57 protein-coding genes (1 of these 57 running past the window's edge) are annotated in these 56342 nt (G+C 68.6%); 37 read left to right on the top strand and 20 right to left on the bottom strand.

The genetic code is table 11. The features are described from left to right. The 3 genes from ABLE94_RS14190 to ABLE94_RS14200 all read left to right on the top strand — a co-directional run. Window positions 1–392: the 3' portion of an Asp23/Gls24 family envelope stress response protein gene (locus ABLE94_RS14190; protein WP_348809074.1), read on the top strand. It extends 163 nt beyond the left edge of the window; the window shows 392 of its 555 coding nt (coding positions 164–555); the start codon falls outside the window, past its left edge; its stop codon occupies window positions 390–392. Window positions 393–564: 172 nt separating this feature from the next. Continuing rightward, a complete protein-coding gene (locus tag ABLE94_RS14195) occupies window positions 565–762 on the top strand; it encodes a CsbD family protein (protein ID WP_348807209.1) in 198 nt (65 codons plus the stop codon). A 134-nt stretch (window positions 763–896) separates the two neighbouring features. Beyond that, the gene (locus ABLE94_RS14200) at window positions 897–2291 is read left to right on the top strand and encodes a condensation/DUF1298 domains-containing protein (protein ID WP_348809075.1); all 1395 of its coding nucleotides are present in this window, start codon (window positions 897–899) and stop codon (window positions 2289–2291) included. Window positions 2292–2321: 30 nt separating this feature from the next. Here ABLE94_RS14200 and ABLE94_RS14205 read toward each other — a convergent pair whose 3' ends face one another. Further along, complete coding sequence (locus tag ABLE94_RS14205) at window positions 2322–3269, bottom strand: hypothetical protein (RefSeq protein WP_348807211.1); 948 nt, start codon at window positions 3267–3269, stop codon at window positions 2322–2324. A gap of 93 nt (window positions 3270–3362) precedes the next feature. Next, window positions 3363–3926: an HhH-GPD-type base excision DNA repair protein gene (locus ABLE94_RS14210; RefSeq protein ID WP_348807212.1), complete on the bottom strand. Its 564-nt coding sequence runs from the start codon at window positions 3924–3926 to the stop codon at window positions 3363–3365. Window positions 3927–4069: 143 nt separating this feature from the next. On the opposite strand from ABLE94_RS14210, the gene ABLE94_RS14215 reads away from it, so the two are divergent. Beyond that, window positions 4070–4516, top strand: coding sequence for a hypothetical protein (locus ABLE94_RS14215; RefSeq protein ID WP_425476206.1), 447 nt, complete (start codon window positions 4070–4072; stop codon window positions 4514–4516). Window positions 4517–4677: 161 nt separating this feature from the next. Next, window positions 4678–6156, top strand: coding sequence for a sugar porter family MFS transporter (locus ABLE94_RS14220; RefSeq protein ID WP_348807214.1), 1479 nt, complete (start codon window positions 4678–4680; stop codon window positions 6154–6156). A 15-nt stretch (window positions 6157–6171) separates the two neighbouring features. Here the strand turns inward: ABLE94_RS14220 and ABLE94_RS14225 are convergent, their stop codons facing one another. The 4 genes from ABLE94_RS14225 to ABLE94_RS14240 all read right to left on the bottom strand — a co-directional run bounded on the left by ABLE94_RS14225 (window position 6172) and on the right by ABLE94_RS14240 (window position 10149). Further along, the gene (locus ABLE94_RS14225; protein ID WP_348809076.1) at window positions 6172–6861 is read right to left on the bottom strand and encodes a lysoplasmalogenase family protein; all 690 of its coding nucleotides are present in this window, start codon (window positions 6859–6861) and stop codon (window positions 6172–6174) included. Next, window positions 6858–8132, bottom strand: coding sequence for an alpha/beta hydrolase family protein (locus tag ABLE94_RS14230; protein ID WP_348809077.1), 1275 nt, complete (start codon window positions 8130–8132; stop codon window positions 6858–6860). Before ABLE94_RS14230 ends, ABLE94_RS14225 begins: the two co-directional genes overlap by 4 nt. Next, window positions 8129–9067 (bottom strand): hypothetical protein, encoded by a 939-nt coding sequence (locus ABLE94_RS14235; RefSeq protein WP_348807217.1) that lies wholly within the window; start codon window positions 9065–9067, stop codon window positions 8129–8131. Before ABLE94_RS14235 ends, ABLE94_RS14230 begins: the two co-directional genes overlap by 4 nt. A gap of 230 nt (window positions 9068–9297) precedes the next feature. Next, entirely contained in the window at window positions 9298–10149 is an 852-nt protein-coding gene (locus ABLE94_RS14240; protein WP_348807218.1) for an Rv1157c family protein, read from the bottom strand. A 392-nt stretch (window positions 10150–10541) separates the two neighbouring features. Between ABLE94_RS14240 and ABLE94_RS14245 the strand changes: the two genes are divergently transcribed. The 5 genes from ABLE94_RS14245 to ABLE94_RS14265 are packed head-to-tail and all read left to right on the top strand — an operon-like array spanning window position 10542 to window position 15565. After that, complete coding sequence (locus ABLE94_RS14245) at window positions 10542–11528, top strand: thiamine ABC transporter substrate-binding protein (protein ID WP_348807257.1); 987 nt, start codon at window positions 10542–10544, stop codon at window positions 11526–11528. Beyond that, window positions 11528–13156 carry an ABC transporter permease gene (locus tag ABLE94_RS14250; protein ID WP_348809078.1) on the top strand — a complete coding sequence of 543 codons (1629 nt, stop codon included), beginning with the start codon at window positions 11528–11530 and terminating at the stop codon, window positions 13154–13156. The genes ABLE94_RS14245 and ABLE94_RS14250 overlap by 1 nt, the downstream gene beginning before the upstream one ends. Beyond that, window positions 13156–14226 (top strand): ABC transporter ATP-binding protein, encoded by a 1071-nt coding sequence (locus tag ABLE94_RS14255; RefSeq protein ID WP_348807220.1) that lies wholly within the window; start codon window positions 13156–13158, stop codon window positions 14224–14226. Before ABLE94_RS14250 ends, ABLE94_RS14255 begins: the two co-directional genes overlap by 1 nt. Then, window positions 14223–14639, top strand: a complete 417-nt coding sequence (locus tag ABLE94_RS14260) for a (deoxy)nucleoside triphosphate pyrophosphohydrolase (RefSeq protein WP_348807221.1) — start codon at window positions 14223–14225, stop codon at window positions 14637–14639. The genes ABLE94_RS14255 and ABLE94_RS14260 overlap by 4 nt, the downstream gene beginning before the upstream one ends. Beyond that, window positions 14636–15565, top strand: a complete 930-nt coding sequence (locus tag ABLE94_RS14265; RefSeq protein ID WP_348809079.1) for an EamA family transporter — start codon at window positions 14636–14638, stop codon at window positions 15563–15565. Before ABLE94_RS14260 ends, ABLE94_RS14265 begins: the two co-directional genes overlap by 4 nt. Before the next feature lie 216 nt (window positions 15566–15781). On the opposite strand, the gene ABLE94_RS14270 is transcribed toward ABLE94_RS14265, so the two are convergent. Next, a complete protein-coding gene (locus ABLE94_RS14270; protein WP_348807223.1) occupies window positions 15782–16429 on the bottom strand; it encodes a lysophospholipid acyltransferase family protein in 648 nt (215 codons plus the stop codon). 61 nt (window positions 16430–16490) lie between these two features. Here ABLE94_RS14270 and ABLE94_RS14275 point away from each other — a divergent pair, with 61 nt between their 5' ends. Continuing rightward, window positions 16491–17111 carry a TetR/AcrR family transcriptional regulator gene (locus ABLE94_RS14275; RefSeq protein WP_348807224.1) on the top strand — a complete coding sequence of 207 codons (621 nt, stop codon included), beginning with the start codon at window positions 16491–16493 and terminating at the stop codon, window positions 17109–17111. A gap of 197 nt (window positions 17112–17308) precedes the next feature. Here ABLE94_RS14275 and ABLE94_RS14280 read toward each other — a convergent pair whose 3' ends face one another. Continuing rightward, window positions 17309–17485 (bottom strand): hypothetical protein, encoded by a 177-nt coding sequence (locus ABLE94_RS14280; protein ID WP_348807225.1) that lies wholly within the window; start codon window positions 17483–17485, stop codon window positions 17309–17311. A 143-nt stretch (window positions 17486–17628) separates the two neighbouring features. Here ABLE94_RS14280 and typA point away from each other — a divergent pair, with 143 nt between their 5' ends. From typA to cofG, 7 genes are all read left to right on the top strand, one after another. Beyond that, a complete protein-coding gene (gene typA / locus ABLE94_RS14285) occupies window positions 17629–19539 on the top strand; it encodes a translational GTPase TypA (protein ID WP_348807226.1) in 1911 nt (636 codons plus the stop codon). A 113-nt stretch (window positions 19540–19652) separates the two neighbouring features. Further along, the gene (locus ABLE94_RS14290; RefSeq protein WP_348809116.1) at window positions 19653–21536 is read left to right on the top strand and encodes an ABC transporter family substrate-binding protein; all 1884 of its coding nucleotides are present in this window, start codon (window positions 19653–19655) and stop codon (window positions 21534–21536) included. Beyond that, on the top strand, window positions 21533–22405 hold the full coding sequence (gene mshB, locus ABLE94_RS14295; RefSeq protein WP_348809080.1) for an N-acetyl-1-D-myo-inositol-2-amino-2-deoxy-alpha-D-glucopyranoside deacetylase: 873 nt from the start codon (window positions 21533–21535) through the stop codon (window positions 22403–22405). Before ABLE94_RS14290 ends, mshB begins: the two co-directional genes overlap by 4 nt. Then, window positions 22405–22779, top strand: coding sequence for a facilitated glucose transporter (locus ABLE94_RS14300; protein WP_348809081.1), 375 nt, complete (start codon window positions 22405–22407; stop codon window positions 22777–22779). Before mshB ends, ABLE94_RS14300 begins: the two co-directional genes overlap by 1 nt. A gap of 75 nt (window positions 22780–22854) precedes the next feature. After that, window positions 22855–23979, top strand: coding sequence for an FO synthase (locus ABLE94_RS14305; RefSeq protein WP_348809082.1), 1125 nt, complete (start codon window positions 22855–22857; stop codon window positions 23977–23979). Beyond that, window positions 23976–25490: a flavin-containing monooxygenase gene (locus ABLE94_RS14310; protein ID WP_348807230.1), complete on the top strand. Its 1515-nt coding sequence runs from the start codon at window positions 23976–23978 to the stop codon at window positions 25488–25490. The genes ABLE94_RS14305 and ABLE94_RS14310 overlap by 4 nt, the downstream gene beginning before the upstream one ends. Before the next feature lie 9 nt (window positions 25491–25499). Beyond that, complete coding sequence (cofG, locus tag ABLE94_RS14315) at window positions 25500–26744, top strand: 7,8-didemethyl-8-hydroxy-5-deazariboflavin synthase CofG (protein WP_348807231.1); 1245 nt, start codon at window positions 25500–25502, stop codon at window positions 26742–26744. A 28-nt stretch (window positions 26745–26772) separates the two neighbouring features. On the opposite strand, the gene ABLE94_RS14320 is transcribed toward cofG, so the two are convergent. Beyond that, window positions 26773–27141, bottom strand: coding sequence for a rhodanese-like domain-containing protein (locus tag ABLE94_RS14320; RefSeq protein WP_348807232.1), 369 nt, complete (start codon window positions 27139–27141; stop codon window positions 26773–26775). 11 nt (window positions 27142–27152) lie between these two features. Continuing rightward, window positions 27153–27803, bottom strand: coding sequence for a cupin domain-containing protein (locus tag ABLE94_RS14325; protein WP_348807233.1), 651 nt, complete (start codon window positions 27801–27803; stop codon window positions 27153–27155). A gap of 359 nt (window positions 27804–28162) precedes the next feature. Between ABLE94_RS14325 and fdxA the strand changes: the two genes are divergently transcribed. Next, complete coding sequence (gene fdxA / locus ABLE94_RS14330) at window positions 28163–28495, top strand: ferredoxin (protein WP_348807259.1); 333 nt, start codon at window positions 28163–28165, stop codon at window positions 28493–28495. A 9-nt stretch (window positions 28496–28504) separates the two neighbouring features. Further along, window positions 28505–29608 carry a succinyldiaminopimelate transaminase gene (dapC, locus tag ABLE94_RS14335; protein WP_348807234.1) on the top strand — a complete coding sequence of 368 codons (1104 nt, stop codon included), beginning with the start codon at window positions 28505–28507 and terminating at the stop codon, window positions 29606–29608. A 19-nt stretch (window positions 29609–29627) separates the two neighbouring features. On the opposite strand, the gene dapD is transcribed toward dapC, so the two are convergent. Together dapD and ABLE94_RS14345 are read right to left on the bottom strand one after the other, a co-directional pair. After that, on the bottom strand, window positions 29628–30593 hold the full coding sequence (dapD, locus tag ABLE94_RS14340; RefSeq protein ID WP_348809083.1) for a 2,3,4,5-tetrahydropyridine-2,6-dicarboxylate N-succinyltransferase: 966 nt from the start codon (window positions 30591–30593) through the stop codon (window positions 29628–29630). Window positions 30594–30666: 73 nt separating this feature from the next. Then, window positions 30667–30942 carry a hypothetical protein gene (locus tag ABLE94_RS14345; protein ID WP_348807236.1) on the bottom strand — a complete coding sequence of 92 codons (276 nt, stop codon included), beginning with the start codon at window positions 30940–30942 and terminating at the stop codon, window positions 30667–30669. Window positions 30943–31164: 222 nt separating this feature from the next. Here ABLE94_RS14345 and ABLE94_RS14350 point away from each other — a divergent pair, with 222 nt between their 5' ends. The 10 genes from ABLE94_RS14350 to ABLE94_RS14395 all read left to right on the top strand — a co-directional run bounded on the left by ABLE94_RS14350 (window position 31165) and on the right by ABLE94_RS14395 (window position 39773). Continuing rightward, a complete protein-coding gene (locus ABLE94_RS14350) occupies window positions 31165–31671 on the top strand; it encodes a DM13 domain-containing protein (RefSeq protein WP_348809117.1) in 507 nt (168 codons plus the stop codon). 54 nt (window positions 31672–31725) lie between these two features. Continuing rightward, complete coding sequence (gene dapE, locus ABLE94_RS14355) at window positions 31726–32820, top strand: succinyl-diaminopimelate desuccinylase (protein ID WP_348809118.1); 1095 nt, start codon at window positions 31726–31728, stop codon at window positions 32818–32820. A gap of 22 nt (window positions 32821–32842) precedes the next feature. Continuing rightward, on the top strand, window positions 32843–33673 hold the full coding sequence (locus tag ABLE94_RS14360; protein WP_348807237.1) for an LOG family protein: 831 nt from the start codon (window positions 32843–32845) through the stop codon (window positions 33671–33673). Then, window positions 33670–34209 carry an LOG family protein gene (locus ABLE94_RS14365; RefSeq protein WP_348807238.1) on the top strand — a complete coding sequence of 180 codons (540 nt, stop codon included), beginning with the start codon at window positions 33670–33672 and terminating at the stop codon, window positions 34207–34209. The genes ABLE94_RS14360 and ABLE94_RS14365 overlap by 4 nt, the downstream gene beginning before the upstream one ends. Before the next feature lie 57 nt (window positions 34210–34266). Beyond that, window positions 34267–36045, top strand: a complete 1779-nt coding sequence (locus ABLE94_RS14370; RefSeq protein WP_348809084.1) for a long-chain-acyl-CoA synthetase — start codon at window positions 34267–34269, stop codon at window positions 36043–36045. A 75-nt stretch (window positions 36046–36120) separates the two neighbouring features. Then, window positions 36121–36999, top strand: a complete 879-nt coding sequence (gene folP, locus ABLE94_RS14375) for a dihydropteroate synthase (RefSeq protein ID WP_348807240.1) — start codon at window positions 36121–36123, stop codon at window positions 36997–36999. Then, window positions 36996–38060 carry a glucosyl-3-phosphoglycerate synthase gene (locus tag ABLE94_RS14380; RefSeq protein ID WP_348809085.1) on the top strand — a complete coding sequence of 355 codons (1065 nt, stop codon included), beginning with the start codon at window positions 36996–36998 and terminating at the stop codon, window positions 38058–38060. Before folP ends, ABLE94_RS14380 begins: the two co-directional genes overlap by 4 nt. A gap of 50 nt (window positions 38061–38110) precedes the next feature. Further along, window positions 38111–38572, top strand: a complete 462-nt coding sequence (locus tag ABLE94_RS14385) for a DivIVA domain-containing protein (RefSeq protein ID WP_348809086.1) — start codon at window positions 38111–38113, stop codon at window positions 38570–38572. A 140-nt stretch (window positions 38573–38712) separates the two neighbouring features. Further along, window positions 38713–38880, top strand: coding sequence for a DUF3117 domain-containing protein (locus tag ABLE94_RS14390; RefSeq protein ID WP_004019232.1), 168 nt, complete (start codon window positions 38713–38715; stop codon window positions 38878–38880). Between the two features lie 32 nt (window positions 38881–38912). Next, the gene (locus tag ABLE94_RS14395; RefSeq protein WP_348807243.1) at window positions 38913–39773 is read left to right on the top strand and encodes a putative RNA methyltransferase; all 861 of its coding nucleotides are present in this window, start codon (window positions 38913–38915) and stop codon (window positions 39771–39773) included. A gap of 32 nt (window positions 39774–39805) precedes the next feature. On the opposite strand, the gene glgA is transcribed toward ABLE94_RS14395, so the two are convergent. Further along, the gene (glgA, locus tag ABLE94_RS14400) at window positions 39806–40972 is read right to left on the bottom strand and encodes a glycogen synthase (RefSeq protein ID WP_348807244.1); all 1167 of its coding nucleotides are present in this window, start codon (window positions 40970–40972) and stop codon (window positions 39806–39808) included. 135 nt (window positions 40973–41107) lie between these two features. Here glgA and glgC point away from each other — a divergent pair, with 135 nt between their 5' ends. Further along, window positions 41108–42322, top strand: coding sequence for a glucose-1-phosphate adenylyltransferase (gene glgC / locus ABLE94_RS14405; RefSeq protein WP_348807245.1), 1215 nt, complete (start codon window positions 41108–41110; stop codon window positions 42320–42322). Window positions 42323–42342: 20 nt separating this feature from the next. Here the strand turns inward: glgC and ABLE94_RS14410 are convergent, their stop codons facing one another. Genes ABLE94_RS14410 through cofD form a run of 3 tightly spaced genes read right to left on the bottom strand, consistent with a single transcriptional unit; the run spans window position 42343 to window position 45277 of the window. After that, the gene (locus ABLE94_RS14410; protein WP_348807246.1) at window positions 42343–42906 is read right to left on the bottom strand and encodes an NUDIX domain-containing protein; all 564 of its coding nucleotides are present in this window, start codon (window positions 42904–42906) and stop codon (window positions 42343–42345) included. Beyond that, on the bottom strand, window positions 42903–44246 hold the full coding sequence (locus ABLE94_RS14415; RefSeq protein WP_348807247.1) for a coenzyme F420-0:L-glutamate ligase: 1344 nt from the start codon (window positions 44244–44246) through the stop codon (window positions 42903–42905). Before ABLE94_RS14415 ends, ABLE94_RS14410 begins: the two co-directional genes overlap by 4 nt. Then, window positions 44243–45277: a 2-phospho-L-lactate transferase gene (cofD, locus tag ABLE94_RS14420; protein ID WP_348807248.1), complete on the bottom strand. Its 1035-nt coding sequence runs from the start codon at window positions 45275–45277 to the stop codon at window positions 44243–44245. Before cofD ends, ABLE94_RS14415 begins: the two co-directional genes overlap by 4 nt. A gap of 674 nt (window positions 45278–45951) precedes the next feature. On the opposite strand from cofD, the gene ABLE94_RS14425 reads away from it, so the two are divergent. After that, window positions 45952–46209 (top strand): WhiB family transcriptional regulator, encoded by a 258-nt coding sequence (locus ABLE94_RS14425; protein WP_348807262.1) that lies wholly within the window; start codon window positions 45952–45954, stop codon window positions 46207–46209. A gap of 464 nt (window positions 46210–46673) precedes the next feature. On the opposite strand, the gene ABLE94_RS14430 is transcribed toward ABLE94_RS14425, so the two are convergent. Further along, window positions 46674–47192, bottom strand: a complete 519-nt coding sequence (locus ABLE94_RS14430; protein ID WP_348807249.1) for a metallopeptidase family protein — start codon at window positions 47190–47192, stop codon at window positions 46674–46676. Window positions 47193–47296: 104 nt separating this feature from the next. Between ABLE94_RS14430 and ABLE94_RS14435 the strand changes: the two genes are divergently transcribed. From ABLE94_RS14435 to manA, 3 genes are read left to right on the top strand one after another with little or no spacing between them, the layout of a single operon-like run. Then, on the top strand, window positions 47297–47764 hold the full coding sequence (locus ABLE94_RS14435; RefSeq protein ID WP_348807250.1) for a DUF3499 domain-containing protein: 468 nt from the start codon (window positions 47297–47299) through the stop codon (window positions 47762–47764). Window positions 47765–47808: 44 nt separating this feature from the next. Beyond that, entirely contained in the window at window positions 47809–48948 is a 1140-nt protein-coding gene (locus ABLE94_RS14440; protein ID WP_348807251.1) for a hypothetical protein, read from the top strand. Further along, complete coding sequence (gene manA / locus ABLE94_RS14445; RefSeq protein WP_348809087.1) at window positions 48945–50192, top strand: mannose-6-phosphate isomerase, class I; 1248 nt, start codon at window positions 48945–48947, stop codon at window positions 50190–50192. Before ABLE94_RS14440 ends, manA begins: the two co-directional genes overlap by 4 nt. Here the strand turns inward: manA and eccE are convergent. Continuing rightward, window positions 50186–51940 (bottom strand): type VII secretion protein EccE, encoded by a 1755-nt coding sequence (gene eccE, locus ABLE94_RS14450; RefSeq protein ID WP_348807253.1) that lies wholly within the window; start codon window positions 51938–51940, stop codon window positions 50186–50188. The genes manA and eccE overlap by 7 nt on opposite strands. 176 nt (window positions 51941–52116) lie before the next feature. On the opposite strand from eccE, the gene eccB reads away from it, so the two are divergent. Continuing rightward, the gene (gene eccB, locus ABLE94_RS14455; RefSeq protein WP_348809088.1) at window positions 52117–53601 is read left to right on the top strand and encodes a type VII secretion protein EccB; all 1485 of its coding nucleotides are present in this window, start codon (window positions 52117–52119) and stop codon (window positions 53599–53601) included. Window positions 53602–53650: 49 nt separating this feature from the next. Here the strand turns inward: eccB and hpxO are convergent, their stop codons facing one another. Together hpxO and ABLE94_RS14465 are read right to left on the bottom strand one after the other, a co-directional pair. After that, the gene (gene hpxO, locus ABLE94_RS14460; RefSeq protein ID WP_348807255.1) at window positions 53651–54814 is read right to left on the bottom strand and encodes an FAD-dependent urate hydroxylase HpxO; all 1164 of its coding nucleotides are present in this window, start codon (window positions 54812–54814) and stop codon (window positions 53651–53653) included. An 83-nt stretch (window positions 54815–54897) separates the two neighbouring features. Further along, window positions 54898–55521: a TetR/AcrR family transcriptional regulator gene (locus ABLE94_RS14465; protein ID WP_348807555.1), complete on the bottom strand. Its 624-nt coding sequence runs from the start codon at window positions 55519–55521 to the stop codon at window positions 54898–54900. A gap of 91 nt (window positions 55522–55612) precedes the next feature. Between ABLE94_RS14465 and ABLE94_RS14470 the strand changes: the two genes are divergently transcribed. Beyond that, window positions 55613–56164 carry an NAD(P)H-dependent oxidoreductase gene (locus tag ABLE94_RS14470; protein WP_348807554.1) on the top strand — a complete coding sequence of 184 codons (552 nt, stop codon included), beginning with the start codon at window positions 55613–55615 and terminating at the stop codon, window positions 56162–56164. Window positions 56165–56342 lie beyond the last annotated feature (178 nt).

The raw sequence follows: 56342 nt of genomic DNA on the forward strand, positions 1-56342 counted from the left end.
CATCGTGGTGGTGGGCAGTACTTCTCGGCATCGTCGTCGTGAGCCTGGGCTGGGGGTTGTGGTTGCTCGCGGCGGCGTCGCGGCCCGGCAAGGTCGACGACCTCGTCCTGGCCGGCAGTGGCGCCGACGGGATCATGACGGTGCCACCCAAGCTCATCGCCTCCGCCGTCGCGGACGAGTTGTCGGCGCACACCATGTTCGACGCCGCGTCGGTGAAGGCCGTGGATGACCGGGGTCGCAGCCTCATCCGGATCGAGGTCACCGCACCGTCGCGCTACTCCTACGAGGAGGTCGCCGCCGCCCTCGATCCAGCCGTCGAGCAGATCCGCCGGGCAGTCGACGGCGCCGACATCCACGTGCAGGCGCTGGTGCATCTGCAGAATCCGTCGTGATGGCACGCCTCACGACCACATGACGTCGCGACGGCATTCCCGCGGTCAGTCGTCCCGAGCACGCAGGGGACAGATCCGCCCGCCGTCGCGCAACGAATGACTCGTGCCGGGAATGGCCCGGTGCGTTCACGCGCCCCACTCCACATGGGGCCTCAACAAGGAGGGATACGCAATGGCCATCGAAGACAAGGTCTCCAACAAGGTCGAGGACGCCAAGGGCAAGGCCAAGGAGGTCGGCGGCGACGTCACCGGCGACGAGGACCTGAAGAACGAGGGCAAGGCCGATCAGGTCTCGGCCGCCGTCAAGGACGGCATCGAGGACGTCAAGGACGCCGTCGGAAACATCAAGGACAAGCTGACCGGCAACTGACACATCCGCGGGGCGAAGGTTCACGGCGCCCCGGTTGCCTGTCACGGGCGACGCGATGGATACACGGTGTTCATGGCGTCGCCCGTTCGCGCATCCGGCGGCGCACCTTCGTCTACGGTGATGCGGTGCAGCGGATGCAACCTTCCGACGCGCTGTGGTACTGGATGGCGACCCGGGTGCGCAGCGACCAGTTCCTGGTGTACGCCTTCACCTCACCGGCGGTGCAGAACGCGGACCTGGCCGGTGCGCTGCTGCGTCGCGCGCGGCTGATCGGCGATCTGAACATCCACGTCGTCGACGTCCCGGCGAATCTGGACCGGCCCTACTGGGCCACCAGATATGCCGTGGCCGAACAGATCCGACGACATCCGGGACCGATGCGATGGCAGGACTGCCTCGATCGGATCGCCGCGGAGATGGCCCCACCACTCGACGCGCGGGAGCATCCGTGGCTGCTGCACCTGTTCGAGGGCGTCGCACCACCTTCTGATCCGCCTCCGATCGGCCGCGACATCGACTCCGGCGGTGCGGATCTCGTGGTCGTGGTACTCCAGATCGTCCACGCGCTGGGCGATGGATCGCGCACGAGTGGCATTGCACGACAACTGTTTTCCGATGATCCGATACCGTCCGGCGGTGGGCCGGGGCGGGTGGGGCCGCGGTCGGCACTTGCGGCAGTGTCGGCCGGTGCCCGCGCCCTGGTACGACTTCCCGTCCAGACGATCCTCATGTTCGGTTGGGGCGCAGTGGCATTCGATCGTCACCGGCGCCTGGCCGCGACAAGATCGGCCGGTACCGGCCGCGGGGGTGTGGCGCCGTCGCGTATCAATGCCGTGCCGGGTGACGACAGGGTGTTGCGCACGATCACCGTCGACACCGGGCGACTGCGGTGCGGCGGCGCGCTCACCGTGACCATCGGTGCACTCCTGGTGATCTCGATGGCACTGCCCCGCTACCTCGGCGACGATCTCGAACGTTGCGTGGTGACCTTGCCGGTCGGACGCACCGGAGCCGAACGGTGCTCGCGCAACACCTTTCGCAACGCGAGCATCGATCTGCGCATCGACATCGCCGACCTCGGCGAGCGGTCGGAGGCCATCGCGGCCGCGATCGCCGCCGCCCGTCAACCCGAGTCCGGCGCCGCGCGCGCCTCGCGTCGGGCCGAACACCTCACCCCCGCGCCGCTGCGCATCCTCGGCGTGCGCAGCGCCCACCTGGGCTCCGTCCCGGCATGGATCGACGGACTCACCGTCGTCTCGTCGGTCGATCGCGGAGACGCCGACCTGACGATCGGCGCCACCGATCCCGGCGGTGCGGGGGGAGGACGTGGCGGTCGGTCGGTGTTCACCGCGGGATTCCCGGCCCTGTCATCGGTCCACGGCCTCAACCACGGAGTGCACGGACTCGGTGACACGGTGACGATCTCGGTGATCGCCGACCCGCGGATCTGTCCCGACGTCGATCGATACGTGGACCTGCTCCGCGCCGCCGTCGACGAGATGGACGCGGCGGTGCATCCGGCGGGATGACCGCCGGATGCACCGTCGAGGCGGGACCGGCTACGGCGAGATCTGTGGTTGGCCCGGGGTGTCGCGGCCGCCCCGCTGCGGCCCGGTGACGTCGCCGGTGCCCTTTGCCCCGCGGGTCAGGCGCTTGGGCAGCCGATCGGCGAGCCCACCGAGCGGCGCCACCGACTGATTCAGCAGGTCGACGGTCTCGGCGAGCTCGTGCACGGTGTCCTGCATCGCCAGCAGATTCGGTGCGAGTTCGCTGATGACCTCGGTCAGTTGGGTGATGAGGTCGAGGGGGCCGCCGGGTGCGATGGCGCGTTCGACGGCACCGTCCTCGCCGACGAGCTGATCGAGGAGGCCGCCGTCCTCGGCCATCCGATCGAGGATGCCGCCGGCGGCGGTGACCTTCTCCAGAACGCCGTCGGGTGCGGTCAGTTTGTCGACGATGCCGCCCTCGGAGGTGAGACGTTCGAGGATTCCCTCGTTCTCGGTGAACTGATCGACCACACCGCCGGTGCGGGTCAGACGGTCCAGCGGCCCGTCCTTGGCCGTCAGTCGGGTGAGGATGCCGCCGTCCTCGGTCATCTGATCGAGGATGCCGCCGGGTGCGGTGAGCTTGTCCAGCAGGCCGTGTTCGGCGGTGAGGCGGTCGACGACGCCGCCGGGCACCAGGAGACGTTCCAGCGGCCCACCCGGGGCGACGATCCGCCCGAACGGCCGGTCCGGACCCAGCAGGTCGGCGAGCTGTCCGAGCAGGGCCAGCGGCGCCCGGGTGCTGCCGAGTTCGTCACCGGAGATGCCGAGGGCGTGGTTGACCTCGCTCTGCACGCTCGAGGCGGTGATACGGGCGATGGTGATCGCGGATTCCGCGGCGGTCAATGTGACGCCGGTGACGGCGAAACCGATCTGGAAGGGGAACTCGACCAGCGCGCGCACATCGATCTGACCGCTACCCGTGTCGCGTCGGCCCGCATCCTTGCCCGTGGGTGAACCCATGAGCGCACTGTAGGCCATCGGAGGTGGCGATCGTCGTCGGCGTCACTCCATCGGTGGCGTCACTCCATCGGCGGCGTCGTTACGCGGTGGCGCCTACTTCTTGGCGGCTGCCTTCGCGGCCTTCTTGAACTCGCGCACCTTCAGCAGGGATTCCGGGTCGGTCACGTCGGCGACCGACCGAAAGCCCTTCTTGCCGTAGTCGCCGACGACCTTCGTCCACCCGGTGGGCGTGACCCCCAACTGCTTTGCCACCAGCGCGGTGAAGATCTTGGCCTTCTGCTCACCGAAGCCGGGCAGGGCACGCACCCGCGCCAGCAGATCGGCGCCGGTGGACGCCTCGGTCCAGATCCGTTCGGCGTCGCCGTCGTACTCCTCGACCACGACACGCGCCAGTTCCTGCACACGCCCGGCCATCGATCTGCCGTACCGGTGGATCGCCGGTGGGGTGGCGCACAGGTCGGCGAAGGCCTCGGGATCGGCGTCGGCGATCGCGGCGGGATCGAGGCTGCCGAAGCGGTCCCGGATCTTCGCCGGGCCGGCGAATGCGCGTTCCATCGGAAACTGTTGATCCAGAAGCATCCCGGTGAGCAGTGCGAACGGGTCGGTGGACAGCAACTCGTCGGCGGCCGGGTCCTGGGCAATCTGCAGTTTCGCCATGCCCCGAGGGTAGTGCCCCTACACTGAGCGCCATGCTGCGTGGGTCCGGACGTAGGCGCTCGGCGGGGAGCGGGTCGAGGTTGTCGATACGACGAGGTGGGGTCGTCATGCGTCGCGTCGGTTCGATCGCGGTGGCGATGACGATGGCGACCGCGGCGCTCATCGGTACGTCCGCGACGGCCGGTGCGGCCCCGAGTTCGCCGTCCAACTACGTCACCACCATTCGCTGCGACAGTGCCAATCCGTGGCCGGCGCCGCGGATTCCGGTGTGGGTGGATGTCTACAACCAGATCGCCTTCCCGTCCGACGGGCTGCCGGGACCGGCCATCGCCCTGGTCGGTTCGTCGCGGAGCAAACCCGGCGTACTCGAGTTCACCGTCGAGGTGACGGTCAACTGGCGCAACAACGCGACCGGTCGCACCGGGACGGTGCGCGTGCCGAGCCGCGCGCAGACGGTGAGCTGGGAGGTGGTGCTGCACCCCGGTCGTGGTCCGGTCTCGTTCACCATCCATCAGAAGATCGGTGCCCTGGCGTTCGTACCGATGGTCAACGCGCAATCCTCGACCTGTGGTGGCCGGGCCTCGGCCTGAGTGCCGGCACCCGTCTCGGGGGCTGTTTCCCCGGGTAACCATCGGACATCGAATGGCGGGTCTCCGGGTGAAATCCCGCGGAATGCACCACTTGGCCGAGTAGCGTAAGCCGCAGTCGTCCGATCGATTCCAACCGACGGACCCGGACAGATGGGTTCTCCATGTCTGAAGCGCATCATGCGGAGATCGCAGAACAACACACGGCCAAGGTGATCGGGGTGTCCATCGCCGCGGCGGTCGGTGGATTCCTCTTCGGTTTCGACAGTTCGGTCATCAACGGCGCGGTCAGCTCCATCCAGGACACCTTCGAATTGAGCTTCCTCGTCAACGGATTCGCCGTCGCGATCGCTCTGCTCGGATGTGCGGTGGGCGCGTGGTTCGCCGGCCGGCTCGCCGACGTTTGGGGTCGCAAACGGGTGATGCTGCTCGGGTCCATCCTGTTCGTCATCTCGGCGATCGGAACCGCCTACACCCAGACCCTGTGGGATCTGCTGCTCTGGCGCGTCCTCGGCGGTCTCGGTATCGGTATCGCGTCGGTCATCGCGCCCGCTTACATCGCCGAGATCGCACCCGCCCGTTACCGCGGTGCACTCGCGTCGATGCAGCAGCTGGCGATCACCCTCGGAATCTTCGCGGCGTTGCTCTCGGACACGTTGCTGCAGAACACTGCCGGTGGTCCCGAGCAGGAATTGTGGTGGGGCCTGGAGGCCTGGAGGTGGATGTTCCTCGTCGGCGTCGTCCCGGCGGTGATCTACGGTCTGCTCGCCCTGTCGATCCCGGAGTCGCCGCGATATCTGGTGGGCCGCAACCGAGATGAGGAGGCCGCCCGCATCCTGCAGGAGGTGACCGGTGAGCCGAATCCGCTCGATCGGGTCAAGGAGATCCGGCTGACGGTCAAACGGGAGAAGGCCAGTTCGCTCTCGGATATCCGCGGACCGTCCTTCGGACTGCATCCGCTGGTGTGGGTGGGTATCTGGCTGGCGATCTTCCAGCAATTCGTCGGCATCAACGCGATCTTCTACTACTCCACGACGCTGTGGGAGTCGGTCGGATTCTCCACCGATGACGCGTTCACGACGTCGGTGATCACCTCGGCGATCAACGTCGGTATGACATTCGTGGCGATCCTGTTCGTCGACCGGATCGGGCGCCGGGTGCTGCTGCTGTGGGGCTCGGTCGGCATGTTCATCGGTCTGGTCATGGCGTGTGTGGCGTTCACCCAGGCCACCACCATGGTGGTCGACGGTGAACCGAAGACCTCGCTCGCCGACCCCTGGGGCACCATCGCCCTCATCGGTGCAAACCTGTTCGTCATCGCCTTCGCCGCCACCTGGGGGCCGGTCATGTGGGTGATGCTCGGCGAGATGTTCCCCAACCGCATTCGCGGTGTCGCACTGGGTGTCTGCACCGCGTTCAACTGGATCGCCAACTTCATCATCTCGATGCTGTTCCCGCAGATGAGCAAGGTGGTCGGACTCGGCTGGATCTACGGATTCTTCGCGTTCTGTGCGGCGGCGTCGTACTTCTTCGTCAAGTTCAAGGTGAGTGAGACCAAGGGGATGGAACTCGAGGACATGGATGCGGTCGCCGAGTCCCAACTGTCGGCCCGCGCGAGCAAGGCCGCGTCGAAGGCCAAGTGATCACCTCGGTGATCGTCAGTCCGCAAGGCCGTCGATGAGCAGGGCCTGCGCCGCGAAGTAGCTTGCCAGCACCCAGATCTCGGACAGTCGGCGCAGGCCCGGGTCGCCGATCAGGTGGCGCCGGTTGAGGATCGTCAGATCTGATGCGAGGAACAGCAACCCGCCCACCCGTAGCGCGGGCTGATTCGTCGGTGCGTCGGCGGCCAGAGCCGACATAGTGGCGAGGGTGTTGCCGTAGGGGAGGAGCACCGCGAGCAGTCGAGGCCGATGCGCGGCGATCACGGCGGCGGACTCACCGAGGACCGCCACCCGTGGGAGCAGGGTGTGTGCACGGGGTCGAACGCCCCGCCGCCAGAGCAGCGCACAGTAGGACAATTGCGCACCCGCGAACAGGGTGGCGCCGCATGCGAGCCGAGAGTCCTTGAGTGTCAACGGATGCCCCACTGTGAGCCGACGCTCACCGTCGGCCGGCGACGGTGGGGTGAACTCTTCGAGGAGCATCGCCCGATCGCCGGCCGCCGAGAACGTCACCGCCGCGGTGAGCAACGCGTTGTCGATTCCCGGCCGGCCCCGCCATCCGCGGATGACCTCGCCGGCCAACAGCGCCAACGGAATCGGCTTGGTGACGGCGGCGGTGCGTCGGGTTCCGACGGCACCGACGACGGAGGCGAGCGCGGCGGCGGCGATGTAGGTTCGCGTGATCACCGGGTCACACGCGCGACGAAGGCGCGGACGTCGTTGTCCGACATGGTTTCCGCCTGTGACTCGATGGGCGTGAGATAGGTCCGGCCGTCGACGAGGCGGTCGGCGCGGGCGTCGGTGATGTACTTCAGTGTCAACGGCACGATCACCGCGGAGTCCTGCAGGGTCTGCGACATCAGCACCGGGCGGGTGAATCCGCGTGTCGGCAGAGTGGATGCGCTCGTCAGCAGCGTGGTGAGGTCGGTGTTGCCGGAGAGTGGTTTGCTGAACAACGAGCCGAGGTCGAGTCCGGTGGCCGCGCGGGTGAGGTCTCCGATGCAGAGGTTCTCGGCCTTGGTAACCCAGGACCGTCCGGTGTCGGTCAGGTAGGCGTTCAGGCCGACCTCGGGGTGGGCCTCACCGATCGCGGCCAGGGTGTACAGCGCGTCGGCCACCCACACCGGGGGTGCGGTGATCGTGGTGGTGGGCCCGAGTTTGCCGATCACGGAGGCGAATTCGGCCGGGATGGAGGTGGCCGCGGAGCCGCGGTAGTCCAGATCCGCACTGCGGGCACCGGATACGCCGCGCGCCAACACGACCGCCGCAGACGCGCCCTGACCCTCGCCGACCACCGCCCACTTCTTGGACAGTTGGTCGGAGATGTCGTGGCCGGCCGCCACCGCGTCGACGATGTTGCGTGCGGTGGCCTGCAGGTCGAAATACTGTGGGGTGCCACTGGTTCCGAGCCCCGCATAGTCGGTGCCGACCACCGCGTAGCCGCGGCCGAGCCAGGTGCGCAGTTGGTCGAGGTCGGCGTCGGTCGGGTGGACCGACGGCGCACAGTCGTCGGCGATGCCGCGGGAGCCGTGTGCCAACGCCACGACCGGATAGCCGCCGCGCGGTGCCGGCCGGGTGGGGAGGTAGAGCGACCCGGTCGACAGATGCGGCTGATCGTCGGCGCCCACGCTCCAGTAGGTGAACTGATGGCCGCTGCCGGCGCCCGCGTACAGACGGGAGCCGGGGATCTGGCGGTTGGCGTAGACGGTCCCGGGTGCACCGCCGGCGGCACTTGCCGGCGCCGCGGTTCCCGTTCCGGTCCCCGTCGACGTCGTCGGCGCGGAGGTCGTGGTGTCGACCGGTGACGCCGAATCGACGGCGGTGTCGGGATCGGCCTGGGCCAGGCCGATGACCGATCCGGTGACCCCGGTGGCCACGGCGATCGCGGTGGCCACCGCAGCGGTTGCGGTCCGGGTTCTGCGTGCGACCCAGCGGGGTCGGCGTCGGATGGTGATCACGCGGTCACGACGCCGACCGCGGGCAGGAAGTAGCAGGTGGTGGTGCCGTTCTGGGCGGTTCCGTAGACCGCCGAGAGGATGGTGCCGTTGCCGGTGGTCACCGGTGCCAGACGCACGGCGCCGAGTTGGCCGAAGATCTTCGACAGCATGGCGTTGTTCTCGCCGCCGAGGGGTTCGAGGTCGGCGAACCCGCCCTGCAGGGTGCTGGTGTTGAACCACGCCACCTGGATCTTGCCGCCGGTGGTCGCGGTGGCCGGCACGAACGCATAGGCGGTCTGACCGTCCTGGACGAGGTTGAACGGTTTCAGGGCGGGAAGGTTCGGGAAGAACTGCTGGAGCAGTGTGTTGAGGGCGGTGGTCGGTTCGGTTTTCATCGGCCACGGCCCGGCCACCGCACCGGCGCCCGCGGTGACGAGGCCGAGCGGATTGTCGGCGGTGGGGGCAGCGCAGAACGGTGCCACCGATGGCGTGAAGGATTGAATTCCCAAGGTGCGCAGCACCGACAGCGGATCGGTGGAGGCCGCGACGTCGGTGCTCGCCGCAACGGCGGTTCCGCCGCCGCTCAGGCCATCGAGCGGCAACTGTCCGAGCAATGCGGTGATCTGATCCGGGGAGATCTGGCCCACGCTGTTCTTGATGGTCTCGGCGGCCTTGAGGGCGATCTGATCGGCGCCGGCATCCTTCAGTGTGCGCACGGCCTGGGCCAGTGCGCTGTCGAGGGGCACGGCGCCGAGTTCCATCTCGTCGGGCAGCAGACCGTTCGGAGTCGAAGGTGTCGCCGTCGAGGGGGCGGCCGGGGACGCCGGTGCTGTCGGCGTGGTGGCCGGGGCGGCATGCGCGAGCCCTGCGCCGCCGGTTGCGACGGTGACCGCGACGGCGAGGCCGGTGACGGTGGTCATCAGGCGGCGGGGTCGGGTACGGATGACGCTGCTCATGGTTCTCCTCAACGGCAAAACGCCCCACCGCGTAGATGGGACGGATGTGACAGATTATGCTCAAGTTAAAAGAGAACACGAATGATGCGATATGAACAAGCTGAGAAGCCGAGTTGTGACGTGGCCGCGATCAGTGGGAGATGGTCACCGGGAGATGTGTCGCAGGGAGATGCTGCGGAACGCAGCAGCGCCCCGGCCGGTCGGCCGGGGCGCTGGCGTCGGGGGTGTGCTCAGATGATCGCGAGGCCGATGGTCGGCGCGATCGTGCAGGAGATGACGCGTCCCTTGGTCCTGGTGGTCACGTCGCCGTAGATCGTCGAGATGATGCGGCCCTTGCCGGTGCTCGCGATGCCGGTGAACGTTCCGGGTCCGCTGGTCGCGTTGATCTTGTCGTTGCGCTTGAGCTGCGTCTGCCCGGTACGACCGTTGTCGATGTTGATCCAGCTGGCCCACAGCTTCCGGGACGGGCTGTTGATCGCCGGACCCGTTCCGAGGCTGGTGTAGACGTATCCGGCCTGACCGCGCTTCGGGCCGGGTGCCGGTGCGGCCTGCGGGCCGGCGGTCACCAGGGCGCGGCCCAGGGAGTTGCCCCCGAGGGAGTTACCACTGCCGGGCATGCAGCCGAAGCCCAATGTCGGGTAGAGGAACTGCTGGATCTTCGGTGCGCCCGGGCCCTGCGGGATCTCCGGCTCGCCCGGCTTGGCCACCCGGCGCTCGGCGACCTGTGCGGCGGCGAGTTGACGTTCACCCGGCTCGCCGAGGAAATCGACGATCTGCTGCCAGATCTCGCGGACCTGGGCGGGCAGCTGCCGATTGTCGGCCATGGCCTGCGCCTGGCGGATCAGATCGGGATTGATCTGCCCGTCGGGACCCGGCGTGGTCACCGAGCCGATGATCGCGGGTGCGAACGCGCCGAGCGAGTCGAGGGTTCGCTGATCCGGCTGGGGGGTCGGGGTCGTCGGCGCCGCCGATGTGGACGGGGCGGCGGGTGTCGTCGGTGCTGCGGAGACGACGGCAGGGATGGCCAACGACATCGCGAGGGCGGCGGTGGTGGCCGCGATCAGGCGATGGGGTCGTCGCATCGATGCAGGGTGTCGCACGAGGCTGGTGTCCTCACAGGAGTCGGTGTGGGCCGACATCGGAGCGGGCCCACGAGGTCGCGGATCAGTCTAAGCCCCGTGGGAGGGGCGGTGTCCAGGCAGCCTATCGCGCCCGTCCTGTTGCTGATGTGACTATTGATGCAATTGTTACTGATGGTGTGTCGTTGGTGGTGTCGTGTCACGGTCGACGACCTGGTTAGATCGAGCGGGTGTGCTCCCGTGGGCGCGCCGTCTTCACCGCTCCATCGTTCACCGCATCACCGTCCAGCATCACCCGTACAGGGAGTCCCGTGAGCAACCCATATCGCCGTGTCCGACAGGCCGGATCGCCGGCGCCCGCACGACTCGTGCGTGTCGGTGTCGCACTGATCTCGATGATCGTCGGGGCGGCCACGATCACCGCCTGTGGTGACGACGCACAGTCCGGCGCCGAGGTCACGATGCTCACCCACGACTCGTTCAGCCTGCCCCAGGAGGTCCTCGACACCTTCCGCAACGAGACCGGACTGACGCTCAAGGTGATCAAGAGCGGCGATGCGGGCCAACTCGCCTCGACGGTGTCGCTGACCCCCGGATCGCCCAAGGCCGACGTCGTCTACGGCATCGACAACACCTTCGCCTCCCGCCCCATCGACGCCGGGGCGCTGGAGGCCTACGCCCCACCCGCGGCCGCCAACGGTGCCTCGGAGTTCGCGGTCGCCGGTGCCGAGGATCAGTTGACGGCGGTCGACCGCGGCGACGTGTGCCTCAACATCGACGACACCTGGTACTCCAGCCGCGGTCAGCAACCGCCGAAGAGCATCCGTGACCTGACCCAGCCGACGTTCGCCGCGCAGGCCGCGCTGCTCGACCCGGGGACGTCGTCGCCGGGAATGGCGTTCCTGCTCACCACGGTCGGAATGTTCGGGAGCAACTGGCAGTCCTTCTGGAAGGACGTCAGCGGCGGCGGTGCGGCCATCGTCTCCGGGTGGGAGATCGCCTACAACCAACTGTTCAGTGCGGGTGAGGGTCACGGGGACAAGCCGATCGTGCTGTCCTACGCCTCGTCGCCGGCCGCCACACCCGGCACGAGCGCTCTGCTCGACGGGTGCTTCCGTCAGGTCGAATACGTCGGCATCCTCAAGGGCACCCGCAACGCCACCGGGGCACGCAAGGTCGTCGACTTCATGCTCAGTCCGACGGTGCAGCGCGCACTGCCGTCGTCGATGTATGTCTATCCCGTGCAGAAGAACACGCCGCTGCCCGACGGCTGGGCGCAACGTGCCCCGCTACCCCAGTGGACGGTGACCCTGCCGCCGGAGTACGTCACCGCGAACCGGGACTCGTGGCTCGAGCAGTGGCGGGCCGCGGTCGGTCGCTGATGGTCGCAACTCCCGGCCGGGCGGCTACCGCCAGTGGGGCAGTCGCGCTCCGGGTGATCCCGGTGGCGTTTCTGGCGATCTTCTTCCTGTGGCCGGTGGCGGCACTGGTCCGGCGCGCGATCACCGTGCGCAACCCCGATGATTCGATCGGCGCACTCATCGATCGGACCCACGCCTGGCACCTCTTGGGAGTCACGCTCGCCCAGGCGGGCGCGTCGACGCTGCTCGCGCTCGTCGTCGCGTTCCCGATCGTCTGGCTCTACGCCCGGATGCCCGGCGCGGGGTCGGTGGTACTCACGGTGATCGTCACGGTGCCATTCGTGTTGCCGACCGTGGTTGTGGGCGTGGCGTTTCGGGCGCTGCTCAGTGGTCCGCTCGGTGGGTTGGGCGTGGGTGACGGGTGGAACGCCGTCCTCGCCGCACACGCCTTCCTGAATGTGGCGGTGGTGGTGCGGGTCGTCGGGGCGGCGTGGCGATCGCTGGACACCCGCGCCGAGGAGGCCGCGCGCACCCTGGGGGCCTCACGTTCGCGCGCCTGGTGGACGGTGGTGGCGCCGAGGCTGCTGCCGGCGCTGGGCGGGGCGGCCACCCTGGTGTTCCTGTTCTGCTCCACCAGTTTCGGGGTGATCATCATCCTCGGCGATGGGGCGCTGCGCACCCTGGAGACCGAGATCTACACCCAGGCGGTCGGCTACTTCCGCATCCCCGAGGCGGTCCTGTTGTCGATGCTGCAGATCGTGGTCGTGGTCGCGGTCCTGGTGTGTAGCAGGGTGTTCAGCGACACCGGCTCGTCGTCGGGTTCGGCCCGGGCCGGCCGTCGCCCGCCGCCGATCGGCGGCCTCACCTGGCTCGCGGTCATCGGCGCATGGGCATGGACCCTGGTGCTGCTGGTCGGGCCGATCCTGGTGCTCGCCATCCGTTCGGTGCGTCCGAGCGTCGGTGGGCAGTGGACACTCGACGGGTACCGGGCCATGTCGGTGCCCGTCAACGGTGTGACGCCCCTTGCCACACTGCGGTATTCGTTGACGACCGCACTGCTGGCGATGGTCATCGCGGTGGTGGTGGGTCTGCTCGCCGGTCTCGCGTTGCATCGCTCGCGGGGGGTGGCCGGGGTGATCGGCAACGGACTCGCGATGATCCCGCTCGGAATCAGTGCGGTGACACTGGGTTTCGGCTACCTCATCGTGCTCGCCGCGCTCCCGCCGGAGGTCGCGGCCTCGCCGCTGGTCATCCCATGCGTGCAGGCACTGATCGCCATACCCGTCGTCGTCCGCATCGTCATCCCGGCACTGGAGGCGGTGCCGCAGCGGTTGCGTGAGGCGGCCGCGGTACTCGGTGCCTCGCCGCTGCGGGTGTTCGCCACCGTGGATCTGCCTCTCATCGGCCGATCTGTCGGTGCGGCAGGCGGATTCGCCTTCGTGATGGCGCTCGGCGAGTTCGGCGCAACCAGCTTCCTCGCACGCGCCGACACCACGACGCTGCCGGTGATGATCGGGTCGGCACTCAATCGACCGGGAGCGACCGAACTGGCCACCGCGATGGCGGCCTCGATGGTGCTGGTGCTCGTCACCACCGGTGCGGTGCTCCTCGTGGAGTTCCTCCGGCCGCGAACGGGGACACTGATCTGATGTTGGAGCTGAGCGGTCTGCGCGTCTCCTACGGTTCGGAGACCATCATCGACGATCTCAATTGGATTGTGGGCGGCCCTGATTCGCTGGTGACCGCCTTGCTCGGGCCGTCCGGTTGCGGCAAATCCACCGTGATCCGGGCGGTCGCCGGACTGCAGCGACCCGATGCCGGGACGATCCGCTTCGACGGCGTGGATCTCGCCGGGATCCCCGCGCATCGACGCGATTTCGGCGTGGTCTTCCAGGACGGTCAACTCTTCACCGGACGCAGCGTCGCCGCCAACGTCGCCTACGGTCTGCGGATGCGCAGGTGGTCACGGGCCGCCATCGCCGAGCGGGTGGCGCAGATGCTCGACCTCGTCCGGTTGCCCGGTACCGGGAATCGCCGGGTGGAGGCGCTGTCCGGCGGGCAGGCGCAGCGCGTGGCGCTCGCGCGGGCGCTGGCCCCGCGGCCGCGTCTGTTGTTGCTCGATGAACCCCTCGCCGCACTCGATCGGCGCTTGCGGGACAGCCTCGCGACCGAGATCGCCGAGATCGTGCGGGAGGCCGGAACCCCGACGATCGTGGTGACCCACGACCATGCCGAGGCGGCCCTGATGGGTGACTCGATCGCGGTCATGCGCGACGGTGCGATCGTCCAGTCGGCCACCCCGGCGCAACTATGGAGCACGCCCGTCGATGCCTGGGCCGCACGGTTTCTGGGATGCACCTCGGTGATCCCGGCGACGGCGACCGCCGACGCCCGCCCCGGCTCTGACGCCGGTCCGCGCCGGTTCGACACCGGCCTCGGGCACATCGACCTCGATGTCGCCGCGGACTCCGTGGAACTCGGCCTGCGGGCCGAGTCGGTCCGGGCGACGCCGGTCGGTGCGACCGCAAAGGGATCGTCGGCAGAAGGATCGGCGATCCGGGGCTCGGTCCTCGTCGTCGCCGACCTGCCGTCCGGACCGCGACTACGGGTGCGCACCGAGTCCGGCGAGTACGACGCGGTCGGGCCGGCGTCGGTCGGCGTGGGCGACGTCGTCACCTTGCGCCTGGTGCCCGAACGGGTGGCGGTGATCGGGTCATGACGCCCCGACATGTCCTGGCCGGGGCGATCATCGATCCCTCGGGCCGCAAACTTCTTCTCGCGCAACGTGACCGACCGCCCGAGGTTGCCGGGCTCTGGGAGCTGCCCGGCGGCAAGGCGGAGCCGGGGGAGTCCGACGCGGCGGCACTGCGCCGGGAACTGGCCGAAGAGCTCGGCGTCGACGTCAGCGTGGGTGAGGCTCTGCGCGAACATGTTTCGCTGAGTGGCGACCTCGTCCTGGTGGCGATGTGGGCGCGGGTCGTCGACGGCGAGCCGGTGGCGCTCGAGCATCGCGCCGTACGGTGGGTCGATGCCGAGGAGTTGACGGCACTGGCCGCCGCGGCACAGATGGTGCCCGCGGACACGGCGTGGCTGCCACAACTGGTGGCGACGCTGGGGGAGCGCTCGCGATGAGTCGTCGGCTCGCACAGACGCTGACGGCGCCGGGATTGATGCTCGTCGGCGGTACGTCGATGTACCTCGGGGCCGCGATCGCGGTGGGCCTGTTCGATCGTCTCGAGCCCGCCGCGGTGGCGTGGTTGCGGATCGCCGGTGCCGCCGTCGCCCTGGTGGTGTGGGTGCGTCCGCCGGTGGCGGCCTGGCGTCGGGACCGACTCGTGCTTGCCGGGGTGTTCGGCCTGATCACCGCCGCGATGAACATCGCCTTCTACGAGGCGCTCGACCGACTACCACTGGGAACCACGGTGGCACTGGAGTTCCTGGGTCCGGTGGCCGTGGCCGCGTTCGGCTCCCGGACGCGGCGCGACATCGCCGCCCTGCTGCTGGCCGTCGTGGGTGTCGCGTTGATCGTCGACGTGCAGTGGTCGGCGACGCCGGCCGGGCTGGCGTTCGCGCTCATCGCCGCCGCGTGCTGGGCCGGATACATCGTGTTGGGCAAACGGGTGGCGCTGCGCGGTTCGGGGATCGAGGATCTCGCAACGGGTTTCGTCGTCGCCGCGGTCCTGACCTCGCCGCTGGCCTGGGGCCTGACCGACGCGTTCGATCCCGACGCCCCGACCCTTCGGCTGCTGGGTCTCGGTGTGCTGCTGGGCATCCTGTCCACGGCACTGCCGTATGCACTGGACCAGGTGATCCTGCGCAGCGTCGGGCGCGCGCAGTTCGCCATCCTGCTCGCCCTGCTGCCGGTGACCGCCGCGTTCGTCGGAGTGATCGTGCTGCGGCAGATCCCGCCCGCCGTCGAGATCGTGGGTATCGCGGCGGTGGCCGCGGCGATCGTCGTCCAGGCGGTCCGGCCGTCCGGCGCCGTGAACGACGCCGACGGTGCCGAGACCGATGGTGCCGTCACCGGAGACGGCCGGGCGACGCCACCCCCGAGCTGATTGCCGGCCGGCGAACTCCGCTGCCCACCGTCGTTGACAGCGCCCTCCTCGACGCTGACAGCGCTCGGTTTTTCGATGACAGCGCTCTCAATCCCGTTGACAGCGCTCAGTTCTCCGTTGACAGCGCTCAGTTCTCCGTTGACAGCGCTCTTGATTCGTTGACGGCGTCCGGCTTTTCACTGACGGCGCCTCCGCTGAATGTCGCGGCGATGAGGCTCATGGTCGCGAGGCATACGTATCGACGTAGGGTTGCCCGGCCAGGACGGCCACCTCGCGCATGATCCTGTCGGTGGCGGCCCGGGGGTCGGAGTTCGCGATGTCTTCGCATTCGACGGGGCGTCCGATGACGACGGCGACGCGGTGCGGACGCCAGATCCGGGTGTGTGGTGGGTTCACCCGTGCGCTGCCCCGCAGGCCGATCGGGATGATCGGCGCACCGGTGGCCTGGGCCACCCGGACGACACCGGTGTGGCCCTGATAGACCGCGTCACCCGGCGTGCGCGTGCCCTCGGGGTGGATCGCCCAGACCTCACCGCGGGTCAACGTGTCGATGGCCGCACCGAGCGCGGAATCCGAGTGTGCGCCGCCGCGCCGATCGATCGGGATCTGGCCCATGGCCGAGAAGAACCATCGGGTGGCGGCGCCGATCGCACCCGGACGTTCGAAGTACTCGCTCTTGGCGACGAAGGTGACCCGTCGTCGGGAGATCAGGCAGAGCAGCAGGGAGTCGATGAACGCGTGATGGTTCGCGGCCAGGATGACCGGACCGTTACGCGGCAGGTGTTCGCGTCCGACGACCTGCGGGCGGGTCACGATGCGCAGGATCGGTCCGATCGCCGCGTACTTGGCGAGCGCGTACCACATGGTTCCCCCTCATCGGTCACCGTAGACAATGTCTACGCCGCAACTGGTAGACAATGTCTACATGACGAGTTCGACGAGTGCAACGCCGGCGGATTCCACGTCCGGCCGGATCGTCGCCGCCGGGATCGAGCTGCTGGAGTCCGAGGGCATCGACGGCGTGGGCCTGCGGGCGATCGCACGACGGGCAGGGGTGTCGCACGGGGCGCCGCGCCGATATTTCCCGACGCACCGATCCCTGCTGGCGTCGATGGCCCGGTCGGGTCTCGAGGACCTGGCGGGTGAGCTGGGGCCGATCCTCGGCAGCGATTGCGACCCGCGGACCCGGCTCTTCGATGCCGCTTCCGCGTATGTCGATTTCGCGGTCCGGCGACGCGCCATGTTCGCGTTGATGTTTCGGCACGACATCCTCGACGGTGCCGGAGGTGACCTGCGCAGCCTGTCGGTGCCCTTGCTGACCGAACTCCGTCGGGTGCTCGACGCGGCGATCGACACCGCACCGTCGGGAAAGCGAGAGGCCCCCATGTCGGAGGGGCGTCGGTGGCGTCGCGCCGTGACGTTGTGGACGTCGATCCACGGCATCGCGGTGCTGGCCTCCACCCGCGCACTCGACCCGGTCGCCGACATCATCGACCTCGATGTGCGCGAACTCCTCGTCGGCGTCGTCGAGGCTGCGATCGGCTGATCGCTGCGGGTGAGGGCGCTGTCAACGTCAGGCCGGGCGCTGTCAACGACATCGAGAGCGCTGTCAGTGAAGTACGAAGCGCTGTCAACGGTGCGGGGAGCGCTGTCAGTGAGGAGGTGAGCGCTGTCAACGCAGGAGAGGGCGCTGTCAGTGCGGAGCTGAGCGCTGTCCGTGGGTAGGTGAGTGCCGCCGGCGCCTCAGGCCGCGCGAGCCTTCTTGAGCGCCTTGTTCAGGTCCTTCTTGCTCATGCCCGCGATGTCGAGTTTCGCCATCCGGTGGATGACGACGGGGCAGCGGACGCAGCGGGTCTTCGACCTGCAGCACTTCTTCTTGGGCGTCAGATCGCGTACCTTCGCCGGGTTGGGCTTGCCCATGCCCATGACCGTAGCATCGGCCCTGCCGGTGCCGGTCGACCTGCTGTGATCGCGGTCTCCCGGATGGACCCGATACCCTGTCAGCTGTCGTCAGTCCCATGGCCTGATCGTCGGCCCACCCCAAGCACACGAAAGAGATCTCAGTGAGCGCTGCTCCCAACTTCCGCAACGTCGCGATCGTCGCGCACGTCGATCACGGCAAGACCACGCTGGTCGATGCGATGCTCCGGCAGTCCGGGGTGTTCGGTGAGCGCGCCGAGCTCGTCGACCGCGTCATGGACTCCGGCGACCTCGAACGCGAGAAGGGCATCACCATTCTCGCCAAGAACACCGCGGTGCACCGTCGTCAGCCCGACGGCACCGAGGTCGTCATCAACGTCATCGACACCCCGGGTCACGCCGACTTCGGCGGCGAGGTCGAGCGTGGTCTGTCGATGGTCGACGGTGTGGTGCTGCTCGTCGACGCCTCCGAGGGGCCGCTGCCGCAGACCCGCTTCGTGCTGCGCAAGGCACTCTCGGCGTCGTTGCCGGTGATCCTGGTGGTCAACAAGACCGATCGCCCCGACGCCCGCATCTCCGAGGTCGTCGAGGAAACCCACGACCTCCTGCTCGATCTCGCCTCCGATCTCGACGAGGAGGCCGCCGCGGCCGCCGAGCTGGTGCTCGATCTGCCCGTGCTGTACGCCTCGGGCCGGGCCGGCATCGCGAGCACCGTCGAACCGGAGAACGGTCAGGTGCCCGAGGGAGAGAACCTCGACCCGTTCTTCGACGTTCTGCTCGAGCACGTCCCGGCGCCCAAGGGGGATCCGGACGCCCCGCTGCAGGCCCACGTGACCAACCTCGACGCGTCGCCCTTCCTCGGGCGTCTCGGGCTCGTCCGCATCCACAACGGCACCCTGAAGAAGGGCCAGACCATCGGATGGTGCCGCGAAGTCGACGGCGAGCCCGTCGTGGAGAGGGCCAAGATCACCGAACTGCTGGCCACGATCGGCGTCGACCGGGCACCCGCCGAGTCCGCGGTCGCCGGCGACATCGTCGCCGTCGCGGGCATGTCCGAGATCATGATCGGCGACACCCTCGCCGACGCCGAGAACCCGGTTCCGTTGCCGCGCATCACCGTCGACGAGCCGGCCATCTCGGTGTTCATCGGGACCAACACCTCCCCGCTCGCCGGCCGCGTCAAGGGCCACAAGCTGACCGCCCGCATGGTCAAGGACCGGCTGGATTCGGAGTTGATCGGCAACGTGTCGCTGCGCGTGCTCGACATCGGCCGCCCCGACGCGTGGGAGGTGCAGGGCCGTGGCGAGCTCGCCCTGGCGATCCTCGTCGAGCAGATGCGCCGGGAGGGTTTCGAGCTCACCGTCGGCAAGCCGCAGGTGGTCACCCGCAAGGTCGACGGCAAGGTGCACGAACCCTTCGAGCACCTGACCATCGATGTCCCCGAGGAGTATCTCGGTGCGGTGACCCAGCTCCTGGCGGCACGCAAGGGCCGGATGGACCAGATGAACAATCACGGCACCGGATGGGTCCGGATGGAGTTCACCGTGCCCTCGCGCGGCCTGATCGGTTTCCGGACCGACTTCCTCACCGAGACGCGCGGCACCGGCATCGCCAACGCCGTCTTCGACAGCTACGGCCCGTGGGCCGGCGAGATCCGGGCGCGGCACACCGGCTCGCTGGTCAGTGACCGGGCGGGCACCGTCACCCCGTTCGCGATGATCCAGCTCGCCGACCGCGGAACCTTCTTCGTCGATCCCGGCGACGACACCTACGAGGGTCATGTCGTCGGCATCAACCCACGTGCGGAGGATCTCGACATCAACGTGACCCGCGAGAAGAAGCTGACCAACATGCGTCAGTCGTCGGCGGACGTGATGGAAACCCTGGCCAAGCCGATGCAGCTGGATCTGGAGGGGGCGATGGAGTTCTGCGCCGGCGACGAGTGCGTCGAGGCGACCCCCGAGGTGGTGCGGGTGCGTAAGGTGCACCTGGATGCCACGACCCGCGCCCGGGAACGGTCGCGCGCCAAGACGCGCGACGCCGCCGCGGGCTGATCCGTACGAGGCGTTGAAGTCGGGGGTCATGCAGGTGTGGGGGTGAACGGTTGGTGGAGGAGCAGGCACGGGTGCACCGACGGGTGAGTTCGAGGTGGCGTCGGTGGTCGCTGATGATGGCGGCCGTCGTCTCGGTCCTCGCGATGGCCGGGTGTACCGCCGACCCGCCACCGCCCGTGCGCGACACCGCCACCCCGCAGACCCCGGCCGAGTACCCGAACGAGAAAACCATCTACGTCGCCACCGAATCGATCGGTGCGGGATTCAACCCGCATCTCGGTGCCGATCAGAGCCCGGTGACCACGGCCATCGCCGCGATGACCCTGCCGAGCGCCTTCCTGCCCATCCAGACGCCCGACGGGGTGGTGTGGCAGCGCAACGATGCGGTGGTCACCTCGGCGGAGGTGACCTCGACGAGCCCGTTCACCGTGACCTACCGCATCCAGACGAACGCACAGTGGTCCGACGGGCTCCCCGTCACCGGGGACGACTTCAACTACCTGTGGCAGCAGATGTCGCGGCAACCCAATGTGGTGGCCCCCGCCGGGTACCGGCTGATCGACTCGGTGACGTCGAGTTCCGGCAGCAAGGTCGTCGAGGTCCGGTTCGCCCAGCCCTATCCGCGGTGGCGTGAGTTGTTCACTGATCTGCTGCCCAGCCACGTCCTGCGCGGCGCACCGGCCGGTTTCCAGACGGGCATGGACTCCGGGAAACCGGTGTCGGCCGGTCCTTTTCAGGTGTTCTCCATCGACACCACCCGCGACGAGGTGCGGTTGATCCGCAACGACCGCTACTGGATGACGCCGTCGACGCTGGATCAGATCGTGCTGCGGCGCGCGGGTACCGACTCGCAGATGATCGATTCGATCCGTTCCGGCGGTTCGGCGATGGCCACGGTCGGTGCCGGTCCGGCCACCTCCGCCGAACTGGCGGCGGTACCCGGGGTGACCGACCAGCGCAGCCCGACGTCGCGGGCCTTGACGATCAGCGTCAACGCCCGGACCCCGGTGATGAGCCGGGTAGAGGTCCGCCGCGCGATCCTCGGCATGATCGACACCAACCTCGCGACCCTGGCCAGCGCCGGTGACCGGGTGGTGGCGCAATACGCGAACACCGTGTACGCGCCGACCGATCCGGGATATTTCCCGGTCACCCGGACGCGTCCGGGCCCCGAGGCCATCGACGGTCTGCTCGCGGCGGCCGGATACCGGCGGGGAGCGGCGGCGTCGAACACTGCATCGAGCACTGCGTCGAACACGCCGGCGAGCGGCACGGCCTCCTCGGCCCCCACCTCCGGGTCGGCGAGTACCACCGCCCCGTCGTCCCCGGCCGACGAGTCCGCTCCGGAGTCGTCGGAGCCGTCGTCGACCACCACGATCCCGGCGGTTCCCGAAGGTGTTGCGCCGTATCAGCGCGACGGCCAGGACCTGGTGGTGCGGGTGGGCTCGATCAGCGGTGATCCGCGCTCCACGTCGGCGGCGTCGAACATCGTCGATCAGCTCCGTGCCAACGGGGTCCGCGCGGTGGTGGTACCGCTGCCCAACAGCGACCTCTACGGTGTCGCGCTCACCGAGTCCCGGGTCGATCTCGTCGTCGGCTGGACCGGACTGGGGGTGCCGCCGGCCGCGGCCCTCGCCTCCCAGGTCGATTGCGACCAGCCGAAGCCGGGAACCGAACCCTCCTTGTCGACGCCGCCGACCCCGACGAGTGTCGCGCCGAGCCAGGATGCCTCCGGTGCCGACAGCGTCTACGCCAGCAACATCTCGGGCGTGTGCGATCCGGCACTGATCGACCTTGCGCGAGCGGCACTCTCGGCCGAAGACCCCACCGACCTGCTCAATGACGCGGAGCCACTGCTGGCGGACGCGGCGATCTATCTGCCGCTCTACCAGGACAGCATGGTGGTCGCGTTGACACCCGCGGTCACCGGGGTGCCGCTGTCCGGACCCATCCAGGTCTCCGTCTACGGGACCGCGGCCACCTGGGATGTGCGATGACCCCGTCACGACGCCTGTTGCTCCTGCACGCCCATCCCGACGACGAGACGATCATGACCGGCGGCACCATCGCCCGCCATCTGGCGCAGGGCGTCGACGTGCGGGTGCTCACCTTCACCCTCGGTGAGGAGGGCGAGGTCATCGGCGACGAGTGGGCCCGGCTCGTCGCCGACGGAGGTGCCGATCAACTCGGCGGCTACCGCATCCACGAACTCACCCGCGCCCTGGCCGAACTGACCCCCGAGGGTCGGGAGCCACTGCGTCCGCGGTTTCTCGGCGGCGCCGGACGCTGGCGCGATTCCGGGATGGCGGGCACCCCGTCGGCCGAGCATCCCCGCGCCCTGGCCCAGGCACCCTTCGAGGAGGTGGTGGCGGCGCTGGTCGACGAGATCGTGGAATTCGACCCGCAGGTCGTGGTCACCTATGACGCCGCGGGCACCTACGGACATCCGGACCACAAGACCGTGCACGAGGCCTCGGTGGCGGCCCTGCCGATCGCCGCGGAGCGCACCGGACGACAACCCGCGGTGTATGAGTCGGTGACCGAACGAACGGCCCTGGCGGTGGGTCTGGCCGTCGCCGCCGACCGGGTCCCGCACGGCTGGCGGATGCCTGCCGACGGCGAGTTGCCCGATTACCCCGATGATCAGATCACCACCGAGATCGACGTCACCTCCGTGCTCGACCGCAAGGCGGCAGCGCTCGCGGCGCACGCCACCCAGGTGACGGTGGCGGCCTCGGGTACCGAATACGCCCTGTCCAACAACATCCTGCAGCCCGTCTTCACCCACGAACACTTCATCCGGCGCGACGCGGCGCAGCCCACCGGGACACGCGGCGCCGACCTGTTCGGCGGGGTGGCGCGCTGATGCGTCCGGCCGACCGGATCCTGCTGGGGCTGCTGATCCTCGACGGTCTGGTCGTCGGTCTCCTCTCGGTCGGATTCTGTTACCTGCGGTTCTGGGGTCAGCCGATTCCCGTGGTCGCCGTCGCGGCCGGGATACTCAACGTCATCCTGCTCTGGCTGGCCGCTCGTCACACCGACGGGCCGCTACGGTTCGGGCCGCTGGTGGCGTGGCTGATCGTGGTGCTCGTCGCCGCGTTCGGCGGACCCGGCGGCGACGCCGCGCTCTACCTCGGCGGGACCACCGTGGCCGCCACACTCATGCTGATGGTGTTCGGCCTGGGACTGCCGATGGCGCTCGTCTGGTCGGGCCGCCTGCCGGAACCGGACATCGAGTAGCACGGGCGCCGGGCGACGCCGCCGGATGGGACCGGCGAGAACAGTGGGTGGGTTCACGACGGTTACAGTGTGGACATGGTTTTGCGCGCGTGGGCGACCGATCGTCTCGCCCCCGTCGAGCAGGTGACGGCGGCGTTGGCCGCGGTGACCGCCGACCCGGCCGACGTATCGGACGAACAGTGGGTCGCGCTGCTCGGTGCCGACGGCACGGCGCTGGAGCACCTGTGTGCACTCGCCGATACCGCCCGCCGCCGGGTCACCGATCCCGACACGCTGACCTTCGTCGTCAACCGGAATCTTGACACCGCGGTGGCCGCGACCCTTCCGACGCGGGGGCCGTCGCTGGAGGACCTCGTGCTCGAGGCGGTCGACGGCGGCGCAACCGAGATCTGCATGCAGGGCCCCTTGCCGGAAGATGCCCCGGCCGACGGATATCTCCGTCTGATCGAGCGGATCACCGCGGCGGCGCCGGTGCATCTGCACGCGTTGCGGCCGCCGGAGATCCGCGACGGTGCACGCCGGATGGGTATCGGCATCGACGACTTCCTGCACAGTGCTCGCGATGCCGGGCTCGGTTCGGTACCGGGTACCGCCGCGCAGATCCTCGACGACGAGGTGCGAGCCGCGCTGGCCCCGCCCGGCGTCCCCAGCGCGGTCATCGAGTGGACCGAGGTCATCGAAGCGGCGCACCAGGTGGGGCTGTTCTCCACCGCGACACTGCTCTACGGGCATCTCGAGACGCCCGCCCACCAGGTGGACCACCTTCGACTGCTCTGCGACATCGCCACGCGGACAAAGGGATTCAGCGAGTTGATCCTGATGCCGATGGTTGCGCAGAACACCCCGGCGCATCTGCGTGCCGAGGCGGTGGCGACGGCGTCGACACGGGAGACCCGTGCGCTGCACGCCGTCGCCAGGTTGATGACCCTCGGGTGTTTCGATCACCTGCAGGTCGCCTGGACCAAACTCGACGCCGACACCGTCGATGCGGTGCTCGCCGGCGGCGTCGACGACATCGGGGGAGTGCTGCTCGACGGCGTCCTCTTGCCGCAGGCCGGTGCCGAGGCAGGCCGCGTCCTCGACGTCGAGGCCCTCACCGGGTTCGCGGACCGCGGCGGGCGGATTCTGCGGCAGCGGACCACCGCCTACACCGACCCCGCGCCCGATCGCCTGCTGCGACTCGACGGGGCCGTTCGGTGACCGACACCGCCGTCGACGTCACCACCGTCGACGTCGCCATCGTCGGAGCCGGCTTCGCCGGGATCGGGCTGGCGACCCACCTGGCCCGGCGCGGCACCGAATCCTTCGTCGTCCTCGAACGCGCCGACGCAGTCGGCGGAACGTGGCGCGACAACGTCTACCCGGGAATCGCCTGCGACATCCCGGCGCATCTGTACTCCTTCTCGTTTCTCCCGCCCGTCGACTGGACGTCGGTCTATCCCAGCGGCGCCGAGGTCCGCGCGTATCTCGAACGGACCGTCGGCGACGAGGGGCTCTCGGCGAGTATTCGTCTGAACACCGAATTGACCTCGGCGCGTTGGGATTCCGTAGAACGTCTGTGGCGGTTGACGACGGCGGGTCCCAGCGGTGCGGGCCGGTTGCACGCCCGTGTGCTGACGTTGGCGGTCGGTAGATTGTCCGAGCCCGTCATCCCTGACATCGACGGGTTGGCCACCTTCGACGGACCGGTGATGCACACCGCCGCATGGGATCACGCCCTCGACCTGTCCGGCATGCGGATCGGCGTCGTGGGGACCGGGGCGTCGGCGGTGCAGGTCATTCCGCACCTGGCCGACGTCGCCGACGAGCTGGTGGTCTTCAGCCGGACGCCACCCTATGTGGTGCCCCGTGACGACCGGGAACTCGACGCCGACGAGCGTGCCCGGCTGCGGGATCCGCGGGCCGCCGCACAATATCGCGACGAATTGTTGGCCACCGCCGACGCGGCGTTCGCCCAACGCCTGCGACTGCATCCGGACATCGACGAGATCCGCTCCCGCGCACTGGATCACCTGGCATCGCAGATCACCGATCCGGTGCTGCAGGCCGATCTCACCCCCGACTACGAGATCGGCTGCAAGCGCATCCTGTTGAGCGACGACTTCTATCCGACACTGTTGCGCGAGCACGTCGTCTTCGAGGCCAGCGCCCTCGAATCGGTGTCGGAATCGAAGGCGAGGGCCGCCAGCGGACGCAGTCACGACCTCGACATCCTGGTCATGGCAACGGGTTTCGAGGCGGCCCGACCGCCGGTCGCCACCCGGATCACCGGCCGCGGCGGGCATCTGCTCGCCGACCACTGGGCCCACGGGATGGTGTCCTACGCGTCGACGGTCGTCAGTGGGTTCCCCAACATGTTCGTCCTCGACGGCCCGAACGCCGCACTCGGCCACAACTCGGCGATCTACATGATCGAAACGCAACTCGATTACCTCCTCGGGGCGCTCGATCACCTGGCCGCCGACCCCACGCCGCTGGAGGTGACCGCCGCCGCCGAGCGGTCCTACACCCGCGAGATCGACGCGCGCGCCGCCGACACCGTCTGGCTGACCGGTTGTGACAGTTGGTATGTCGACCCCGACAGTGGTCGCCTGACGCTGCTGTGGCCGGGAACCGCGGCGTCCTTCCGGGAACGCAACGGCACTTTCGACCCGGCGCCCTTCCGCCACCCCGGCCACCCGGAATCGTCGCCCACCGACGCAGAGGAGTGACACCTGAGCATGCCCGCACCCGACATCGCCGCCGCACTCGAGCAGGCGCGCACCCGGACCGACCTCGACGTCGACGCCGTCGCCGCGCTCTTGTCCTGTGCCGGTGACGATCTGCAGTCCCTGCAGCGGATCGCCGGCCGGCTCCGCGACGAGGGTCTGGCCGCCGACGGCCGCGGCGCCCAGGTCACCTACTCACGCAAGGTGTTCATCCCGCTGACCCGACTGTGCCGGGACCGCTGCCATTACTGCACCTTCGTGACGATCCCCGGCAAGCTCACCCGCGCCGGTCAGGGCATGTACCTCGACCTCGACGAGGTCGTCGACATCGCCCGCAAGGGTGCCGAACTCGGTTGCAAGGAAGCATTGTTCACCCTCGGTGACCGTCCCGAGGACCGGTGGCCGCAGGCCGCGGAATGGCTTGCCGAGCGGGGGTATGCCTCCACGCTGGACTATGTCGCCGCCGCCGCGGTCGCGGTGCTGACCGAGACCGGCCTGCTGCCGCACCTGAATCCCGGCGTGATGAGTGCCGAGGAAATGCAGGCGCTGCGTCCGGTGGCCCCGTCGATGGGGATGATGCTCGAGACCACCGATCGCCGACTGTTCACCGAGAAGGGGCAACCGCATCACGGCAGTCCGGACAAGGACCCGCTGGTCCGCCTGCAGGTGTTGCGCGACGCCGGTGCGGTGCGGATTCCGTTCACCACCGGCATCCTGGTGGGCATCGGCGAAAGCCTCATCGAGCGTGCGCGATCCCTCCTGGAGATGGCCGACATCCACCGGGCGGGCGGCCACATCCAGGAGGTCATCGTGCAGAACTTCCGGGCGAAACCCGATACCGCCATGCGCGGCACACCGGACGCCGAGATGACCGAATTCCTCGCCGCGGTCGCCACCGCGCGAGTGGTCCTCGGACCGCACATGCGCATCCAGGCACCACCGAATCTGGTGTCGGCCGCCGAATGCGAGGCGCTGATCGCCTCCGGCGTCGACGACTGGGGCGGGGTGTCACCGCTGACCCCCGATCACGTGAATCCCGAACGGCCGTGGCCGAATCTGGACGCTCTCGCCGAGATCACCGCGGCATGCGGGTTCCGGCTCACCGAACGACTCACCGCACAACCGCGCTATATCCGTGACGGCGCCACCTGGATCGATGCCTCACTGGCCGAACACGTTGCGGCACTGAGTGATCCGAACAGTGGTCTGGCGGCGGACGTGTGCCCGGTGCCGCTTCCGTGGCCGGCGGTCGCCTGAGCGGGCCAGGAGCGTCGAGGTCGAGGCGTCAGTCCGCGATCTGCGCGAGTGCCTGGAATCCGCCGATCACGTCGGTGGCCCGATGAAGTCCGAGTTGCTGCAGCGACGCGGCCGCCAGGCTCGAGGTGTAACCCGCCGAGCACAGGATGATCCAGCGCACGTCATGGTCGACCGCCTGTGGGATGCGGGCGTCGCTGGCCGGATCGCATCGCCATTCCAGGACATTGCGTTCGATGACGAGCGCTGCGGGTACCTCGCCCTCGGCGGCACGTTGGGCCGCCGGACGGATGTCGACGAGGACGGCGCCCGCCTCGAGTTCGGCGGCGAGGTCCTCGGCGGGCAGCCGGACCAGACCGTCACGGGCCCGCAGCAGCATGTCATCGATCGTCATCGCCATGCCCGCCGACGCTACTCCGGTTCATTGGTCAGTTCGGTCCTGGTGCGGCGCAGCGAGCCGCTCTCGGTGACCTCGTAGAACGACATCGCCGTCAACGGCGGCGCATATGCGTGCACGCTCAGGGTGGGACCGGGATGCACGTCGATCGCGGTGTCGTCGCCGCGGCTGTCGGCGTCGAGCAGGTCCCGACGTGGTGGTGTGCTGTCGTGATGCTGCACGTCGTGCACCCAGCCCAGCGGGAAGGCCGCCTGGTCACCGGCGGTCAGGATGCGCAGGGCCAGGTCGTGTCCGGTCCAGCGGTACTCCCGCAGGTCGCCGGACAGAACCGTCAACGCACCCAGGGAACCGGCGTGGTCGTGCAGATCGGTGGAGCGGTCCGGGGTCCAGCTGATCAGCCACAGGTCCAGGTCGTCGTCGGACTCCAGGCGCGTCGACCAGCGTTCCACCGGGTCCCAGGACTCGGGGAGCAGGTGGTCGTATCGGCCGTCGATGACGTCGGCGACGCCCTGATCGGTGATGCGGAGCAGGTCGGCGGGGCGCAGGCGTGTCGGGAGGTTCGCCGTCGGGCGGGAGCGTCCGGCGCCGGCATGGGTGCCGGTGCCGGTGCTGGTGCCGTGGTCTCGGCTGGCGATGGCTCGGCGGGAGGGCAGGGTTGCGGTCATGAGGTCTCCTGGGTTCTACGGGTTGGTGGTCGCAGGGCGGGACATTCGACAGCGCCGGCGACACCAAAGCGATGGAGTGCTCACGTCGACCAGGGTGAATGCACGCAGATGTTTGCGCGAGGGTTGTCGTCATGGTGAGCGCAACGGGCAGGTGGTGTGATTTACACCTCAGGTGCGGGCGGTGACCAGGGGCGGGTGTCGAAAGCGACGGTGCCGGGGGCGATACTGTAGGACGACACGTGTGCGTGGCGTGAGCTGCCGTGCCACCACCCGCGTCGGGTGCGACCAGCCCTCGCACCGTCGATCGGCCGTTGACGAGGTGACGTGCCGACCCGAGAGCGTTTGCAGCGAAGGAGTGTCTGGTGACCTACATCATCGCGGAGCCCTGCGTGGACGTGATGGACAAGGCATGTGTGGAGGAATGCCCGGTCGATTGCATCTACGAAGGTGGTCGCAGTCTCTACATCCAGCCGGATGAGTGTGTGGACTGTGGTGCCTGCGAGCCGGTGTGTCCGGTGGAGGCGATCTTCTACGAGGACGACATCCCGGATGAGTGGGAGCCGTATCTGAGCGCCAATGCCGACTTCTTCGACGACCTGGGATCGCCCGGCGGTGCCAGCAAGGTCGGCAAGACCGATTACGATCCGCCGTTCATCAAGGAACTGCCCCCGATGAACACCGACGAGGACTGAGTTCGCACAGTGAGCCGTCGCCGCGTCAGCGCCGCGCTGCCCGACTTCCCGTGGGACACCCTCGCCGACGCGAAGGCGTTGGCGAACTCGCATCCCGACGGGATCGTCGATCTGTCCGTGGGTACCCCGGTGGATCCGGTCGATCCGCTGATCCGGGAGGCGCTGTCCGGTGCCTCGGAGTTTCCCGGGTATCCGACGACCGTCGGGACGCCCGCCCTGCGGGAGGCCGCCGCCGCGGCCCTGACCCGCCGTTACGGCGCCACCGGGCTCGACGAGTCGTCGATCCTGCCGGTCATCGGTACCAAGGAGGCCATCGCCGGGGTCGTCTCGCTGCTCGGGGTCACCGCCGGTGACACCGTGGTGATCCCCGAGGTGGCCTATCCCACCTACGAGGTGGGTGCGCTGCTGGCCGGCGCCACGCCGGTGCGCGCCGATTCGACCGTGGCGCTCGGCCCGATTCGTCCGGCCGTGCTGTTCCTCAACTCGCCGTCGAACCCGACCGGCAAGGTGCTCGGCGTCGATCACCTGCGCAAGGTGGTCGAGTGGGCGCGCGAACGTGACACCGTCGTCATCTCCGACGAGTGCTACCTCGGGCTGTCGTGGGATGCCGAGGCGGTCTCCATCCTCGATCCGCGGGTCAGTGACGGTGATCACCGCGGATTGCTCGCGGTGCACTCCCTGTCGAAGATCTCCAACCTCGCGTCCTACCGCGCGGGCTTTTTCGCGGGTGACCGCGACCTCGTCGCCGAGTTGCTGGCGGTGCGCAAACACGCCGGACTGATGGTGCCCTATCCGATCCAGGTTGCGATGACCGCGGCGCTGACCGACGACGGGCACGTCGACGCACAGCGCAAGCGGTACGAGACGCGACGTGCGGAACTCGCGGCGGCAGTGCGTGCCGCGGGCTTCACCATCGATCACTCCGAGGCCGGGCTGTATCTCTGGGCAACGCGTGGTCGCAACGGTCGTGACACCGTGCGGTGGCTGGCAGAACGCGGGATTCTCGCGGCGCCCGGCGACTTCTACGGGCCCGCCGGTGTCGACCATGTGCGGATCGCGCTCACCGCGACCGACGAACGGATCGCGGCCGCGGTGGCGCGGCTGGCGGAGTGACCCGCCACCGGTAGTTCTGTCAGTTCTTGTGCAGTGCCGCGTTGAGGGCGATGCCGTCGCCCTTCCACGCCACCACCTCGACCGCACCGGTGAGGCTGTTGCGACGGAACAGCAGGTTCGACTGGCCGGCGAGGTCACGTGCCTTCACGGTGGTGCCGTCCGGGCCGGTGACCTTGGTGCCGGCGGTGACGTACAGGCCGGCCTCGATGACGCAGTCGTCGCCGAGCGGGATGCCGCAGCCGGAGTTCGCGCCGAGCAGGCAGCGCTTGCCCAGGACGATGCGTTCCTTGCCGCCGCCGGACAGGGTGCCCATCGTCGACGCGCCGCCGCCGATGTCGGAGCCGTCGCCGACCACCACGCCCGCCGAGATGCGGCCCTCGACCATCGATTCGCCGAGGGTGCCGGCGTTGAAGTTGACGAAGCCCTCGTGCATGACCGTGGTACCGGGTGCCAGGTGGGCGCCGAGACGGACCCGGTCGGCGTCGCCGATCCGCACGCCGCCGGGTGCGACGTAGTCGACCATGCGGGGGAACTTGTCGATGCTGTACACGGTGACCGCGCCGCGTGCCTTCAGGCCGGCACGCACGGTTTCGAAACCGTCGACCGCGCACGGACCGTGATTGGTCCAGACGACGTTGGCGAGTTTGCCGAAGATCCCGTCGAGGTTCGCGCCGTGTGGTGCGACGAGCCGATGCGACAGCAGATGCAGGCGCAGGTAGACGTCGTAGGTGTCGATCGGTTCGGCGTCGAGATCGGCGATGACGGTCGAGACGGCAACGGTCTTCACGCGGCGGACGGCGTCCTCGCCGACGAGCGGGGCGAGGGTGGCCGGGATCGCGGACTCGGAGAGGATCTCGGTACCGCTCTGACCCTCGGCTCCCAGTGCCGGCTCGGGGAACCAGACGTCGAGAACGACGCCGGGATCACCGGAGCCCCCGTTGGTCACGGTGGCGATTCCTACTGCGTGTGCACCATTGTTCGTCACGGGGATTGAGCTTACCGGTCAGCCGCGCCCGGGCTTGACGGTGCCGGGCGCGGTCGCGATCCTCCGGTCGGCTCTAGCTGCGGTAGTCCCGCTGATAGTGCCGCTTCTCGGTGTCGGTGTAATCCGGGACCAGCGCGCTGTGATGGAGCTTGCGTCCCATCGTCGTCATCATCACGGCGGTGACGCCGAAGCCCACCACCGTCACCACGGCGGCAATGATTCCGAGCACGGTGTGCCCACCGGCGAACGCCACCAGCGTGATCGCCAGTGCCGCGAACGCGACGAGCATCAGGACGAAGGCACCGACTCCGGCCGGATGTTGGCCATGGGTGTCATGATGAGCGGACATGATGATCATCTCCTTGTAGTGGATCACCCGCTTCACTTCCAGTCTACGACTTCGGCGCCGACCCGTGGCCGATTGGTCCGGATTGATCAGATCATCCGAACGGTGGAAGTTCCTGGTCGGCGGCGGACCGCGGCCGTAGGGTCGACGGGCATGAGGCCCCCCGAATCGCGTGTGACACAGGCCGGTACCGCACCGGCCCGACGGCGTCGTCGATGGCCGTGGATCCTCGGGGGAGTGGGGATCGTCGTCATCGTCGGAATGGTCATCGGCGCGGTGATCTTCAAACCCTGGCTGATCTTCGTCAACACCGAGGTCGCCGACGAGATCCCGGTTGCGGTCAGCGCCGCGCCGGGCGGGGACGCGCCGACCGGTTCGCCGGTTGTTCTCTCCGGGGGAGAGTTCATCAGCCACGAACACGATACCACCGGATCGGTGTCGGTCATCGAGAAACCGGATGGCTCAAGGGTTCTCGCGATCGAGAACCTGGACACCACCACCGGTCCGGATGTGCACGTCTGGTTGTCGGCCGGCGAGGTGATCCCGGGGTTCTCCGGGTGGCGCACCGCGGGCGACGCGGCGTACGTCGATCTGGGGCCGATCAAGGGCAATCGCGGCGATCAGGTGTACGAGATCCCGGCGGGGACCGATCTGGCCACCTACCCGGCGGTGGTGTTGTGGTGCGTGCAGTTCAGCGTGTCCTTCGGCGCCGCGGAGTTGCACACGGTCTGAGCCGGTCGTCGCCGACGGCCGATCCGGCCGGGCTACCGTGGACCGGTGACCGACATCCCCGAGCTGGACCTGCATGCCGATCCCGTCGAACTGACCGCCGCCCTCGTCGACATCCCGAGCGAATCGCGCGACGAGTCGCTCATCGCCGACGCCGTGGAAGCCGCCCTGCGCACCCAGACAACGGGATTCGAGATCGTCCGACGTGGCAACCAGGTGCTGGCCCGGACCGACCGCGGCCTGGACAGCCGGGTGATCCTCGCCGGGCACCTCGACACCGTCCCGGTCGCCGGGAACCTGCCGCACCGGCGCACCGTCGACGACGCCGAGGGCGATGTGCTGCACGGCTGCGGCACCGTCGACATGAAATCCGGTGACGCGGTCTTCCTGCATCTGGCCGCGACGCTGGAGAACCCGGCCCACGATCTGACGCTGATCTTCTACGACTGCGAGGAGATCGCCGCGGAGTTCAACGGTCTCGGGACCATCGAGCGCGAGTTGCCGCAGTGGCTCGCCGGTGACGTCGCGATCCTCGGCGAGCCCACCGCCGGTCAGATCGAGGCGGGCTGCCAGGGCACCCTGCGGGTGCGATTGAGCGCCACCGGCACCCGTGCGCACTCGGCGCGAGCATGGATGGGCGACAACGCGATTCACAAGCTGGGCGATGTGTTGACGACGCTCGCCGACTACCGGCCCCGGCGGGTCGACATCGACGGCTGCGAGTATCGGGAGGGGCTCTCGGCGGTCGGGATCGGCGGTGGCGTGGCCGGCAACGTGGTCCCCGATGCGGCCTTCGTTGACGTCAACTTCCGCTTCGCCCCCGATCGCAGCATCGAGACCGCGCTGGAACATGTGCGTGCGGTGTTCGCCGGTCCGCTCTCGACCGGTGCGGTCACCATGGAACTGACCGACTCCGCCTCCGGGGCCCTTCCGGGGCTGTCCCATCCGGCCGCCGCGGCACTGGTCGCGGCGGCGTCGGGCCGCTTCCGCGCGAAGTACGGCTGGACCGACGTGTCACGGTTCTCTGCCCTCGGCATCCCGGCGGTCAACCTCGGCCCGGGGGACCCGAGCCTCGCGCACCGCGTCGACGAACGGGTGCCGGTGGCCCAGATCCGGGAGGTCACCGATCTGTTGCGGGCCTATCTGTCCTGATCGGGCGGATACCGTTGCGGTCATGACGAACCCAGGTGACGACGAGACCACACGAGAACTCCGCGTCGACGACGACCAGGAGGGCACCCGCTACGTGGGTCCGATGCGGATCCGTCAGGGCGAGGCCCCGGAGAAGACCACCGACCGCCGGTTCCTCGAGTGGGTCGATCCGCGCGATGCCGCCCTGCGCGCGGATCGCACGATGCGCGACTCCTGGCGGGTGCTGCGCATCCAATCGGAATTCGTGGCCGGTTTCGACGCGCTCAGTGAGGTGGCCGAGGCGGTCACCGTATTCGGTTCGGCCCGCTCGGCGCCCGACTCCGCGGAATACGCGCTCGCGGTTGAGGTCGGCCGGGCGCTCGGCGAGGCCGGGTATGCCGTCATCACCGGCGGCGGTCCGGGCGCGATGGAGGCCGCCAACCGGGGTGCGTGTGAGGCGTCGGCGAAGTCCATCGGGCTCAACATCGAACTGCCCTTCGAGCAGCACCTCAATCCCTGGGTCGACGTGGGCATGAACTTCCGTTACTTTTTCGTCCGCAAGACGATGTTCGTGAAGTACGCGCAGGCATTCGTGTGTCTGCCCGGCGGATTCGGCACGCTCGATGAACTCTTCGAGGCGCTGACCCTCGTGCAGACCAAGAAGGTCGTCCGGTTTCCGATCGTGCTCGTCGGCCGCGAGCACTGGTCCGGACTGCTGCAGTGGATGCGTGAGGTGCTGGTGGCCAAGAAGATGGTCTCCGCCGACGACCTCGACCTGCTGCATGTGGTCGACGAGCCGGCGGAGGTGGTCGCGATCATCGCCGCGGCGGCCGCGCAGCGCGATGCCGCACGTGAGACAGGGGGTGGGCAATGAGTGTGATCTGTGTGTATTGCGCGTCGGGCCGGCATGTGGCGCAACCGTTTCTGGACCTCGCCGCCGATCTGGGAACCGCGATCGGCGCGGCCGGACACACCCTGGTGTCCGGCGGTGGCAACGTGTCGATGATGGGTGCGGTGGCCACCGCGACCCGCGCCGCGGGCGGTCACACCGTCGGCATCATCCCGCGGGCGCTGATGGCACGAGAGGTCGCCGATCTCGACGCCGACGAGTTGGTCATCACCGAGACCATGCGCGAGCGCAAGAAGATGATGGACGACCGCGCCGACGGATTCATCACCCTGCCCGGCGGCGTCGGCACCCTCGAGGAACTGTTCGAGACATGGACCGCGGGATTCCTCGGGATGCACGACAAACCCGTCGTGATGCTCGATCCGGTCGACTTCTACGCGCCCCTGCTGTCGTGGCTCGGTGATCTGGTGGGTCAGGGGTTCGTCGCACAGAGTTCGCTGGATCGCCTGCGGGTGACCGATTCGGTGGACGACGCCCTGGCACTTGCTACTGCCCGGTAAGATAGCCGCACGCACCCGCGAAACACCGTCGTCGTCCACGGAGAGCGAGAACCTCGAATGTCGTCCCACGACACCCCATCGGTCGTCGGAATCTCAGATCTGGTCAAAGGCGTCCTCAAGATGGCGCCGCAGGCCCATCAGATGATCAAGCACGCGCCCGGACTGATCCGGCGGCCCCCGGATGCCAAACGCACGATCGGGTCGATCTTCCAGAATCATGCGAGCAGCCACCCCGACCGGCCGTTCGTCCGCTTCGGCGGCAAGACCACCACCTACGGTGAGGCCAACCGCACGGTCAACCGCTACGCCGCGGTGCTCACCGACAAGGGTGTGCAGACCGGTGACGTGGTCGCCATCCTGGCCAAGAACTCGGCCACCGACCTGCTGATCATGCTCGCCACCGTCAAACTCGGCGCCATCGCCGGGATGCTGAACTACAACCAGCGTGGCTCGGTCCTCGAACACAGCATGAACCTGCTCGGGGCGCGGGTGCTCATCCACGATCCCGACTGCGCCGAGGCCTTCGAGTCGATCCCGGACTCGGCGCTGCCCGACCATGTCCTGACCTTCGCCGACCTCGACGAGGAGGCGACGGGCAAGCCGGAGACCGACCCCGAGGTCACCGCCACGCTGCCCGCCTCCACCGAGGCGTTCTACATCTTCACCTCCGGCACCACCGGGATGCCCAAGGCCAGCGTGATGAGCCACAATCGCTGGTTGGCGAGCCTGTCGGGGATCGGTGGACTCGCGGTACGACTGCGCGCCAGCGACACGATGTACGTGCCGCTGCCGCTGTACCACAACAACGCCCTGTCGGTGTCGCTGTCCTCGGTGCTCGCGGCGGGGGCCTGCATCGCGATCGGCAAGCAGTTCTCGGCGTCGAAGTTCTGGGACGACGTCATCCTCAACCGTGCCACCGCGTTCTGCTACATCGGCGAACTGTGCCGCTATCTGCTGGCACAACCGGAGAAGCCCACCGACCGTACCCACAGTGTGCGTCTGGTCGTCGGCAACGGCATGCGACCGGACATCTGGGACGAGTTCCGGGACCGTTTCGGCATCGACCGGATCGTCGAGTTCTACGGCGCCAGCGAACTCAACCTGGTCTTCGTCAACGCCTTCAGCGCGAGCCGCACGGCCGGTTTCTGCCCGCTGCCCTACGCGATCGTCGACTACGACGAGGGCGGCAAGCCCAAACGCAACGACAAGGGACGGCTGACCAAGGTCGGGCGCGGCGGCACCGGCCTGCTGCTGTCCGGCATCAACGACCGGGTCCCGATCGACGGCTACACCGATCCGGCCGAGACCGAGAAGAAGATCGTCCGCGATGCCTTCAAGGAAGGCGATGCGTGGTTCAACTCCGGCGATCTCGTCCGCGATCAGGGCTTCAGTCACATCGCCTTCGTCGATCGCCTCGGCGACACCTTCCGCTGGAAGGGCGAGAACGTCGCCACCACCGAGGTCGAGGCCGGCCTGGACGGAAGCCCGATGGTGGCACAGTCGGTGGTCTTCGGGGTCGAGGTCCCGGGTACCGACGGCAAGGCGGGGATGGCGGCGATCACGATCCGCGAGGGCGAGAGCTTCGACGGCGCCCAGCTGGCCAAACACCTCTACGACGCCCTGCCGAGCTACGCGATGCCGCTGTTCGTCCGGATCGTCGGCGCGCTGGAGGCGACCTCCACCTTCAAGAACCGCAAGGTGGAGCTGCGTGAGGAGGGGTACTCCAAGCCGGGTGACGACCCGCTCTACGTACTCGCCGGCCGGGACAAGGGCTATGTCGAGTTCTACGAGTCCTACCCGGACGATGTCGCCGCGGCCAAGGCACCCAAGGGCTGACGCGACGCGCGAGGGGCGCTGAGGCGAACGCGACGCGGCGACCGCGCGCAACTGCGCTCTCCGTAGGCTGTCGGCATGTATGGACAGACCTTGTGCGGGCGCCCGGTCGCCGTTGACCGTGCGCTGGTGATGGCCATCGTCAACCGCACACCGGACTCCTTCTACGACCGCGGCGCGAGCTTCTCCGACGCGGCGGCGCAGGCGCGGATCGACCAGGTGGTCGCCGAGGGTGCCGACATCGTCGACATCGGTGGGGTGAAGGCCGGACCGGGCGAGGAGGTCGATGCCGTCACCGAGGCGGCTCGCGTGGTGCCGATGATCGACTGGATCCGCGGCCGGTATCCGGATCTGCTGATCAGCGTCGACACCTGGCGTTCGGAGGTCGCCGACGCCGCATGCGCGGTGGGAGCCGACCTCATCAACGACACGTGGGCCGGAGCCGATCCCGATCTGGTGTCGGTCGCCGCGGCCCGCGGCGCGGGCATCGTCTGCTCGCACACCGGTGGCGCGGTGGTCCGTACCCGCCCGCACCGGGTCGGATACGGCGATTCGGTGGACGCGGTGGTGGCCGACGTGCTCGACGCGGTGACCTCAGCGGCGCGCCGCGCCGAGGCCGCAGGTGTGGCCCGAGACTCGATCGTGATCGACCCGACACACGATTTTGGCAAAAATACTCACCACGGTCTGGCCTTGTTACGCCACGTAAAAGATCTTGTTAAGAGCGGCTGGCCAGTGCTGATGGCGCTGAGCAACAAGGATTTCGTGGGGGAGACTCTGGGTGTGGATCTCGCACATCGAGTGGAGGGCACACTCGCGGCAACGGCTCTGAGCGCCGAACACGGCGCCCGGATCTTCCGTGTACACGAGGTCGCCGCCACCCGACGTGTGGTCGACATGGTCGCCGCGATAGCGGGCACACGGCCTCCAGCCAGAGCAGTCAGGGGACTCGCATGACCAAGAAGGTACGTCGAACCCAGAATCGTCGAACGATCGCCGGACGCACCACCTCCGGTTCCACCGGCCGCGACAAGGCGGCGATGTGGCCCGCCTCCGCCGACACCTCCGACACCCGGAGCGGGTGGTCGACCACGCACACGTGGGAGAAGCCGGACTGGACCGTCGAAGAACTCATCGAGGCCAAGGACGGTCGCACCGTGTCGGTGGTGCTGCCCGCACTGAACGAGGAGGAGACGGTCGCCGACGTCATCGCGACCATCCGCCCGCTGGTGGGCACGCTGGTCGACGAACTGATCGTGTTGGACTCCGGGTCCACCGATGCCACCGCAGAACGCGCCACGATGGCCGGCGCGCAGGTGATCAGCCGCGAGGAGGCGGTGCCCGAACTCGAACCCGTCAGGGGTAAGGGTGAGGTGCTGTGGCGCTCGATCGCCGTGGCCACCGGCGACATCATCGCCTTCGTCGACTCCGACCTCATCGACCCGGACCCGATGTTCGTGCCGAAGATGCTCGGACCGCTGCTGGTCAACCCCGACATCCAACTGGTCAAGGGCTACTACCGGCGCCCGCTGCGAACCGGGGGAACTCAAGACGCCAACGGTGGCGGCCGGGTCACCGAACTCGTCGCCCGCCCGTTGCTGGCCTCGCAGAAGCCCGAGCTGACCGCCGTCCTGCAGCCGCTGGGCGGCGAGTACGCCGGCACCCGCGAAATGCTGTCGTCGGTGCCGTTCGCACCGGGATACGGGGTGGAGATCGGCCTGCTGATCGACACCTACGATCGATACGGACTCAACGGGATCGGCCAGGTCAATCTCGGGGTCCGCACGCACCGGAATCGTCCGCTGATCGAACTCGGCGTGATGAGCAGGCAGATCGTCGGCACCCTGATGCGACGCTGCGGCATCGAGGAATCCGGGGTCGGACTCACACAGTTCACCGCCGAACCCGACGGCACCTTCACCCCGCACACCACCGAGGTGTACCTCGAGGACCGTCCGCCGATGAAGACGCTGCGCGCGGTCGACATCGACTCCGACGGCGAGGAGATCGCCTCCTGATCCGCCGGTCGCGGGGCGGCTCCCACCCGCCGGTCTGACACCATGGTCTGATGCAGACCCTCTTGCTGTACCTGCTGATCATGGCTGTCGTGGTGGCCGTCATCTTCGCCGTGGTCTGGTTCGTCTTCGGCCGCGGCGAAGATCTGCCGCCGATCGACGACTCGTCCACACTGACGCGTCTGCCACGCAACGGGATCCACGGATACGACGTCCGTGCGCTGACCTTCGCGCTCACGGTCCGTGGCTACAAGCAGAGTGAGGTCGACTGGGCGCTGGCCCGACTGGCCGACGAGATCGACGATCTGCGTGCCCTGATCCAACAGCTGCAGGATGCGCGCGACACGGTGTCGGTCGGGTACCCCTCGGCCGGGATGCTCGGCCGGCACGAGGCTGATGACGCCACGCCTGCGGCCACCGACAGCGTTCCGGCCGAGCGCCTCACCGACCCTGCCGCGGCGCCGACCGACGCCGACACGATCACCCCCGACGCCGAAGACGTGCCCGAACCCTGACACACGGGCCGCCTCCGCGCGGTCCGGCCCACGCGGCCACGTATCATGACTGTGGCGGCAGCCACCATGACCGGCCGAGAGTCGATCGTCGTGGTTGCCGGATGCACTCGGCGACACAGAACTCTGAAGGGAGTTTGAGAATGGCGGCGATGAAGCCACGGACTGGGGATGGGCCCCTCGAGGCGGCCAAGGAAGGACGTGGGATCGTCGTTCGCATTCCGATCGAGGGTGGTGGGCGTCTGGTGGTCGAACTGACCGCCGACGAGGCCGCCGCACTCGGTGAGGAGTTGCGCGGGGTCACCGGCTGACCGGGCCCGACCGTATCTCGGCCCTGGCCGAGATGGTTGCGTCCTTCCGATGCCCGGTGTGTACCGGGCCGCTGGAACTGATGGCCGATCGCAGCGCACTGCGCTGCGATCGGCGTCATTCTTTCGACATCGCCCGTCAGGGTTACGTCTCTCTGCTGGATGGGAAATCCGGCGCTCTCCGTGCCGACACCGCCGACATGGTCGCCGCACGACTGCGCGTGCATGAGGCCGGTGTCCTCGACGCCGTCGTCGCGGCCACCGCCGACGTGGTCGCTGACCTCGTCGGGCCGGAACCCTCGCCGGTCCTCGTCGATCTCGGAGGCGGGCCGGGGGTGTATCTGCGGGCGTGTCTGCGCAGGCTCCCGGACGCGCGCGGAGTGGTGTTCGATCTGTCGAAATACTGTGCCCGCGCGGTCATGCGGGAGCGCCCCGCCGCAGTCGCCGTCGTCGCCGACGTGTGGCGGTCGATCCCGATGGGCGATGCCACCGCGACACTGGCCCTGTCGGTGTTCGCGCCCCGCAATGCGACGGCGACCGCACGGGTGCTCACACCCGACGGTCACCTGGTGATCGTCTCCCCGCAGGCCGACCACCTGCACGAACTCATCGCGCCGATGGGCATGCTGAATGTCGCGCCGGACAAGGACACCCGGATCGAGGCGGCGATGGAACCGGATTTCGAGATCCTCGGGCGTCGGTCGGTGCGATCGGCCGTCGTCGTCGACGCACCCGTCATCGCCGATCTGGTGGCGATGGGGCCGTCGGCGTTTCATCACCCACGCGCGCACATCGACGAACTCGCGGCACAGTGGGTGGCGCAGGCCGGTGGGCCGATCGAGGTGACGTGCGCGGTCACGATCACCGTGTGCCGGCCGCGGACCGCCGGCCGGTGATGACGGCGATGGTGGTCCGGAGAATTCGACGGCTACCGCGCGGCGGCCCGATAGACCCCCAGCGTCTGCTCGGCGATCGTCGCCCAGGAGAATTCGGTGGCCGCACGTTCCCGCCCGGCACGGCCCATGGCAGCCGCCGACGCCGGATCTGCGCTCACGGTGTTGACGCCGTCGGCCAGTCCGCGCTCGAAGGCGACCGGGTCCGCCGGGTCATAGGGGACCAGCACCCCGGTCACGGCGTCGACGACCACCTCGGGGATGCCGCCGACCGCCGACGCCACCACCGCCGTCGAGCACGCCATTGCCTCGAGATTGACGATTCCCAGTGGCTCGTACACCGATGGGCATACGAAAACCGTTGCTGCGGTCAGTATTTCGCGGATACGCGGATGGGGCAGCATCTCCCGGATCCAGTACACGCCGTCGCGTGACCCCGACAACGCCGACACCGCGGCCTCGACCTCGGCACCGATCTCCGGGGTGTCCGGCGCGCCGGCACACAGGATCAACTGGATCTCGGGATCGAAATGATGGGCGGCGGCGACGAGGTGGGCGACACCCTTTTGCCGGGTGATGCGCCCGACGAAGGCCACGATCGGACGGTTCGGGTCGACACCGAGTGCGGTCAAGGTGGACTCGGGACCGAAGGGGTCATCCACCGGATACCACTGCGTCGTGTCGATTCCGTTGCGCACCACGTGAACTCGTTCCGGATCGAGGCGCGGATAGGTGGCGCAGACATCGCCCGCCATGCCGGTGCTGACGGCGATCACCGCATCGGCGTATTCGACGGCGTTGCGTTCGACCCAACTCGACACCCGGTATCCGCCGCCGAGTTGTTCGGCCTTCCACGGCCGCATCGGCTCCAGTGAGTGTGCGGTCAACACATGTGGCACGTCGTAGAGCGCACCGGCCAGGTGCCCGGCGAGCCCGGTGTACCAGGTGTGGGAGTGCACCAGGTCGGCTCCGGCGGCCCCGACGGTCATCCGCAGATCCGCCGACAACGTGGTGATCGCGGCGTTCGCGCCGGCCAGTCCGGGGTCGGGGGAGTAGACCTCGGCGGTATCGCGGGGGGCGCCCATGCAGTGCACGTCCACGTCGACGAGATCGCGTAGATGCCTGACCAACTCGGTCACATGGACACCGGCCCCACCGTAGACCTCGGGCGGATATTCCCGTGTCATCATCGCCACCCGCATGGCTAGAGACGCTAGTGCCCGCGACGGCTCTTCGCCATCGAAGTGCGTCAAGTCGTCGGCGCGCCTGCAAGCTCACACCGACGAGGTGGTGTGTTCACCTGGCCGGGGCGGGTGTTGACGGTTAAGTTTGTGAGTGTGAGATCACAGCCGCATGTGCTCGGAATCGTCCTCGCTGGCGGTGAGGGAAAACGCCTGTACCCCCTGACGATGGACCGCGCGAAACCGGCGGTTCCGTTCGGCGGCGCGTACCGGTTGATCGACTTCGTCCTGTCCAATCTGGTCAACGCCGGATACGAACGCATTTGCGTTCTGACGCAATACAAGTCGCATTCACTCGACCGTCACATCAGTCAGACCTGGTGGTCATCGGGATTTCACGGGGAGTACATCACGCCGGTCCCCGCCCAGCAGCGGCTCGGCCCGCGCTGGTACACCGGCAGCGCCGATGCGATCTTCCAGTCGATGAACCTCATCCACGACGAGCAGCCCGAGTACATCGTGGTCTTCGGCGCCGACCACGTGTACCGGATGGATCCGTCGCAGATGGTCGAGGCCCACATCGATTCCGGTGCCGACGTGACCGTCGCCGGCATCCGCGTTCCGCGTGCGGAGGCCACCGCCTTCGGCTGCATCGATTCCGACGATTCGGGGTTGATCACCCGATTCCTCGAGAAGCCGTCGGATCCTCCCGGAACGCCCGACGATCCGGAGGTCACCTTCGCGTCGATGGGCAACTACGTGTTCACCACCGAGGCGCTCGTCGAGGCCATCCGGGCCGATGCCGCCGACTCCGACTCCGATCACGACATGGGCGGCGACATCATCCCCGCCTTCGTCTCGCAGGGCAGCGCCTACGTGTACGACTTCGCCGACAACGAGGTCCCCGGCGCCACCGAACGCGACAAGGGGTACTGGCGCGACGTCGGTACCCTCGACGCCTTCTACGACGCCCACATGGATCTGGTGTCGGTCCACCCCGTGTTCAACCTCTACAACCGGCGCTGGCCGATCCGCGGCGAGACGCTGCATCTGCCGCCCGCCAAGTTCGTTCAGGGCGGCCACGCCCAGGACTCGGTGGTCGGGGCCGGATGCATCGTCTCGGCCGCGTCGGTGTCCACATCGGTGCTCTCGGCCAACGTGATGATCGAGGACGGCGCGGTGGTGGAGGGCAGCGTGCTGATGCCGGGCGTGCGGATCGGCAAGGGCGCTGTCGTGCGTCACGCCATCCTCGACAAGAACGTCGTCGTGGGTGAGGGTGAACAACTCGGCGTCGACCTCGAGGCCGATCGCGCGAAGTATGCGGTCAGCGCCGGCGGCGTCGTCACCGTGGGCAAGAACATCCGCGTCTAGGCGCGTCCGGGCGCAGCGGTTCAGTGCCTCAGCGCAGCGCCGATCAGTGCCGGCACGGTTACGTGGTCGACGGCGTCGGGCAGCGCGTCGACCGGCCACCAGCGCAGGTCGACCGACTCGGAACTGCACTCGATCGGCGGCGGGGCGCCCGTCGCGGTCGGCGCGGTGACGACCGCGAACTGCATGTCGAGGTGGCGGGTCGGCACGCCGAGCGAGCAGGTGATCGGGTGAGTGTGCAGCGCGACGAGCCCACCGGTGATCTCCAGGTCGCCGATCCCGGACTCCTCGCGCGCCTCGCGCCGGGCCGCCGCGGTGATGGACTCGTCGTCGGGTTCGCAATGACCGCCGAGCTGAACCCATTTCCCCACGCGCGGATGCAGTGTCAGCAGCACGTGCTCACGCGCGGCGTCGAAGACGATGGCCGACGCCGTCAGATGACCGGCCGCGCAGGCCCGCAGACAGGCGTCGTCGGTGGCGGCCAGGAAAGCCAGATAGGTGTGCCGCAGGGCATCCTGCGCGGCGTCGGGGGCCGACCATCCGCTCAGCAATTCCACCGCCGACGCATGCAACGACGCGGCACTCACAGTTCCACCAGCCACTCGTCGACCGGCGCGGGTGAGCGCACCGACAGTTCCTCGGTGGGATGGCCGATCGCGATGGCGCCCAACGGTTCCCACGACGACCCGAGATCGAGGGCATCGCGCACGACGTCGGCGGCGAAGATGGTCGAACCGACCCAGCAACTGCCGAGGCCGCGCACCGACAACGCCACCAGCAAGGCGTTGACCGCACCTCCGGCGGCGACGGTGAACATGGTGTGCTCGCACTCGTTGCGACGCGGGTCGGGATACTCGTGCGCGCCGTCGGCGACGAGGAACGGGATCACCAGTTCTGGCGCGTCGTAGAGGATCCGGCCGCGCCGGAGTCGGGCCTCGATGGAATCGGGGGTCTTGTCATCGGCGGTCAGATCCGACCGCCACCGCCGCGTCATCGCCTCCAACAGGGCGGTGCGCCGTGCCGGATCGCGCAACCACACGAACCGCACCGGATGGGTGTGGTGCGGCGCCGGCGCGGTCAGCGCGTCGGCACAGGCGGCACGGATGTCCTCGGGTGACACCGCGCGCGTGTCGAACGACCGCACCGACCGCCGGGTCAGCAGTGCCTCACGACGTCCCCGCTCGATGGCCTCGGCGGTGCCGAGGTGGAAGAGATCCTCGGCGATCGGCCGGATCAGGTCGGTGGCCCGTGACCCGTCGTCGGTGACGCTCAGGCCGCGCACCACCGCCACCGGAACACCCGCGAGTTTGCCCTTGACCAGATCGGCGGCCGCGGCGATCTCGTCGGCAACCGCGATGTCGGTCACCAGGAGAGGGTTGCCGTAGGCGTCGACGCCGCCCTCGTACGGATGGCTGACCGCGATACCCGACGACCCGATCGCGACGTCGGTCTGCCCGGTACGCCACGCCCGCCCCATGGTGTCGGTGACGATCACCGCGACGTCGAACCCGCGGGCGCCCAACGCCTCCCGCAATCGCCGGGCACTGGCATCGGGGTCCTCCGGCAGCAGTGCCAGGGAATCGGTCGGCACGTTCGATCCGTCGATGCCCGAGGCCGCCTGAATCAGGCCGAGTCGGTTCTCGGTGATCAGGGTGCGGTTCTTGCGCGCGATCACCCGGACCGATTCCTGTTCGACGAGACGGCGGCGCAACGCATCCCGCTCCTCGGGGTCGGTGGGTGCCACCACCATCCGTCCCTCGATCTTGGAGAACACCTTGCTCGTCACCACGACGACATCACCGCCCGCCAACCATGGTGCGGCAGCCAGGATTTCGGCGGCGAGGTCGGAGTGCGGGCCGAACTCGGGCAGACCGGTGACCGGCCGGATCGAGATGGCCCCGCCCGCCCGGTGGTCGCGTGGCGTCATCCGCGCACCGCCGGGGTGTCGACGCCGACCAGCGCGCACGCCGCCCGCACCATGTGTGCGGTCGTGATCGGATCGCTCATCAGCAGCGGCGCCGACCCGATCGAGATCCCCTCGACCGCCGCGTCGTCGCCGTCGGCGATCAACCAGCCGTCGAGAAGCCCGTTGCCGCTGCGCGGTCCGTAGTGCGCGGCGATGGCCTCCGCCGAGGTCTCGACCCCGATCACCGAGAGGCACTCATCGGCCATGCCCCGCAGGGGCCGGTTGTCGATCACCGGAGACACCCCGACCACCGGGGCCGAGGTGGTGCGCAGGGCGCTGCGCACCCCCGGGACGGTCAGGATCATCCCGATGCTGACGACGGGGTTGCTCGGCGCCAGGATCACGACGTCGGCATCGGTGATCGCATCCAGCACACCCGGCGCCGCCCGGGTGTCGTCGTGCCCGAGGGTCGCGAACCCGAAGGTCGGGATCTTCGCCCGATAGCGAACCCACCACTCCTCGAAATGGATGGCGATCTGATCGTCGGGTCCGGTGCCACCCGGTGCGGCCACCCGGACGTGGGTCTCGTGCCGGTCATCGGTCGCCGGCAACAGACGCACCCCGGGTTGCCACCGTTTGCACAGGGCCGCAGTGACATCGGAGAGCGGGTAACCGGCCGCCAGCATCTGCGTCCGGATCAGATGCGTTGCCAGGTCACGGTCGCCGAGACCGAACCAATCCGGGTCCGCACCATAGGCCGCGAGCTCGTCCTTGGCATTCCAGGTCTCGTCGCGGCGCCCCCATCCGCGCTCGGTGTCGATACCGCCGCCCAGGGTGTACATGCACGTGTCCAGATCGGGACAGATGCGCACCCCGTGCATCCATGCGTCATCGCCGACGTTGACGATCGCGGTGATCTCATGGGCGGAGGCCTCCGGAGCGGCCTCGCCCGGGTCGGCCGCCGGGGGAAACGGCGTCGGCCCGAGGAGCTCGCGGACGCCGAGCAGGAAACGTGCGCCACCGACGCCACCGACGAGAACGGTCACCTTCACAGCGATCCACTGTAGTGATCGCGTCGGCGACCCGTACCCCGCCACCGGGTGGGCGCGTGCGTTCGGGTAGACCTATACGGCCCGTGGTGATTCACGGCCGCGGGCTCACGACCTCCGTAGGATCGAGTGGTGGGGTCGGCGCCGACGTGTGAGATTGGTGACGAAACCCATGCCGAACGTGTCGTAACTCGCGTTTCGGAGAACCGGTGGTATGAAGAAGATTTTCCACTCGGCTTGACCGGAGTGGTCGCCAGCGTGTGTAATCACATCAGTGTCATTTTCGGTTCGAGATCGAGAATTGCTGAACGAGAGGCAGTTTCGATCGGGTGTTCGATCCGATGATCGCTCTGGCGGCACTCGCGAAATCGGGGTCCCAGGCCGAACGCCTGGCACGTGGTGGAACGACAGATGATGAATTCGGTGGATGGGGTGACGCGGCAGTGACGCCGTGGCGCGAACAAGCAGAAGAAGAACAACTTCCCAGGCAGGAGGCGCCGGCGATGGTATTCGACAACCCGATCGGCAATCCCCTTGAACCACAAGACCTTTCGCGACCCTCCAGTGAGATCGATGACGGGTTGTATCACTCGCTCGGTCCGGTGGAAGAGTCGTATCTGAGCCCCGCGCGTGACGTCGCCCCGACCGACGACTCCGGGCCGCGCCGTCATCTCTCGTTGGTACCCAACGACTTTGACGATCTCTTCGACAACGTCGAGGAACAGTGGCAGGAACGCGCGCTCTGCGCCCAGACCGACCCCGAAGCCTTCTTCCCCGAGAAGGGCGGCTCCACCCGCGAGGCCAAACGCATCTGCTCCGGATGCGAAGTCAAAGCAGAATGCCTCGAATACGCCCTCGGCAACGACGAACGCTTCGGCATCTGGGGCGGCCTCTCCGAACGCGAACGACGACGCCTCAAGCGCGGCATTGTTTGATTGTGCCGGCGCTGTGTTTGTTGGCGACGGCTCCGCCGTCGCGTGCTCACCGGGCTGACAGCACCACGTCTTCCTCCTCATCGCATCGTCGCTTCGCTCCTCGTTCTTCGTCGTGCAGGAGCGGCGCGCCCGGTGAGCTGTGTTGGTTGGCGCGGACTCCGTCCGCGCGTGCTCACCGGGCTGACAGCACCACGTCTTCCTCCTCATCGCATCGCTCGCAAGCTCGCTCGCTCTTCGTCGTGCAGACGTGGCGCGCCCGGTGAGCTGTGTTGGTTGGCGCGGACTCCGTCCGCGCGTGCTCACCGGGCTGACAGCACCACGTCTTCCTCCTCATCGCATCGCTCGCAAGCTCGCTCGCTCTTCGTCGTGCAGACGTGGCGCGCCCGACGCGGTGGTGGTGAAGTATGCAACCCACTCCGGTGAGTACGCGCGCACGGAGTCGGCGCTCAGCGTGGTGGCGCTGTCTAATCCAGCCCCCGGTCGATGGTGTCCTCGTCGACGCCGAGGTGGGTGGCCACCTGCTGGACGAGCACCTCGTGAACCAGATCGATCAACTCCGTGTCCCGGCGGGCGCGACTCTCCAGTGGTCGACGGAACAGGATGATCTGTGCGCGAGTCGGTTGACCGTGGACATCCACCCCCGCCGGGATGAGTCGTGCGAGTGGGACCGCGCCGTCGGCGGTGACCTCATCGGGCCACGCCACCGTCTCGGGATCGCGCGGCAACATGCGCGGAATGTCGTCGACCGAAATGTCGAGACCGATCAACTCGTCATGCCAGCGTCGGTCGATCTCGGCGAAGGCCTCGAGTGCGACGGCGTCGAATTCGTCGGACTTGCTGCGCCACGCGGGGACCGTGGTCGGCAACAACGGGGTGCGCAGACCCCGCCCACGCCGCTCCCGCCGCCGCGGCGGTCGGCGGCCACCGCCGCTCGCCGGGCCGCCCCGTTCGGCCCGATCCGGACGGAATCCATCGATACGCATGGCGTGAGTGTAGGAGGGTCCGTGCCCGATGTCTCGTGGCGGTCTGACCCTCTGCGCGCGTGTCGGGGTCGGCGTTCGATCCGCGCAGGGCTAACCTCATGGACGTGAAGCTTCCCCGACAGTGCTGCAGGCCCGGCTGCACCCGCTCCGCGGTGGCTACGCTGACGTTCGTCTACGCGGAGTCGACCGCGGTGATCGGCCCCTTGGCCGGCTCGGCCGAACCGCACTCCTGGGACCTCTGCGACGAGCACGCCCGACGGATCACCGTGCCCCGAGGCTGGGAGATGCTGCGCAGTGAACGGGGATTCTCCACACCGCTCGCCGAGGACTACGAACTGACCGCCCTGGCCGAGGCCGTCCGTGAGGCCAGCACCGGCGGACGGGCCGGCCGGATCGCCGCCGATGTGGCCCATCCCGATGCGCTCGACGGATTCGACGATCCCCGGCACGGACGCCACCGGGCCACCGGCCGCCCCGACGTCCCCACCGACACCGAGCGTCGTCGCGCCCCGACCACGCCGCGGCCCGGTCGACGCGGACACCTCCGGGTGCTGCCCGACCCCGTCGACTGACCATTGGTGGTCGAAGGCGTGACCGGCTGACTACTGTGGTGATCATGCGAACCGGTGCCACCGATCTCGACGACGTCGAGGAACTGATCGCGGCGGATTCCGAAGGCCTGCTGCATGCGGCCGCCCTTGCCGGTGCCCAGGTGCGGTCGGTGGCCGAGGCGATCCGCGAAGGCGTCACCGAGTCACTCGCCGAACTCCGCCCGCGCAGTGTCGTGGTGGTCTGTCCCGGAGGTGGCGCCGCGGCCGCGGCCACCGCGATGATCACCGCGGTGATGGCCACCCGCATCGACGTACCGATCGTGTCCGCGCCCGGACTCCCCGGATGGATCGGACCGCTCGACGTGGTCGTGCTGGCCGGCGACGACGGCGGCGACATGATCCTCGCCGACGCCGCCGCGCGCGCCCTGCGGCGACGTGCCGAAGTCGTGATCGCGGCACCGGTGGAGGGGCCCCTGCGGGATGCTCTGGGCGGCAACGGAATCAACCTCTCACCGCGGATCGATGTCGACCCGCGGTTTCGATTCGCCGGATTCGTCGCGATCCTGCTCGCCGTCCTGACCTCCATGGGTCAGGTGCGGTTCACCGGGACGGCACCGGAGGTTGCCGACATCGCCGACGCGCTCGACGACGAGGCGGCCGCCGACCATCCGGGCCGGGAAACATTCCACAATCATGCGAAAATGCTGGCAGCGCGGCTCGGTGACGGGCCGATGGTGTGGTCGGGGGATTCCCCGGCGACGACGGCGCTGGCCGGGCGAGCTTCGGGGGTGATGTTTGCGGTGACGGGAATCGCCGGTGCGGCACTCGATCTGACCGACATCGGACGGGTGGCCCGCGATCAGTGGGCCGACGCCGGCTCGTCGTCACCGGCCGACGACATCTTCTACGATCCGCAAATCGACGGACCGCGGCCGGATGCACCGCCGCGGGTGCTGGTGACCACATCCGCCTCCCGCGAATGGCACACCCGTCGCCGCATCGAAGGCATCCCCACCGCAGAGGTGGTGGTCGGTGATGGTGACGACATCGACTCCCGCACAACGGCATCCGCTGCACCATCGTGGCCGGGTACCCCTGCCGACCGCGCCGACGTGCCGGCAGATCTCACGTCGTTGCTGGTGCTCATGCTGCGTATCGAGATGGCCGCGGTGTATCTGCGTCTGACCGAGGCCGGGCGCCGATGAGGGTCCTCGAGGGCAATCTCAGGACATACGCGTGGGGTTCGCGGACCGCCATCGCATCGCTCCGGGGCCGGCCGGTACCGTCCCCTCACCCGGAGGCCGAACTGTGGTTCGGCGCCCACAACGCCGGACCCGCATCGGTACTGACCGCCGACGGCACCGCCGAGACCGACCTGCTGACCGCCATCGACACCAACCGCACCGCGGCGCTCGGTACCCCCACCGCCGCCGCCTTCGGAGGCCGGCTGCCGTTCCTGCTGAAGGTTCTCGCCGCCGAGGAACCGCTGTCGCTGCAAGCACATCCGTCCTCCGAGCAGGCCCGCGAGGGATTCGACCGCGAGAACGCGATCGGGTTGCCGATCGACGCCCGCGACCGCAACTACCGCGATCCGTGGCACAAACCCGAACTCGTCGTCGCCTTGAGTGACTTCGATGCGCTGGCCGGTTTCCGCGCACCCGCCACCACCATCGCACTACTGCGCGAACTCCAGGTGAGCGAGCTGGACCCCTATCTGGGAATGCTTGCCGGCCAACCCGATTCGAGCGGGCTGCGGGCGCTGTTCACCACCTGGCTGACGTTGCCGGAACAGACCATCGGCGCGTTGATGCCGCCGGTGCTCTCGGCGGCGGTCACCCTGCTGGAATCGGGACGCAGCGCATTCGGCGCCGAACTGCGCACCGCCCTGCAACTGGGCGAGATGTACCCGAACGACCCCGGGGTACTGGCGTCGCTGCTGCTCAACCGGGTCCACCTGACACCGGGGCAGGGGATCTACCTACCCGCCGGGAACCTGCACGCCTACCTCGACGGCACCGGGGTGGAGATCATGGCCAACTCCGACAACGTGCTGCGCGGCGGATTGACGCCCAAACACATCGACGTGCCGGAATTGCTCCGGGTCCTCGACTTCACCCCGGTCGACGTCGACGACTTGATCCCGGCGATCCGCACGGTCGGTGCCGAACGCATCTATCTGACACCCGCACCCGAATTCCGGCTCTCCCGAATCGAACTCGACGGGACCGGCATGACCCAGCCGGCCTCGATCAGCTTCGACATGCCCGGGCCGCAGATCCTCGCGGTGCTCTCCGGGCAGATCGAGGTCCGGCCGCAGGGCGGGGCGCCGATCACCGTGCCCGCGGGCCGGGCGGCATGGCTGGCCGACTCCGACCCGGATGTGGTGGTACGCGCCGATTCCGCGCGCGCGGTGTTCTTCCGGGCGCTGGTGCCGATCCGCGCTCAGTGACCTCCGGCGTACAACGCCTGTTCCGCGGCGGTGGCGACCATCGTCACCTCGGTGCGATGGCGGCCGGTGAGTACTGAGACCCGCTGCGGCGCAGTGGGATTCTGAATCAGCGCGACGTCCGCCCGGGCTGCGGCGGCCACGTCGGCGTCGGCCATCACGACGAAGCGGGTGCACCCCGGGTCGGGTGCGCAAGCGGGGGTGTTCACGCCGTCGAAGACCTCGACCCGCAGTCCCGACCCCGCCGATACCCGGTGATCGGCGAACGTCAGGAGATGCGGTGCGGCAACAGCCTCGACGAGTCCGCGCCATCGCAGCGGGTCGGCCGCACGGACGATCACCGGGATGCCGGTGGCGACGGTCCGAAGGACCGTCTGCGCCAACAACGTCCGGTCACCGGACACCGCGACGGTGCCGATTCCCGGTCCGGCGAGCGGCACCGCGACCGCGCGGCCGGAACGGTCCGCGCCGACGAGTTGCCCGCAACCCGCTGCCGGGATCTGCATCCGGGAAAGGGCGGCCTGCGCGTCGGCACCCTCGAGTGCGGGCAGCAACCGGTGCAACCGCGACGACGAGGCCATCGGCACACCCGCGGTGAAGGCGTCGAACTGGTTGCCGGGCAACGGACGAAGGCCCCGATGCCGGTGCGCACGCGGCAGATCGGGGCCGCCGCGATGGTCATCGAGGCGCACCAGCCCGGCGACCCGGAGTCCGCCGGCGGCGTTTCGGGACAGGCGGATGGTCAGGGTGGTGGCCGCGGCCGGCATCGCCCACACACGCGTGGCGACCTCGACCAGAGTCGTGGGCTCGACCGCGGCCACACACATGTGCAGGCGCATCGAGCTCACCCCGTTCCAGGCCTCGGTCACCTCGTCGGGGGAACAGCCGCCGGTGAGTTGATCGGTGACCGAGGAGATCTCGGCGGCCGACAACGCCGAGACGGCCAGTCCCTGCTCGGCGAGGCGAGCGATGACCCGACGGGTGGTGATCGTCGCCGCACGCAACGCACCCACCGCACCGCCGCCGCGCCGGGCGATGGCGTCCGGACAGTCCCGGGGATCCAGTCGCAAGATCACCAGGGTGGTACGCAGGGCGGTGGCCGGCAGCGGACCCAGCGTGGCGCGATACGCCGCCGCGGCGCGGTCGGCGCCCCAGGCGCGGCCACCGTGCCCGACGATGTCGATCGATGCCAGCGGAATGTCGTAGGGGTCGATGCACTCGGCCAGTACCTCGAGGGGGATCTGTTGTCCCCATGGGTCGCGCGGCGTCGCAGAGTCCGGGGTGAGGAACGTCGTATCGGGCCCGCACGGATGAACGCGGATCGCGGTGATCAGGGTGTGACCGACCCAGCGTGCGCCGATGGGGGTCTCGGCGTCGGGTGCGCATCCCGCGCCGGCGGCCGTCTGCCGGGCCGGTGGGATGTCGAACGGTGCCGGGATCAGATCGGTCGAGCGTCGTCGGGCCCGCGTCCAGGTGAACGAGATCCGGCGTCCCAGCCGGGACATCGGGGAGATCCCATCACGCCACGGCACGACGGTAAGGCACACCACCGCGACGATCGCCAGGGCGACCCAACCCCACCGTGAGCCCGACGCCGCCCAGACCGCCAGCCCGACGAACAGCAGGACCTCGACGACGACCACGGTGGTCGGTATCGGTGTGCGGCGAACGCGGTCACGACGATGCGCGACGGCCGGATCGGCATCGGGCTCGGTGTGTGGATCGGACGGCGCGTCAACGAGTGTCATCATGGTCCCCCTGCTCCCCGCCTCGCGGCGCTGATGTATCGGCTAGGCTACTACCTCACCGACCGGGTGAACCGGTGTTGGCGCAGTTCGACATTCGAGCCCGTCGACGGGAACCGATCGGGCTCGGGATGCGTCTGATCAGGTATCGGCGTGGTGTGTGGATCGGGGGGTGGGGGTCGATGGCGCGGCAATTGACGACCAAGGCGCAGGTCAACGGTTATCGTTTCCTGCTCAGTCGGCTGGAGCACGCCCTGGTCCGGCGCGACGCCCGGATGCTGCACGATCCCATGCGCTCCTCCGTGCGGGCACTTGCGCTCGGCACCGTGCTGACGGTGTTGGCGCTGGCCGGATTCGGCATCTGGGGCCTGATCCGTCCACAGGGGACGGTGGGACAGGCATCGATCCTGGTCGGCAAACAGAGCGGTGGGATGTACGTCGTCGTCGACGAGAAGGTGCATCCGGTCCTGAATCTGGCCTCGGCCCGACTGATCACCGGCAGTGACAGCGCACCGAAGTCGGTTGCCGACTCGGCGTTGTCGGCGTATCCGCGGGGTCCGCTGCTCGGGATCCCGGGGGCGCCGGTCGCCCTGCCCGCCAGCGCGCACCGCGACACGTCGGTGTGGAGTGTGTGTGACCACCCCGGAACCGGTGAGGACACCACCCGTCGGCTGGCGGTCATCGCCGACCGGCCGGCCACCGGAGCACAGATCGCACCGGCCGGACCGCAGGACGCGGTGTTGGTGACCGATGGTCGGGCAACGTTTCTGGTCTACCAGGTCGTCCGCGGCGAGCATTCGGTCCCGGTACGCGCCGAGGTCGACATGCACGACGCCGCCGTGACGCGGGCGTTCGGTCTCGCCGATGTGACGCCCCGCCTGGTCGGCGTCGGTGTCCTCAACACCCTGCCCGAGGTGGCCCCGTTGGCCGTGCCGCGGATCGGTGGCGCCGGAATGCCCTCGGACCTGCCGATTCCCGACGTGTCGGTGGGTTCGGTGATCCGCACCGTCGGGGTGAACGGTCATCTCGACTACTACGTCGTGCTCACCGACTCCGTCCAGCCGATCGGCGAGGCCACCGCGGAGATGCTGCGGCTGGCCGATCCCGGTAGCCCGGCCGAGGTGCCGACCCGGTCGCCGGCCCCGGTCAATGCCGCACCCCGCAGCGATTCGCTGCCGGTCACCGAATTCCCCTCGCACGCACCGCATCTGGTGTCATCGGCGACGGCTCCGACGATCTGTTCGGTATGGTCACGCGGCTCCGCGGACCCGACGGCGCGGACCTCCCTGCTCCTCGGACGTGGACTGCCGCTGCCCGCGGGGGTCGACGTGGTGACACCGGCCGGCGCCGACGGTGCCGGGCCGCTGATCGACGAGGTGTACCTGCCCGCGGGCTCGGGTGAGTTCATCCAGACGACCGGCAACGAAGACGACAGCACCCGCACGGAATCGTTGTTCTACCTGAATGATTCGGGTGTCCGGTTCGGCGTCGCGGACATGGCCACCGCGCAGGTGCTCGGACTCGGTACCACCCCGGCGTCGGTACCCTGGGCCGTCGCGTCGCTGCTCGTCGCGGGCCCGACACTGTCGCGGCACGATGCGTTGGTGGCCCATGACGGTATCGCGGCGGATCCGTCGGGTCGGGCCGTGCCGGAACCGGAGAACTGAGCCGGCGGAGGTCGGGCGGGTCAGAGCACCGACCGGCCCGGCCGGCACGTCACACCGGCGTGACCGGACCACCCATGATGTTGCCGACGATACCGCGAATGATGTTGGTACCGTCCTCGTCTCGCAGTTCGGCGTACCACTGCGAGGTCTTATCCGGATCCTTGCCGTGGGTGACGTCGCATCGTTTCCGTGCGCGCAGGACGAGATCTCCCGCCCGCTCGGCGCGGGTCTTCTCGTACTCGGCGAGCGCGGCATGAACGTCGTCGGGATGTTCGGCGAAGGCGAATTGCAGTGCCACGGCATCCTCCATCGCCGAGCAACCGCCCTGACCGATGTCGGGAGTCGTGTTGTGCGCGGCATCGCCGAGCACGGCGACACGTCCCTTGACCCACGTGTGGAACGGGTCGAGGTCGAGGATCTCGACCCGATTGGTCGTCGCCGGATCGAGTGTCTCGATCAGTTTCTGGACCCCGGGGGCCCAGTCGGCGAACTCCTCGGCGAGGACCTCCCGCGCCGTTCCCCGTTCGAAGGGAACACCTTCGGGCATCGGGACGTCGAAGAAGAAGTAGAAGCGGTCACCGGCGATGGGCATCACCGAAACGCGCCGACTGTCACCCACGTAGGTGGTCCACTCCGTCGCCGGGCCGATCTCGTCGTCGACGGCGACGAGACCGTTGAAGTTGACGTAGCCGGCGTAGCGGCGGGTGACCGGGCCGCCGAGCACGTACTCGCGTGTCAGTGATTTCGCACCATCGGCCCCGATGACCAGGTCGGCCGAATCGGTGCTGCCGTCGGCGAATTCGACGGTGGCGGCCTCGGGTCCGTCGCTGACCGACACCATCTTCTTGCCGAAGTGGATGTCGTCGATGCCGTAGGCCTTCATCAGCATCAGCTGCAGTTCGGCCCGCGCCACCGGATACGGGCGCTGGCCGACCTCGTCGATGAGAGGCTGCATCGAGAAACGGCACATGGTCTCACCGGTGTGGGCGTCGACGTAGCTCATCGTCTCGACGATGCCGCCGAGTTCGGCGACCTCGTTCTCGAGGCCGAGGTGATTGAGGCACAGGACACCGTTGGACCACACCGAGATCGCGGCACCGACCGGCTTGTTCTCCGTGACCTGTTCGTAGACCTCGACATCCACGCCGAGCTTCTTCAGGGCGATGGCCGCACTGAGCCCACCCATACCGGCACCGATGATGATCGCCTTCACGCTGACTTCCTTTCGCCTGACCCTCCCAGGCTAAGACGGTGGCGGGTTTCGTGCGCGCCGAGTGGGAACCCGCGCACCCGGTCTCAGTGCGGGCCGATGCCGGCGGCGAGGGTGCGGATGAAGTGGTCCCATTGGTCGGCGATGGTCGCGAGGTCGAGTCCGACGACCTCGGTGAGGTGGGCGACCGCAGATGCTCCGAGGGGAGCCTGGATCGCGATCGCGAGCGCGTCGACGTGATCACCGAATCCCATCTGGCGCAACAGGATCTGAATGTGTTGCGTCGACGAGCGCCAGACCGGGTGCTTCATGAACTCGCCGTTGTCGGCGCCGGCCTCGAGCAGGATGTCGAGGTGATCGGTGGTCATCTTCAGCCGGGCCCGCCCGTAGGCGAGCAGCCGGTCGAGGGGCGGCGCGCCCGGGCCGAGCGGGGACGGACCGGACAGGTACGCCTGCTGCAATTCGGATTCGGAGTGATCGAGGAGGGCATGCATGAGTCCGGTCCGGCTGCCGAACCGACGGAACACGGTGCCCTTGCCGACACCGGCCTCCGCGGCGACGGCATCCATGGTCACCGCCGCCGCGCCGCGGGTGTCGATGAGGTTCTTGGCCGCGGCCAGCAACAGCCGGCGGTTGCGGGCTGCATCGGCGCGTTCGGTCTCACCCGGTGCGGTGAGATGCAGAGGAATCGCGTTCTGCTCGTCGGACACGTGATGAACCTAACTCTTGACGCCGTGGCGAAATATTCGGACCGTGGTCCGGTTGATTCTATCAACTTGTTTTGACCACAGGAGGAGCAACATGACCGATTCGACCGTTACCGTCGTCGCCCTGGTGGGCAGCCTGCGCCGCGACTCGATCAACCGTCGCCTGGCCCAGGCGGCCGCCGACAACCCGCCGGCCGGTGTGACGGTGACCGTCGTCGAGGGCCTGGACCGTCTGCCGTTCTACAACGAGGACATCGACGCCGGTGACCTCGACGCGGCCGTGGTGGCGCTGCGTGAGGACGTCGCCGCGGCCGATGCGGTCCTCATCGCGACGCCCGAGTACAACGGCACCATCCCGGCGGTCCTGAAGAACGCCATCGACTGGCTGTCACGTCCCTACGGACAGGGCGCGATGACCGAGAAGCCGGTCGGCGTCATCGGGGCCGCACTGGGCCGCTACGCCGGGACCTGGTCGCGTCAGGACACCCGCAAGGCCGTCGGCATCGCCGGCGGGCAAGTTGTCGAGGACATCGACTTCGGTTTGGCGACCGCCGGCCTCGCCGACGGTGCGCTGCCGGCCGAGGTGATCGACGATGTGGTCGGTGCGGTGCGGGTGCTGGCCGATCAGGTGCCCGCACGCGTCTGACGTCGTCGCTCGTAGGCATCCACGAGGCGTGTCCCGGATCTGCTCCGGGCGCGCCTCGCGGCGTCTCCGGTGGCCGGCGTCCGGTCGTCGGTATCACCACCGGGTGCGACACGCCCGACGCGCCCGGGACACGCCGGGATTTGAGATTGCGTACCGGCCGCGACCAGCGAGTTTCATG

The sequence above is a fragment of the Gordonia sp. VNK1 genome (assembly GCF_040049135.1).
GTDB classification, from domain to species: domain Bacteria; phylum Actinomycetota; class Actinomycetes; order Mycobacteriales; family Mycobacteriaceae; genus Gordonia; species Gordonia oleivorans.

Coding starts and splice junctions, on each gene's coding strand:
- ABLE94_RS14440 (WP_348807251.1), top strand. CDS start 47,809: ATGCGAACCGGTGCCACCGATCTCGACGACGTCGAGGAACTGATCGCG.
- ABLE94_RS14240 (WP_348807218.1), bottom strand. CDS start 10,149: ATGCGACGACCCCATCGCCTGATCGCGGCCACCACCGCCGCCCTCGCG.
- ABLE94_RS14270 (WP_348807223.1), bottom strand. CDS start 16,429: ATGTGGTACGCGCTCGCCAAGTACGCGGCGATCGGACCGATCCTGCGC.
- ABLE94_RS14195 (WP_348807209.1), top strand. CDS start 565: ATGGCCATCGAAGACAAGGTCTCCAACAAGGTCGAGGACGCCAAGGGC.
- ABLE94_RS14370 (WP_348809084.1), top strand. CDS start 34,267: ATGTCGTCCCACGACACCCCATCGGTCGTCGGAATCTCAGATCTGGTC.
- ABLE94_RS14430 (WP_348807249.1), bottom strand. CDS start 47,192: ATGCGTATCGATGGATTCCGTCCGGATCGGGCCGAACGGGGCGGCCCG.
- ABLE94_RS14235 (WP_348807217.1), bottom strand. CDS start 9,067: ATGAGCAGCGTCATCCGTACCCGACCCCGCCGCCTGATGACCACCGTC.
- ABLE94_RS14280 (WP_348807225.1), bottom strand. CDS start 17,485: ATGGGCAAGCCCAACCCGGCGAAGGTACGCGATCTGACGCCCAAGAAG.
- manA (WP_348809087.1), top strand. CDS start 48,945: ATGAGGGTCCTCGAGGGCAATCTCAGGACATACGCGTGGGGTTCGCGG.
- ABLE94_RS14275 (WP_348807224.1), top strand. CDS start 16,491: ATGACGAGTTCGACGAGTGCAACGCCGGCGGATTCCACGTCCGGCCGG.
- ABLE94_RS14215 (WP_425476206.1), top strand. CDS start 4,070: ATGGCGACCGCGGCGCTCATCGGTACGTCCGCGACGGCCGGTGCGGCC.
- ABLE94_RS14220 (WP_348807214.1), top strand. CDS start 4,678: ATGTCTGAAGCGCATCATGCGGAGATCGCAGAACAACACACGGCCAAG.
- glgA (WP_348807244.1), bottom strand. CDS start 40,972: ATGCGGGTGGCGATGATGACACGGGAATATCCGCCCGAGGTCTACGGT.
- ABLE94_RS14245 (WP_348807257.1), top strand. CDS start 10,542: ATGATCGTCGGGGCGGCCACGATCACCGCCTGTGGTGACGACGCACAG.
- ABLE94_RS14265 (WP_348809079.1), top strand. CDS start 14,636: ATGAGTCGTCGGCTCGCACAGACGCTGACGGCGCCGGGATTGATGCTC.
- ABLE94_RS14380 (WP_348809085.1), top strand. CDS start 36,996: ATGACCAAGAAGGTACGTCGAACCCAGAATCGTCGAACGATCGCCGGA.
- ABLE94_RS14325 (WP_348807233.1), bottom strand. CDS start 27,803: ATGACCGCAACCCTGCCCTCCCGCCGAGCCATCGCCAGCCGAGACCAC.
- ABLE94_RS14250 (WP_348809078.1), top strand. CDS start 11,528: ATGGTCGCAACTCCCGGCCGGGCGGCTACCGCCAGTGGGGCAGTCGCG.
- eccE (WP_348807253.1), bottom strand. CDS start 51,940: ATGATGACACTCGTTGACGCGCCGTCCGATCCACACACCGAGCCCGAT.
- ABLE94_RS14255 (WP_348807220.1), top strand. CDS start 13,156: ATGTTGGAGCTGAGCGGTCTGCGCGTCTCCTACGGTTCGGAGACCATC.
- folP (WP_348807240.1), top strand. CDS start 36,121: ATGTATGGACAGACCTTGTGCGGGCGCCCGGTCGCCGTTGACCGTGCG.
- ABLE94_RS14360 (WP_348807237.1), top strand. CDS start 32,843: ATGACGAACCCAGGTGACGACGAGACCACACGAGAACTCCGCGTCGAC.
- ABLE94_RS14470 (WP_348807554.1), top strand. CDS start 55,613: ATGACCGATTCGACCGTTACCGTCGTCGCCCTGGTGGGCAGCCTGCGC.
- ABLE94_RS14300 (WP_348809081.1), top strand. CDS start 22,405: ATGCGTCCGGCCGACCGGATCCTGCTGGGGCTGCTGATCCTCGACGGT.
- ABLE94_RS14260 (WP_348807221.1), top strand. CDS start 14,223: ATGACGCCCCGACATGTCCTGGCCGGGGCGATCATCGATCCCTCGGGC.
- ABLE94_RS14395 (WP_348807243.1), top strand. CDS start 38,913: ATGGTTGCGTCCTTCCGATGCCCGGTGTGTACCGGGCCGCTGGAACTG.
- ABLE94_RS14200 (WP_348809075.1), top strand. CDS start 897: ATGCAACCTTCCGACGCGCTGTGGTACTGGATGGCGACCCGGGTGCGC.
- ABLE94_RS14365 (WP_348807238.1), top strand. CDS start 33,670: ATGAGTGTGATCTGTGTGTATTGCGCGTCGGGCCGGCATGTGGCGCAA.
- ABLE94_RS14390 (WP_004019232.1), top strand. CDS start 38,713: ATGGCGGCGATGAAGCCACGGACTGGGGATGGGCCCCTCGAGGCGGCC.
- mshB (WP_348809080.1), top strand. CDS start 21,533: ATGACCCCGTCACGACGCCTGTTGCTCCTGCACGCCCATCCCGACGAC.
- cofG (WP_348807231.1), top strand. CDS start 25,500: ATGCCCGCACCCGACATCGCCGCCGCACTCGAGCAGGCGCGCACCCGG.
- eccB (WP_348809088.1), top strand. CDS start 52,117: ATGGCGCGGCAATTGACGACCAAGGCGCAGGTCAACGGTTATCGTTTC.
- ABLE94_RS14210 (WP_348807212.1), bottom strand. CDS start 3,926: ATGGCGAAACTGCAGATTGCCCAGGACCCGGCCGCCGACGAGTTGCTG.
- ABLE94_RS14415 (WP_348807247.1), bottom strand. CDS start 44,246: ATGACGCCACGCGACCACCGGGCGGGCGGGGCCATCTCGATCCGGCCG.
- ABLE94_RS14290 (WP_348809116.1), top strand. CDS start 19,653: ATGATGGCGGCCGTCGTCTCGGTCCTCGCGATGGCCGGGTGTACCGCC.
- ABLE94_RS14305 (WP_348809082.1), top strand. CDS start 22,855: ATGGTTTTGCGCGCGTGGGCGACCGATCGTCTCGCCCCCGTCGAGCAG.
- ABLE94_RS14320 (WP_348807232.1), bottom strand. CDS start 27,141: ATGGCGATGACGATCGATGACATGCTGCTGCGGGCCCGTGACGGTCTG.
- ABLE94_RS14385 (WP_348809086.1), top strand. CDS start 38,111: ATGCAGACCCTCTTGCTGTACCTGCTGATCATGGCTGTCGTGGTGGCC.
- ABLE94_RS14345 (WP_348807236.1), bottom strand. CDS start 30,942: ATGTCCGCTCATCATGACACCCATGGCCAACATCCGGCCGGAGTCGGT.
- ABLE94_RS14205 (WP_348807211.1), bottom strand. CDS start 3,269: ATGGGTTCACCCACGGGCAAGGATGCGGGCCGACGCGACACGGGTAGC.